At 60.6% G+C, this 57,342-nt stretch carries 55 protein-coding genes (1 of these 55 only partly in view); 6 read left to right on the top strand and 49 right to left on the bottom strand.

Features of this window, described 5'->3' with window-relative positions; all coding sequences use genetic code 11:
* From AC3WWR_RS14975 to AC3WWR_RS14745, 47 genes are all read right to left on the bottom strand, one after another.
* A protein-coding gene (locus AC3WWR_RS14975; protein WP_492598833.1) for a CheW domain-containing protein crosses the window boundary here: on the bottom strand, window positions 1–583 show its 5' portion. Its footprint begins 341 nt before the window's first position; 583 of the gene's 924 nt are visible here — the first part of the coding sequence; it begins with the start codon at window positions 581–583; the stop codon falls past the left edge of the window.
* A gap of 117 nt (window positions 584–700) precedes the next feature.
* On the bottom strand, window positions 701–1,489 hold the full coding sequence (locus AC3WWR_RS14970) for a ParA family protein (RefSeq protein WP_046819343.1): 789 nt from the start codon (window positions 1,487–1,489) through the stop codon (window positions 701–703).
* 42 nt (window positions 1,490–1,531) lie between these two features.
* Window positions 1,532–2,422: a flagellar motor protein MotD gene (gene motD / locus AC3WWR_RS14965; protein WP_020796977.1), complete on the bottom strand. Its 891-nt coding sequence runs from the start codon at window positions 2,420–2,422 to the stop codon at window positions 1,532–1,534.
* A 15-nt stretch (window positions 2,423–2,437) separates the two neighbouring features.
* Window positions 2,438–3,178 carry a flagellar motor protein gene (locus tag AC3WWR_RS14960; RefSeq protein WP_020796976.1) on the bottom strand — a complete coding sequence of 247 codons (741 nt, stop codon included), beginning with the start codon at window positions 3,176–3,178 and terminating at the stop codon, window positions 2,438–2,440.
* Entirely contained in the window at window positions 3,178–4,320 is a 1,143-nt protein-coding gene (locus tag AC3WWR_RS14955; RefSeq protein ID WP_020797022.1) for a protein-glutamate methylesterase/protein-glutamine glutaminase, read from the bottom strand. Before AC3WWR_RS14955 ends, AC3WWR_RS14960 begins: the two co-directional genes overlap by 1 nt.
* A 51-nt stretch (window positions 4,321–4,371) precedes the next feature.
* The gene (locus AC3WWR_RS14950; RefSeq protein WP_492598832.1) at window positions 4,372–6,636 is read right to left on the bottom strand and encodes a chemotaxis protein CheA; all 2,265 of its coding nucleotides are present in this window, start codon (window positions 6,634–6,636) and stop codon (window positions 4,372–4,374) included.
* Window positions 6,637–6,681: 45 nt separating this feature from the next.
* A complete protein-coding gene (locus AC3WWR_RS14945; protein WP_020796974.1) occupies window positions 6,682–7,470 on the bottom strand; it encodes a protein phosphatase CheZ in 789 nt (262 codons plus the stop codon).
* Window positions 7,471–7,489: 19 nt separating this feature from the next.
* Complete coding sequence (locus tag AC3WWR_RS14940; RefSeq protein WP_003183998.1) at window positions 7,490–7,861, bottom strand: chemotaxis response regulator CheY; 372 nt, start codon at window positions 7,859–7,861, stop codon at window positions 7,490–7,492.
* A gap of 166 nt (window positions 7,862–8,027) precedes the next feature.
* Window positions 8,028–8,768, bottom strand: coding sequence for an RNA polymerase sigma factor FliA (gene fliA, locus AC3WWR_RS14935; protein WP_008001745.1), 741 nt, complete (start codon window positions 8,766–8,768; stop codon window positions 8,028–8,030).
* Window positions 8,765–9,595, bottom strand: a complete 831-nt coding sequence (gene fleN, locus AC3WWR_RS14930) for a flagellar synthesis regulator FleN (protein WP_007975361.1) — start codon at window positions 9,593–9,595, stop codon at window positions 8,765–8,767. Before fleN ends, fliA begins: the two co-directional genes overlap by 4 nt.
* Window positions 9,596–9,711: 116 nt before the next feature.
* Window positions 9,712–11,043, bottom strand: a complete 1,332-nt coding sequence (gene flhF, locus AC3WWR_RS14925; RefSeq protein WP_083348439.1) for a flagellar biosynthesis GTPase FlhF — start codon at window positions 11,041–11,043, stop codon at window positions 9,712–9,714.
* A gap of 11 nt (window positions 11,044–11,054) precedes the next feature.
* On the bottom strand, window positions 11,055–13,184 hold the full coding sequence (gene flhA / locus AC3WWR_RS14920; protein ID WP_020796972.1) for a flagellar biosynthesis protein FlhA: 2,130 nt from the start codon (window positions 13,182–13,184) through the stop codon (window positions 11,055–11,057).
* Between the two features lie 215 nt (window positions 13,185–13,399).
* Window positions 13,400–14,539 (bottom strand): flagellar biosynthesis protein FlhB, encoded by a 1,140-nt coding sequence (gene flhB, locus AC3WWR_RS14915; RefSeq protein WP_492598831.1) that lies wholly within the window; start codon window positions 14,537–14,539, stop codon window positions 13,400–13,402.
* A 3-nt stretch (window positions 14,540–14,542) separates the two neighbouring features.
* Window positions 14,543–15,328, bottom strand: a complete 786-nt coding sequence (fliR, locus tag AC3WWR_RS14910) for a flagellar biosynthetic protein FliR (RefSeq protein WP_008058628.1) — start codon at window positions 15,326–15,328, stop codon at window positions 14,543–14,545.
* Between the two features lie 3 nt (window positions 15,329–15,331).
* Window positions 15,332–15,601 carry a flagellar biosynthesis protein FliQ gene (fliQ, locus tag AC3WWR_RS14905; RefSeq protein WP_020796969.1) on the bottom strand — a complete coding sequence of 90 codons (270 nt, stop codon included), beginning with the start codon at window positions 15,599–15,601 and terminating at the stop codon, window positions 15,332–15,334.
* Entirely contained in the window at window positions 15,598–16,356 is a 759-nt protein-coding gene (gene fliP, locus AC3WWR_RS14900) for a flagellar type III secretion system pore protein FliP (RefSeq protein ID WP_020796968.1), read from the bottom strand. Before fliP ends, fliQ begins: the two co-directional genes overlap by 4 nt.
* Window positions 16,356–16,808 carry a flagellar biosynthetic protein FliO gene (fliO, locus tag AC3WWR_RS14895; protein WP_492598830.1) on the bottom strand — a complete coding sequence of 151 codons (453 nt, stop codon included), beginning with the start codon at window positions 16,806–16,808 and terminating at the stop codon, window positions 16,356–16,358. Before fliO ends, fliP begins: the two co-directional genes overlap by 1 nt.
* Complete coding sequence (fliN, locus tag AC3WWR_RS14890; protein ID WP_020796966.1) at window positions 16,809–17,267, bottom strand: flagellar motor switch protein FliN; 459 nt, start codon at window positions 17,265–17,267, stop codon at window positions 16,809–16,811.
* A gap of 64 nt (window positions 17,268–17,331) precedes the next feature.
* The gene (gene fliM, locus AC3WWR_RS14885; protein ID WP_020796965.1) at window positions 17,332–18,300 is read right to left on the bottom strand and encodes a flagellar motor switch protein FliM; all 969 of its coding nucleotides are present in this window, start codon (window positions 18,298–18,300) and stop codon (window positions 17,332–17,334) included.
* Window positions 18,301–18,309: 9 nt separating this feature from the next.
* Entirely contained in the window at window positions 18,310–18,810 is a 501-nt protein-coding gene (gene fliL, locus AC3WWR_RS14880; protein ID WP_432669178.1) for a flagellar basal body-associated protein FliL, read from the bottom strand.
* Window positions 18,811–18,975: 165 nt separating this feature from the next.
* A complete protein-coding gene (locus tag AC3WWR_RS14875) occupies window positions 18,976–20,265 on the bottom strand; it encodes a flagellar hook-length control protein FliK (RefSeq protein ID WP_492598829.1) in 1,290 nt (429 codons plus the stop codon).
* Between the two features lie 101 nt (window positions 20,266–20,366).
* Window positions 20,367–20,717 carry an Hpt domain-containing protein gene (locus AC3WWR_RS14870; RefSeq protein ID WP_492598828.1) on the bottom strand — a complete coding sequence of 117 codons (351 nt, stop codon included), beginning with the start codon at window positions 20,715–20,717 and terminating at the stop codon, window positions 20,367–20,369.
* A 30-nt stretch (window positions 20,718–20,747) separates the two neighbouring features.
* The gene (locus tag AC3WWR_RS14865) at window positions 20,748–22,454 is read right to left on the bottom strand and encodes an ATP-binding SpoIIE family protein phosphatase (protein ID WP_188265336.1); all 1,707 of its coding nucleotides are present in this window, start codon (window positions 22,452–22,454) and stop codon (window positions 20,748–20,750) included.
* A 5-nt stretch (window positions 22,455–22,459) separates the two neighbouring features.
* Window positions 22,460–22,759 (bottom strand): STAS domain-containing protein, encoded by a 300-nt coding sequence (locus AC3WWR_RS14860; RefSeq protein WP_110746148.1) that lies wholly within the window; start codon window positions 22,757–22,759, stop codon window positions 22,460–22,462.
* 168 nt (window positions 22,760–22,927) lie between these two features.
* Complete coding sequence (gene fliJ / locus AC3WWR_RS14855; protein WP_042955322.1) at window positions 22,928–23,377, bottom strand: flagellar export protein FliJ; 450 nt, start codon at window positions 23,375–23,377, stop codon at window positions 22,928–22,930.
* Between the two features lie 6 nt (window positions 23,378–23,383).
* Window positions 23,384–24,742 carry a flagellar protein export ATPase FliI gene (fliI, locus tag AC3WWR_RS14850; protein WP_020796957.1) on the bottom strand — a complete coding sequence of 453 codons (1,359 nt, stop codon included), beginning with the start codon at window positions 24,740–24,742 and terminating at the stop codon, window positions 23,384–23,386.
* Complete coding sequence (fliH, locus tag AC3WWR_RS14845) at window positions 24,732–25,514, bottom strand: flagellar assembly protein FliH (protein WP_033044921.1); 783 nt, start codon at window positions 25,512–25,514, stop codon at window positions 24,732–24,734. The genes fliI and fliH overlap by 11 nt, the downstream gene beginning before the upstream one ends.
* 4 nt (window positions 25,515–25,518) lie before the next feature.
* Window positions 25,519–26,538 (bottom strand): flagellar motor switch protein FliG, encoded by a 1,020-nt coding sequence (gene fliG, locus AC3WWR_RS14840; RefSeq protein WP_020796955.1) that lies wholly within the window; start codon window positions 26,536–26,538, stop codon window positions 25,519–25,521.
* On the bottom strand, window positions 26,531–28,318 hold the full coding sequence (gene fliF, locus AC3WWR_RS14835; protein ID WP_033044920.1) for a flagellar basal-body MS-ring/collar protein FliF: 1,788 nt from the start codon (window positions 28,316–28,318) through the stop codon (window positions 26,531–26,533). The genes fliG and fliF overlap by 8 nt, the downstream gene beginning before the upstream one ends.
* Window positions 28,319–28,333: 15 nt before the next feature.
* Window positions 28,334–28,663 (bottom strand): flagellar hook-basal body complex protein FliE, encoded by a 330-nt coding sequence (fliE, locus tag AC3WWR_RS14830; RefSeq protein WP_033044919.1) that lies wholly within the window; start codon window positions 28,661–28,663, stop codon window positions 28,334–28,336.
* Window positions 28,664–28,965: 302 nt separating this feature from the next.
* Window positions 28,966–30,351: a sigma-54-dependent transcriptional regulator gene (locus AC3WWR_RS14825; RefSeq protein ID WP_033044918.1), complete on the bottom strand. Its 1,386-nt coding sequence runs from the start codon at window positions 30,349–30,351 to the stop codon at window positions 28,966–28,968.
* Window positions 30,352–30,356: 5 nt separating this feature from the next.
* Window positions 30,357–31,562 carry a sensor histidine kinase gene (locus AC3WWR_RS14820; RefSeq protein ID WP_492598840.1) on the bottom strand — a complete coding sequence of 402 codons (1,206 nt, stop codon included), beginning with the start codon at window positions 31,560–31,562 and terminating at the stop codon, window positions 30,357–30,359.
* A gap of 130 nt (window positions 31,563–31,692) precedes the next feature.
* Window positions 31,693–33,168, bottom strand: coding sequence for a sigma-54 dependent transcriptional regulator (locus AC3WWR_RS14815; RefSeq protein ID WP_020796949.1), 1,476 nt, complete (start codon window positions 33,166–33,168; stop codon window positions 31,693–31,695).
* A 173-nt stretch (window positions 33,169–33,341) separates the two neighbouring features.
* The gene (gene fliT / locus AC3WWR_RS14810) at window positions 33,342–33,638 is read right to left on the bottom strand and encodes a flagellar protein FliT (protein ID WP_020796948.1); all 297 of its coding nucleotides are present in this window, start codon (window positions 33,636–33,638) and stop codon (window positions 33,342–33,344) included.
* Window positions 33,639–33,653: 15 nt separating this feature from the next.
* The gene (gene fliS, locus AC3WWR_RS14805; RefSeq protein ID WP_188265317.1) at window positions 33,654–34,052 is read right to left on the bottom strand and encodes a flagellar export chaperone FliS; all 399 of its coding nucleotides are present in this window, start codon (window positions 34,050–34,052) and stop codon (window positions 33,654–33,656) included.
* A gap of 114 nt (window positions 34,053–34,166) precedes the next feature.
* On the bottom strand, window positions 34,167–35,516 hold the full coding sequence (gene fliD / locus AC3WWR_RS14800; RefSeq protein ID WP_492598827.1) for a flagellar filament capping protein FliD: 1,350 nt from the start codon (window positions 35,514–35,516) through the stop codon (window positions 34,167–34,169).
* 82 nt (window positions 35,517–35,598) lie between these two features.
* Complete coding sequence (locus AC3WWR_RS14795) at window positions 35,599–35,940, bottom strand: flagellar protein FlaG (protein WP_492598839.1); 342 nt, start codon at window positions 35,938–35,940, stop codon at window positions 35,599–35,601.
* A gap of 73 nt (window positions 35,941–36,013) precedes the next feature.
* Window positions 36,014–38,065, bottom strand: coding sequence for a flagellin N-terminal helical domain-containing protein (locus tag AC3WWR_RS14790; RefSeq protein WP_492598826.1), 2,052 nt, complete (start codon window positions 38,063–38,065; stop codon window positions 36,014–36,016).
* A 241-nt stretch (window positions 38,066–38,306) separates the two neighbouring features.
* Complete coding sequence (locus tag AC3WWR_RS14785; RefSeq protein ID WP_083348429.1) at window positions 38,307–39,233, bottom strand: ketoacyl-ACP synthase III; 927 nt, start codon at window positions 39,231–39,233, stop codon at window positions 38,307–38,309.
* A 353-nt stretch (window positions 39,234–39,586) separates the two neighbouring features.
* On the bottom strand, window positions 39,587–41,176 hold the full coding sequence (locus tag AC3WWR_RS14780; RefSeq protein WP_248677047.1) for a flagellar hook-associated protein 3: 1,590 nt from the start codon (window positions 41,174–41,176) through the stop codon (window positions 39,587–39,589).
* A 14-nt stretch (window positions 41,177–41,190) separates the two neighbouring features.
* Window positions 41,191–43,215 (bottom strand): flagellar hook-associated protein FlgK, encoded by a 2,025-nt coding sequence (gene flgK / locus AC3WWR_RS14775; protein WP_492598825.1) that lies wholly within the window; start codon window positions 43,213–43,215, stop codon window positions 41,191–41,193.
* Between the two features lie 17 nt (window positions 43,216–43,232).
* Entirely contained in the window at window positions 43,233–44,516 is a 1,284-nt protein-coding gene (gene flgJ / locus AC3WWR_RS14770) for a flagellar assembly peptidoglycan hydrolase FlgJ (RefSeq protein ID WP_492598824.1), read from the bottom strand.
* A gap of 11 nt (window positions 44,517–44,527) precedes the next feature.
* A complete protein-coding gene (locus AC3WWR_RS14765; protein WP_033043362.1) occupies window positions 44,528–45,616 on the bottom strand; it encodes a flagellar basal body P-ring protein FlgI in 1,089 nt (362 codons plus the stop codon).
* Between the two features lie 27 nt (window positions 45,617–45,643).
* Window positions 45,644–46,339: a flagellar basal body L-ring protein FlgH gene (gene flgH / locus AC3WWR_RS14760; protein ID WP_020796937.1), complete on the bottom strand. Its 696-nt coding sequence runs from the start codon at window positions 46,337–46,339 to the stop codon at window positions 45,644–45,646.
* A 52-nt stretch (window positions 46,340–46,391) separates the two neighbouring features.
* Window positions 46,392–47,177 (bottom strand): flagellar basal-body rod protein FlgG, encoded by a 786-nt coding sequence (gene flgG / locus AC3WWR_RS14755; protein ID WP_008055493.1) that lies wholly within the window; start codon window positions 47,175–47,177, stop codon window positions 46,392–46,394.
* Between the two features lie 45 nt (window positions 47,178–47,222).
* Window positions 47,223–47,963 (bottom strand): flagellar basal body rod protein FlgF, encoded by a 741-nt coding sequence (locus tag AC3WWR_RS14750; protein WP_020796936.1) that lies wholly within the window; start codon window positions 47,961–47,963, stop codon window positions 47,223–47,225.
* 322 nt (window positions 47,964–48,285) lie between these two features.
* Window positions 48,286–49,845, bottom strand: coding sequence for a sigma-54-dependent phenylalanine hydroxylase transcriptional regulator PhhR (locus tag AC3WWR_RS14745; RefSeq protein ID WP_020796934.1), 1,560 nt, complete (start codon window positions 49,843–49,845; stop codon window positions 48,286–48,288).
* A gap of 277 nt (window positions 49,846–50,122) precedes the next feature.
* Here AC3WWR_RS14745 and phhA point away from each other — a divergent pair, with 277 nt between their 5' ends.
* The 6 genes from phhA (at window position 50,123) to AC3WWR_RS14715 (ending at window position 54,541) form a co-directional block, all read left to right on the top strand.
* Window positions 50,123–50,914 (top strand): phenylalanine 4-monooxygenase, encoded by a 792-nt coding sequence (gene phhA, locus AC3WWR_RS14740; protein ID WP_020796932.1) that lies wholly within the window; start codon window positions 50,123–50,125, stop codon window positions 50,912–50,914.
* Window positions 50,915–51,018: 104 nt separating this feature from the next.
* Window positions 51,019–51,375 carry a 4a-hydroxytetrahydrobiopterin dehydratase gene (locus tag AC3WWR_RS14735; RefSeq protein WP_008055502.1) on the top strand — a complete coding sequence of 119 codons (357 nt, stop codon included), beginning with the start codon at window positions 51,019–51,021 and terminating at the stop codon, window positions 51,373–51,375.
* Complete coding sequence (locus AC3WWR_RS14730; protein WP_020796931.1) at window positions 51,375–52,568, top strand: amino acid aminotransferase; 1,194 nt, start codon at window positions 51,375–51,377, stop codon at window positions 52,566–52,568. The genes AC3WWR_RS14735 and AC3WWR_RS14730 overlap by 1 nt, the downstream gene beginning before the upstream one ends.
* Window positions 52,569–52,849: 281 nt before the next feature.
* Window positions 52,850–52,981 carry a hypothetical protein gene (locus AC3WWR_RS14725; protein ID WP_020796930.1) on the top strand — a complete coding sequence of 44 codons (132 nt, stop codon included), beginning with the start codon at window positions 52,850–52,852 and terminating at the stop codon, window positions 52,979–52,981.
* Window positions 52,982–53,053: 72 nt separating this feature from the next.
* Window positions 53,054–53,236, top strand: a complete 183-nt coding sequence (locus AC3WWR_RS14720; RefSeq protein ID WP_020796929.1) for a hypothetical protein — start codon at window positions 53,054–53,056, stop codon at window positions 53,234–53,236.
* A gap of 105 nt (window positions 53,237–53,341) precedes the next feature.
* On the top strand, window positions 53,342–54,541 hold the full coding sequence (locus AC3WWR_RS14715; RefSeq protein WP_033040543.1) for an MFS transporter: 1,200 nt from the start codon (window positions 53,342–53,344) through the stop codon (window positions 54,539–54,541).
* Here AC3WWR_RS14715 and arfB read toward each other — a convergent pair.
* Both arfB and AC3WWR_RS14705 read right to left on the bottom strand, forming a co-directional pair.
* Window positions 54,538–54,951, bottom strand: coding sequence for an alternative ribosome rescue aminoacyl-tRNA hydrolase ArfB (gene arfB, locus AC3WWR_RS14710; protein WP_008055510.1), 414 nt, complete (start codon window positions 54,949–54,951; stop codon window positions 54,538–54,540). The genes AC3WWR_RS14715 and arfB overlap by 4 nt on opposite strands.
* A gap of 219 nt (window positions 54,952–55,170) precedes the next feature.
* Entirely contained in the window at window positions 55,171–56,583 is a 1,413-nt protein-coding gene (locus tag AC3WWR_RS14705; RefSeq protein WP_033041237.1) for an amino acid permease, read from the bottom strand.
* Window positions 56,584–57,342: the final 759 nt, after the last annotated feature.

Genomic DNA, 57,342 nt, shown 5'->3' with positions numbered 1-57,342 from the left:
GGAACCACTCCGGCTGGCCGAACAGCGACGTCAGTTCATGACCGGCCAGTGGATAGATCGAACCCAGGCACACCAGCGGCACTGCCAGGGTCAACCCGGCGACATCGAACAACAGGCATTCGAAGGGCTCGGCCGCCCAGGCCGGACGACCGTCGGTTTCTGCCGGTGGCGGCGTGTTGGCGGGTGGCAGGTGGACTTCGACCACGGGTGGTACCCGCACCTGTTGCACTTCGACAGGGGCAGGAACCAAAATTTCTGGTTCGTCCATGGCCGGCGGCGCCAAGGCTTGCAGCAAGGGTGCGATAGTCGAGACCGGTGCCAGAACGGGTGCCGGGCTGTCGACCACGGCGACGGGTGCCTGCGGAATAGGCGCTGCCACTTGTGAGGTCGCCACTACGGCATCGCGAGCTTGCTCTTCAAGCACCGCAGCCTGGAATTCATCCAGCGCGGCTTCAACCTCGACCACCTCGGGAGGGGCTTCGAAGGGCGGCGCAAGTTCCTCAGTAATGTCTTGCAGCAGGCTGTCCAGATAAGACTGCAGCGCCAGTTGCGGGCGCGATGTGATCTTCAATGGCCGGTTCATGGGCGCGCACCTGTAGGAGCTGCCGCAGGCTGCGATCTTTTAGCGATTTCAGACGCGCCGCAAAGCCAGATCAAAAGATCGCAGCCTGCGGCAGCTCCTACAGGGATCGGTGTCATTTTATGCCACCTGCGCGACGAGTTGGGCCGCCAGCAGATGCTTGAGCAGCGCGCGGTAGGCAACGACGCCACGGCTCTTGCCGTCGAATTGCGAAGGCGTCAGCCCCGCCCGACTGGCATCGCGCAGGCGTGTGTCGACCGGGATGTAGCCCTGCCAGATCTCTTCTGGAAACTTATCGCGCAACACCCGCAGCGTACCGAGGGACGCCTGGGTGCGGCGATCGAACAGGGTCGGCACGATGGTGAACGGCAAGGCTTGCTTGCGCGAACGATTGATCATCGCCAGGGTGTTGACCATGCGCTCCAGGCCTTTGACCGCCAGGTGTTCGGTCTGCACCGGAATCACCAGTTGCTGGCTCGCCGCCAAGGCATTGACCATCAGCACCCCGAGCAGTGGCGGGCTGTCGATCACGGCGTAATCGAAGTCCTGCCATAACTGCGCCAGGCTCTTGGCGATCACCAGGCCCAGGCCACTCTGGCCCGGCGACTGGCGTTCAAGGGTGGCCAGCGCGGTACTCGATGGCAACAGCGAAATGGACTCGTGACTGGTGGGCAGCAACAACTGACCGGGCAGGCCCTGGGGCACGCTGCCTTTATGCAGGAACAAGTCGTAGTTGCTGTGTTCCAGGCTGTCGGGGTCATAACCGAAATAGCTGGTCATGGAGCCGTGGGGGTCGAGGTCGACCACGACCACGCGCTTGCCCGCCTCGGCCAGTAACCCGGCTAGAGCGATGGAGGAAGTGGTTTTACCGACACCACCCTTTTGATTGGCGACTGCCCAGACTCTCATTCGATTGTTCCTCCCGCCCGAACGGATCGACCGGGAATTAGCTCAACGTGTTAATGCGGGTGACGGAGAATTGACGGCGTTCTCTCGTACCGGCGACATGACCTTGGTCGGTGCAGTTTGTGTGCCAGCACGCTTCAACGCGGCATCCGGTTGTGCATTGGCCGCTCCGGTTGCCGTGAGGCTGCGACGTATGTCCAGGTTGCGTGACACCACCAGCACCACGCGACGGTTGCGCGCGCGGCCCTCGGCCGTGGCGTTATTGGCCACTGGCTGGAACTCGCCATACCCCACCGATGCCAAGCGACCAGGGTTTACCCCTTGCATCGCCAGCATGCGCACGATGCTGGCCGAGCGCGCCGAAGACAGTTCCCAGTTGGTGGGATACTGCGCGGTGCGAATCGGTTGGTCGTCGGTGAAGCCCTCGACGTGGATCGGGTTGTCGAACGGCTTCAGGATCGCCGCTACCTTGTCGATGATGTTGAAGGCAATGTCACTGGGCATGGCATCGCCGCTGCCGAACAACAGGCTGGAATTGAGTTCGATCTCGACCCACAACTCGTTGCCGCGCACGGTCATTTGATTGGAGCTGATCAGGTCGCCAAAGGCCGCGCTGATGTCATCGGCAATGCTTTTAAGCGGATCGCTGGCACCCGAGACACCGGCATCGACCTGGTCGCTGTCCTTGACCAATGGCTTGGCCGGAGTCACGGTCTTCGGCCGCTCGTCACCGATGGGGATCGGCTTGAGCGCACGATCGCTATCGGTAAAGACGCCGACCAGCGCCTCGGAAATGACCTTGTACTTGCCTTCGTTGATCGACGAAATCGAGTACATCACCACGAAAAACGCGAAGAGCAAGGTGATGAAGTCGGCGTAGGAAACCAGCCAACGTTCATGATTTACATGTTCATCATGTTGACGACGACGAGCCATAGTCCATTACCCCCATCAATCCATGAAGCCCTGGAGCTTCAACTCGATAGAGCGCGGGTTTTCACCTTCGGCGATCGACAGGATTCCTTCCAGCAACATTTCGCGATAACGCGACTGGCGCAACGCGATGGACTTGAGCTTGGCGGCAATCGGCAGCAACACCAGGTTGGCACTGGCCACGCCATAGATGGTGGCGACGAAGGCCACGGCGATGCCATTGCCCAGCTGCGACGGATCGCCCAGGTTGCCCATGACGTGAATCAGGCCCATCACCGCACCGATGATGCCGATGGTCGGCGCATAACCGCCCATGCTTTCGAAGACCTTGGCGGCTTCGATGTCGCGGCTTTCCTGGGTGTAGAAGTCCACCTCCAGAATGCTGCGGATCGCTTCCGGCTCGGCGCCATCGACCAACAACTGCAGGCCTTTGCGCGAGTAGTTGTCGGGTTCGGCATCGGCCACCCCTTCGAGCCCGAGCAGGCCTTCCTTGCGGGCGGTCAGGCTCCAGTTGACGACGCGATCGATGCCACCGGCCAGGTCGACCCGCGGAGGAAACAGGATCCACGCCAGAATTTGCATGGCCCGCTTGAAGGCGCTCATGGGCGATTGCAACAACGCCGCGCCAATGGTCCCGCCCAGCACGATCAACGCGGCCGGTCCGTTGGCCAGCGCACCGATATGCCCGCCTTCGAGGTAGTTGCCGCCAATGATGGCGACGAACGCCATGATGATGCCGATGAGACTTAAAACGTCCATCAGACGCAGGCCTCGACGATGTGCCGGCCGATGTCGTCCAGCGCATACACTGCGTCGGCCAGTTCGGCCTTGACGATGGCCATGGGCATGCCATAGATCACGCAGCTGGCTTCATCCTGGGCCCAGATCGAACTGCCGCTCTGCTTGAGCAGGCGCGCGCCTTCGCGACCGTCCGCGCCCATGCCGGTCAGTACCACCGCCAGAACTTTGTCGCCATAGGACTTGGCCGCCGAACCGAAGGTGATGTCCACGCACGGCTTGTAGTTCAAGCGCTCGTCGCCCGGGAGGATTTTCACCGCTCCCCGGCCGTCGATCATCATTTGCTTGCCACCAGGCGCCAACAACGCCAGGCCCGGACGCAGGATGTCGCCGTCCTCGGCTTCCTTGACGCTGATCCGGCAAAGCTTGTCCAGGCGTTCGGCGAACGCCTTGGTAAAGGCCGCCGGCATGTGCTGGACCAGCACGATCGGTGCGGGGAAGTTGGCTGGCAGCTGGGTCAATACCCGCTGCAAGGCCACCGGGCCGCCGGTGGACGTGCCGATAGCCAGCAACTTGTAGGCTTTGCGTTTCGGCGCTGGCGACGACGGAGCCTGCGCAGGTGCACGGGCCGGGATCGGTGCGGGAGACGGGCGCACAAGCGCGCTGCTGCCATAACCAATGCTGCTCGATGGCGTTGGCGTTGGCGTTGGCACTGGAGTCGGTGCTACCACCGGCGCCGGCGCACTGTAGCTGCTGACACGACGATTACTGCGCGAGATGCTGAGAATCTTCTCGCACAGCAGTTGCTTGACCTTCTCGGGGTTGCGCGAGATGTCTTCGAAGTTCTTCGGCAGGAAGTCCACCGCGCCGGCATCCAGCGCGTCCAGGGTGACCCGGGCGCCTTCGTGGGTCAGCGACGAAAACATCAGGACCGGGGTCGGGCAGCGCTGCATGATATGCCGTACCGCGGTGATGCCGTCCATCATCGGCATCTCGTAGTCCATGGTGATCACGTCCGGCTTGAGGGCCAACGCCTGATCAATCGCCTCTTTGCCGTTGGTCGCCGTGCCGACGACCTGGATATTCGGATCCGCGGAAAGAATTTCCGAGACGCGGCGGCGGAAAAAACCCGAATCGTCCACCACCAGGACCTTGACTGCCATAAACACTCCATTAGACGCAGCGAGGCGTCAGTCGCCACCGCTGCGCCAGAATCAAATACGCCGTGCGGCGTAACGCTTGAGCATGCTCGGAACATCGAGAATCAGCGCGATGCGGCCGTCACCGGTAATGGTGGCGCCCGACATGCCCGGGGTTCCCTGGAGCATTTTGCCCAATGGCTTGATGACCACTTCTTCCTGGCCCACCAACTGGTCGACGACAAAGCCGATCCGCTGGGTGCCCACCGAAAGGATCACCACATGGCCTTCGCGCTGCTCTTCGTGAGCGGCGGAGCTGACCAGCCAGCGCTTGAGATAGAACAACGGCAGTGCCTTGTCCCGCACGATCACCACTTCCTGGCCGTCCACCACGTTGGTGCGCGACAGGTCGAGGTGGAAAATCTCGTTGACGTTCACCAGCGGGAAGGCGAACGCCTGGTTGCCGAGCATGACCATGAGGGTTGGCATGATCGCCAGGGTCAGCGGCACCTTGATGACGATCTTCGATCCCTGGCCCTTGGCCGAGTAGATGTTGATCGAACCGTTGAGCTGGGAGATCTTGGTTTTCACCACATCCATGCCCACGCCACGACCCGACACGTCGGAGATCTCGGTCTTGGTCGAGAAGCCCGGGGCGAAGATCAGGTTGTAGCACTCGGTATCGCTCAGGCGGTCGGCCGCGTCCTTGTCCATCACACCGCGTTTTACCGCGATGGCACGCAGGACGTTGGGGTCCATGCCTTTGCCATCATCGGAAATCGACAACAGGATGTGATCGCCTTCCTGCTCGGCCGCCAGGATCACCTTGCCGCCACGGGCCTTGCCCGACGCTTCGCGCTCTTCCGGCGATTCGATGCCGTGGTCGACCGCGTTGCGCACCAGGTGGACCAGCGGGTCGGCCAGGGCTTCGACCAGGTTCTTGTCGAGGTCGGTGTCTTCGCCGACCAGTTCCAGGTTGATCTCTTTCTTGAGCTGGCGCGCCAGGTCGCGAACCAGGCGCGGGAAGCGTCCGAACACTTTCTTGATCGGCTGCATCCGGGTCTTCATGACCGCCGTCTGCAGGTCGGCCGTGACCACGTCGAGGTTCGACACGGCCTTGGACATGGCTTCGTCGGCACTGTTGGCGCCCAGGCGCACCAGGCGGTTACGCACCAGCACCAACTCGCCGACCATGTTCATGATCTCGTCGAGCCGTGCGGTATCGACCCGCACGGTGGTCTCGGCTTCACTGGCCGGTTTTTCCGCAGGCGGCGCGGCCGGAGTTCGGGCCGCGACTGGTGCTGCGGCTGCCGGCGCTTTGGCTTGCGGTTCGGGCGCCTTGGCAACGGGCTTGGGTGCGACAACCTTGGCGGTCGATGCCGCCACGGAGGCGTTCGAGCTGCTGGCCGTTGTCGCGGTGCCGACTTCGCTGAACTTGCCTTTGCCGTGCAATTCGTCGAGCAGTGCCTCGAATTCATGATCGCTGATCAGATCACTGCCGGCCGCCGCTGCGGTTGGCGCTGCCGGTGCTGGAACAGAGGCAATGGCCGACTCCAGCGCCTCAACGGCAAAGTTACCCTTGCCATGCAGCTGGTCGAGCAAGGCCTCGAATTCTTCGTCGGTGATGTCGGCGCTATCGCCCGCCTCTTTCGCCGCTGACGCCTCTGGCGGCGCGGCGGGTGCCGGGGCCACTGCATCGACGGCGAACTTGCCCTTGCCGTGCAGTTGATCGAGCAACGACTCGAACTCGGCGTCGGTAATTTCGTCGCTGGCAGGCACTTCGCTGGCGGGTGCTGGAACAACTGCCGGCGCCTCGGCCTGAGCCTTCACGGCGTTCAGCGAGTCCAGCAATTGTTCGAATTCGTTATCGGTGATATCGCCTGAATCGGCAGCAACCACAGGCGCTTCGACCTCTGGAGCAACAGGCGCAGCAGCCACTTCGTCAGCCGATTGCGGCTCGGCCAGACGCGCCAGTGCCGCCAGCAGCTCAGGTGTTGCAGCCGTGACCGGACTACGCTCGCGCACTTCGCTGAACATGCCGTTCACCGCATCCAGCGCTTCGAGGACCACGTCCATCAATTCCGAGTCGACGCGACGTTCGCCCTTGCGCAGGATGTCGAACACGTTCTCGGCGATGTGGCAGCACTCCACCAGCTCGTTGAGCTGGAGGAAGCCGGCGCCCCCTTTTACAGTGTGAAAACCGCGAAAAATTGCATTGAGCAAGTCCGCATCATCCGGACGGCTTTCCAGCTCGACCAGTTGCTCGGACAGTTGCTCTAGAATCTCGCCGGCCTCAACCAGGAAATCCTGAAGGATCTCTTCATCGGCGCCGAAGCTCATTAAGGGGGTGCTCCTACAGGTCTAAAAACCCAAAAAACCTGAACTTTAAAAACCCAGGCTGGATAGCAAATCGTCCACATCGTCCTGACCGGACATAACGTCTTCTCTTTTATCGGCATGAATCTGCGGACCTTCACCCTTGGAGAGATGTTTTTGTGGATCTTTTTCTGCAAGCATTGCCGCACGGTCATGTTCGATGCCCGCAAAGCGGTCCACCTGACTGGCCATCAGCACGAGCTTGAGCAGGTTGCTTTCCACTTCGGTGACCAGTTGGGTCACACGCTTGATCACCTGGCCGGTAAGGTCCTGGTAATCCTGGGCGAGCAGAATGTCGTTGAGGTTGCTGGACACGGCGCGATTGTCTGCGCTGCTGCGCGCCAGGAAACCATCGACGCGCCGGGCCAGTTCACGAAACTCTTCGGCCCCGACTTCGCGCCGCATGAACCGTCCCCAGTCGGCGCTCAAGCCCTGCGCCTCTTCAGCCAGGCCGTTGACCAATGGCGTGGCGTTTTCCACCAGGTCCATGGTGCGGTTGGCGGCGGCTTCCGTCAGTTTGACCACATACCCCAGGCGCTCGGTGGCGTCGGTGATCTGTGACACTTCCTCGGCTTGCGGCATGTGCGGGTCAATCTGGAAATTGACGATCGCGCTATGCAGCTCGCGGGTGAGCTTGCCCACTTCCTGATACAAGCCACGGTCACGGGTCTGGTTGAGCTCATGGATCAATTGCACAGCATCGCCGAACCTGCCCTTTTCAAGGCTCGCGACCAATTCAACGGCGTGTTTTTTCAGGGTCGATTCAAAATCGCCCTGGGATGACTCGTTATGCTCCATAGCTCCCCCGTGGCGCAGTTCAACCGATGCGTTCGAAAATCTTCTCGATTTTTTCTTTCAACGCCTGGGCCGTGAAGGGTTTGACCACATAGCCATTTACGCCGGCCTGGGCCGCTTCGATGATCTGCTCGCGCTTGGCTTCGGCAGTCACCATCAGCACTGGCAGGTGCTTGAGTTTTTCATCGGCGCGCACATGACGCAGCAGATCGATACCGGTCATGCCAGGCATGTTCCAGTCCGTCACCAGAAAGTCGATGCTCCCGCTGTTGAGTACCGGAATGGCGGTAGTGCCATCGTCGGCCTCGACCGTGTTGGTGAACCCAAGGTCACGCAACAGGTTCTTGATGATCCGCCGCATCGTTGAGAAGTCATCAACGATGAGGATTTTCATGTTCTTGTCCAATTCGACCTCCAAGCAGACTAAAACGCGCCCAGCACCTGGACACGCCATTTCTATCAATCTGGCAAAACACTCGATGACTGTTTGGGATACAACGGATCGAGACCGGCGCGGTTCATTACCCCACCAGCCGCGTCGCAGTGCCCCCACACTGCCTTCAGCGCGCTCGCCACTCTCCCAGACGCCCCCGCAAACGGGCCGCGCACTGGCTGTGTAACTGGCTGACCCGGGATTCGCTGACCCCCAGGACTTCGCCGATTTCCTTGAGATTCAATTCTTCGTCGTAATACAACGCCAACACCAATCGCTCGCGCTCCGGCAAGTTGGCGATCGCGTCCGCCAGCGCCGCCTGGAAGCGTTCATCTTCCAGATCGCGAGACGGTTCCAGATGCGCACTGGCGCCATCCTCGTGCAGCCCTTCGTGTTCGCCGTCCTGCAACAGGTCGTCGAAACTGAACAGCCGACTGCCCAGGGTGTCGTTCAAAATCCCGTAGTAATCGTCAAGACTCAATTGGAGTTCGGCCGCAACTTCGTGATCTTTAGCGTCACGCCCGGTTTTAGCTTCAATCGAGCGAATCGCGTCGCTGACCATCCGCGTATTGCGGTGGACCGAACGAGGCGCCCAGTCGCCCTTGCGCACTTCATCGAGCATGGCGCCGCGGATGCGGATGCCCGCGTAGGTTTCGAAACTCGCGCCTTTGCTGGCGTCGTATTTGGTCGAGACTTCCAGCAGGCCGATCATCCCGGCCTGGATCAGGTCTTCGACCTGGACACTGGCCGGCAGTCGTGCCAGCAAGTGATAGGCAATGCGTTTAACCAGCGGCGCGTAACGCTCGATCAGCTCGTACTGCGCGTCACGCGCCGATGCCTTGTAGAGGTTGTAACCGCTTGCGGTCATAGCACGGGTCCTGCCGTCTGTTGCACGAGGCGCTCGACGAAGAATTCCAGGTGCCCGCGCGGGTTGGCGGGCAGTGGCCAGGTATCGACCTTCTGCGCGATCGCCTTGAATGCCAGCGAGCACTTGGAGCGCGGGAAGGCCTCGTAGACGGCGCGCTGCTTCTGCACGGCCTTGCGCACGCTTTCGTCGTACGGCACCGCACCGACATATTGCAAGGCGACGTCGAGGAAGCGGTCGGTGACCTTGGTCAACTTGGCGAACAGGTTGCGCCCTTCCTGGGGGCTCTGCGCCATGTTGGCCAGCACCCGGAAACGGTTCATGCCGTAATCGCGGTTGAGCAATTTGATCAACGCGTAGGCGTCAGTGATCGAGGTCGGCTCGTCGCAGACCACCAGCAACACTTCCTGGGCCGCGCGCACGAAGCTGACCACCGACTCGCCAATGCCCGCAGCGGTGTCGATCACCAGCACGTCGAGATTGTCGCCAATGTCGCTGAAGGCCTGGATCAGGCCGGCATGCTGCGCCGGGCTCAAGTGAACCATGCTCTGGGTGCCGGACGCCGCCGGAACGATGCGGATGCCGCCGGGCCCCTGCAACAGCACGTCGCGCAATTCACAGCGGCCTTCAATCACGTCGGCCAGGGTACGTTTGGGTGTCAGCCCCAACAGAACGTCGACATTCGCCAGCCCAAGGTCAGCGTCCAGCAACATGACGCGCCGGCCAAGCTCAGCCAAAGCCAGGGACAAGTTCACTGACACGTTAGTTTTGCCGACGCCACCTTTGCCGCCGGTCACCGCGATCACCTGTACAGGATGCATGCTGCCCATGTTATTTCTTTACCTTGTTCTGCATAGACGGGGCCACATAACTGGCTGCGCGTTCACAATCGGAACAATGCATGGCAGGCCATCGATGTAGGGTATAAAAACTATTCATTGTTACCTCAGCCAACCTGCTTGGTCGGACTGTGGTAGATATCAGCGAACATGTCAGCCATGGCCTCTTCGCTGGGTTCTTCCTGCATTTGCACGCTGACGGCCCGACTGACCAGTTGATGACGACGCGGCAGATGCAGATCATCTGGAATCCGCGGGCCATCGGTCAGGTAGGCCACCGGCAATTCATGGCTGATGGCCAGACTCAACACTTCGCCCAGACTTGCCGTTTCATCCAGTTTAGTCAGGATGCAGCCAGCGAGCCCGCAACGCTTGTAACTGTGATAAGCAGCGGTTAGAACCTGTTTCTGGCTGGTGGTTGCCAGGACCAGGTAATTTTTTGACTTGATGCCTCGACCGGCCAGGCTTTCGAGCTGCATGCGCAGGGCCGGATCGCTGGCTTGCAGGCCGGCGGTATCGATCAGCACCACGCGCTTGCGCAACAAAGGGTCCAGCGCCTGGACCAATGACTGGTTCGGATCGACGTGGGTCACCGGCACATTGAGGATCCGCCCGAGGGTCTTGAGCTGCTCCTGGGCACCGATGCGAAAGCTGTCCATGCTCACCAGGGCAATGTTCTGCGCGCCGTACTTGAGCACGTAACGGGCCGCCAGCTTGGCCAGGGTGGTGGTCTTGCCCATGCCGGCCGGGCCGACCATGGCAATCACGCCGCCCTCTTCCAGCGGTTCCATTTCCGGCGTGACAATCATCCGCGCCAGGTGCGCCAGCAACATGCGCCAGGCCTGACGGGGTTCTTCAATTTCGCTGACCAGCGCCAGCAGGTCCCGCGACAACGGGCCGGACAGGCCAATGCGCTGCAGGCGACGCCACAGGTTCGCCTGGTCCGGGCGGCTGCCCTGCAGCTGGTTCCAGGCGAGGGAACCGAGTTGTACTTCCATCAGTTCGCGCAGGCTGTTGAGTTCCGAACGCATCGAGTCGAAGACCCGCGTATCGATAGTCGCCGCCGGGGCCGGTGTCGGCGCGGGACGGCGCGGCTCGGCCAGGGTCGGTTCGATCAGCGGCTCGGCAGCCGTCAGCGGCAGGCCGGCAAACAACTGGCGATTAGTGCTCTTGTCGCTATCGCCTTCGCCCTCGCCTCGCAGGCTCAATTCGGCCTGGGCGTTGACGATGCGCGACTGGGTCTTGCGCAGCTCGTCCTCGAGTTCCATGTTCGGAACGCGAGGGGCCAGCGCCGACAGTTGGTAATCCAGGGCAGCCGTAATCTCGACGCCACCGGCGATGCGGCGGTTGCCAATGATCGCGGCATCGGCGCCCAGCTCATCGCGAACCAGCTTCATGGCCTGACGCATATCGGCGGCGAAGAAACGCTTAACTTGCATGAATCACTACCTCAGCCGTTGGGCCCTACTGTCGCAACGATGGTCACTTGCTTGTTGTCAGGAATTTCCTGATAAGCCAACACATGCAAACCCGGGACTGCGAGCCGGCCAAATCGCGAGAGCATCGCGCGAACCGGACCGGCCACCAGCAGAATCACCGGTTGACCTTGCATCTCCTGCCGCTGCGCCGCATCGATCAACGAGCGCTGCAGCTTCTCAGCCATGCTTGGCTCCAGCAGAACCCCCTCTTCAGAGCCTTGTCCTGCCTTCTGCAGACTATTGAGCAATATTTGTTCCAACCTGGGTTCCAGCGTGATCACTGGCAGCTCGGAGTCAGTGCCTACAATGCTTTGCACGATTGCGCGGGATACGCCGACACGCACCGCGGCGACCAGCGCGGCGGTATCTTGACTCTTGCTGGCATTGTTCGCGATGGCTTCGGCAATGCTACGAATGTCGCGTACCGGTACCTGCTCGGCCAATAGCGCTTGCAAGACCTTGAGCAATTGCGACAGTGACAGCACGCCCGGCACCAGCTCTTCGGCCAGCTTCGGCGAGTTTTTCGCCAGCAATTGCATGAGTTGCTGGACTTCTTCGTGGCCGATCAGCTCGCTGGAGTGCTTGTACAGGATCTGGTTCAAGTGGGTGGCCACCACTGTACTGGCATCGACTACGGTGTAGCCAAGCGATTGCGCCTGGGCGCGCTGGCTGATTTCGATCCACACCGCCTCCAGGCCAAAAGCCGGATCTTTGGCGGTAATGCCATTGAGCGTGCCGTAGACCTGCCCCGGGTTGATCGCCAGTTCGCGGTCCGGGTAAATCTCCGCCTCGGCCAGGATCACCCCCATCAGGGTAAGGCGATAGGCACTCGGAGCCAGGTCGAGGTTATCGCGGATGTGAACCGTGGGCATCAGGAAGCCCAGGTCCTGGGACAGCTTTTTGCGCACGCCCTTGATCCGCGCCAGCAATTGCCCGCCCTGGTTGCGGTCCACCAACGGAATCAGGCGATAGCCCACTTCCAGGCCAATCATGTCGATCGGCGTCACGTCATCCCAACCCAGCTCCTTGGTTTCCTGGGCGCGGGCCGGCGATGGCAACAGTTCCTGCTGGCGCTTGACCTCCTGCAGGGCCTGCACCTTGGCGCTGTTCTGCTTTTTCCAGAACAGGTACGCACCGCCCGCTGCCAGGGCCGCCATGGACAGGAAGGAAAAGTGCGGCATGCCGGGCACCAGCCCCATCACCGCCATCAAGCCCGCCGACACCGCCAACGCCTTGGGCGAGGCGAACATCTGCCGATTGATCTGCTTGCCCATATCTTCGGAGCCCGAAGCACGGGTCACCATGATCGCCGCCGCTGTAGATAACAACAGTGATGGCAATTGCGCCACCAAACCGTCACCGATGGTCAACAGGGCGTAAACCTTGCCGGCATCGGCGAAGGTCATGTTGTGCTGGAAGATACCGACCGCCATGCCGCCGATCAGGTTGATGAACAGAATCAACAGGCCGGCGATGGCGTCACCGCGCACGAACTTGCTGGCACCGTCCATCGAGCCATAGAACTCGGCTTCCTGCGCCACTTCCGAACGCCGTGCCTTGGCCTGGTTCTGATCGATCAGGCCGGCGTTGAGGTCGGCGTCGATAGCCATTTGCTTGCCGGGCATCGCATCGAGGGTGAACCGCGCACTCACCTCGGAAATACGCCCGGCGCCTTTGGTCACCACGACGAAGTTGATGATCATCAGGATCGCGAACACCACGATACCGACCACGTAGTTACCGCCGATCACCACCTCGCCGAAGGCCTGGATCACCTTGCCCGCGGCGGCATGACCGTCCTGGCCGTGAAGCATCACTACTCGGGTGGAAGCCACGTTGAGCGCCAGGCGCAAGAGCGTCGCCACCAACAAAATGGTCGGGAACACCGCAAAATCCAGCGGCCGCAAGGCGTAGACGCAGACCAGCAAGACGACAATCGACAACGCGATATTGAACGTGAAAAACACGTCGAGCAGGAACGGCGGCATCGGCAACATCATCATCGCCAACATGACCAGCAGCAACAGCGGCACGCCCAGATTGCCTCGGCTGAGGTCGGCCATGTTCGTGCGGGCACTGTTGATTAACTGAGAGCGATCCACCGGTATTCCCCGTTCCTTTGAAGCAAAACTTTTGACGCCATAAGCTGGCGCAAAGCGGCTATTGCAAGAAGCCTTCCAACTTTCGTGAGGGGTTGAAACAGAGGGATTGGTCGGGAAAAATCAAGTCGCATGGACGGCCGTCTTCGCGAGCAGGCTCGCTCCCACAAGGGGATCGGCCCGGGCAACACTGCTTGTGTACAACACCGATCACGCTGCTAGGAATCCCGGCGCAAATCCGGTGGAATCGGCAAGTCATCCTTGAGTGGGTCCGGGCGCTTGCCCTTGCCCGCGCGGTATTGGCGAATCTGGTAGACGTAGGCCAGTACCTGGGCGACGGCGAGGTACAGGCCGCCAGGGATTTCTTGCTCAAGTTCGGTGGAGTAATAAATCGACCGCGCCAACGCCGGGGACTCCAGCAGCAGAATTTCATTGGCCGTCGCAATCTCGCGAATCTTCAACGCCAGGAAGTCGCTGCCCTTGGCAATCAGCATCGGCGCCCCGCTCTTGTCCGGGTCGTACTTGAGGGCCACGGCATAGTGGGTCGGGTTGGTGATGACCACGTCGGCATCCGGTACCTCCGCCATCATCCGGCGCTGGGACATCTCGCGTTGCAGCTGGCGAATCCGCTGCTTGACCTCCGGCCGCCCCTCCTGGTCCTTGTGCTCATCGCGGATTTCCTGCTTGGTCATCTTGAGCTTCTTGATGCTTTCCCAGATTTGGATCGGCACGTCGACGGCGGCGATGATGATCAGCCCGCAGGCCATCCACAAGGTGCTCCAGCCGACCACTTGCAGGCTGTGGGTGATGGCGCGGTCCAGTGGTTCGTGGGCGATTCGCAGCAGGTCGTCAATGTCCGCCGACAACACCGCCAGGGCCACGAACAGGACGATGAAGAACTTGGCCAGGGCCTTGAGCAGTTCGGTCAGGGCCTTGGCCGAGAACATGCGCTTGAGACCCGCGCCGGGGTTCATGCGGCTGAACTTGGGCGCCATGGTGCCGGTGGAAAACAGCCAGCCACCCAGGGAGATCGGGCCGATCAAGGCGGCCAGCAGCAGGGTGATCATCACCGGCTGGATCGCCAGCAAGGCAATCTGTCCCGAATGCAGGAGGTAGGTGCCCATCGAACGCTGGTCCAGCACCACGTCACGCGACAGGGAAAAATTCAGGCGCATAAGGTCCATCATGTCCTGCGCCAGGGCCCCACCGAAGACCAGCAGCGCACCGGCCCCGGCAAGCATGATCGCCAGGGTATTGAGCTCCTTGGAACGGGCAATCTCACCCTTCTCACGGGCGTCCTTTTTCTTTTTCTCCGTGGGGTCTTCTGTCTTGTCCTGACCGCTTTCGCTCTCAGCCATGCCTCAGCGCGCCTGTGCCAGTTCGCGTAAAAACTGCAAGGCCTCGGAGGCCAGCGGTTGATACTGGTTGAGAATGTCCGCCAGCCCGACCCAGAGGATGAACATCCCGAGCACCAGGGTTAGCGGGAAGCCGATGGAGAAGATGTTCAGTTGCGGCGCGGCGCGGGTCATCACGCCAAACGCGATGTTGACCACCAGCAACGCGGTGATCGCCGGCAGCACCAGCAGCAGCGCCGCGCCGAGCACCCAGCCGAGTTTGCCGGCCAGTTCCCAGTAATGGTTGACCATCAGGCCGCTGCCGACCGGCAAGGTGGTGAAGCTCTCGGTCAGTACCTCGAACACCACCAGATGGCCGTTCATGGAGAGGAACATCAGTGTCACCAGCATGGTGAAGAACTGCCCGATCACCGCCACCGACACGCCGTTGGTGGGATCGACCATCGATGCGAAGCCCATGCCCATCTGGATCGCGACGATCTGTCCCGCCACCACGAAGGCCTGGAAGAACAGTTGCAGGGAGAACCCCAGGATCGCGCCGACGAGGATCTGCTCGGCAATCAGCAGAAGACCGCTCAGGTCCAGCGCATTCACCGGCGGCATCGGCGGCAGGCCCGGCGCGATGACCACAGTGATGGCGAGGGCGAAGTACAGGCGAATGCGCTTGGGTACCAGGGCAGTGCCGAACACTGGCATCACCATCAGCAAGGCGCCGACGCGAAACAGCGGCAACATGAACGTCGCCACCCAGGTACTGATCTGGGTATCGGTCAGCTGCAGCAGCGACGACATGGCTTAGCCGATGACCTGCGGAATACTGCCGTACAGCTGCAGGATGTATTCCATGAACGTCTGCACCAGCCAAGGGCCGGCGACGATCAGCGTTACCAGCATCACCAGCAGGCGCGGCAGGAAGCTCAAGGTCTGTTCGTTGATCTGCGTCGCGGCCTGGAACATCGCCACGACCAGGCCGACCAGCAGACTCGGGATCACCAACACCGCGACCATCAGCGTGGTCAGCCACAAGGCTTCGCGGAAGATATCGACGGCGACTTCCGGCGTCATGGCGACACACCGCCGAAGCTGCTGGCCAAGGTGCCGATGATCAGCGCCCAGCCATCGACCAGCACGAACAGCATGATCTTGAACGGCAGGGAAATGATCAGCGGCGACAGCATCATCATACCCATGGCCATCAGCACACTGGCCACGACCAGGTCGATGATCAGGAACGGGATGAAGATCATGAAGCCGATCTGGAACGCGGTCTTGAGCTCCGAAGTCACGAACGCCGGCACCAGGATGGTCAGCGGCGCCTGGTCCGGCGTGGCAATGTCGGTGCGCTTGGACAGGCGCATGAACAACTCCAGGTCACTGGTGCGCGTCTGGGCCAGCATGAAGTCCTTGATCGGTACCTGGGCCTTGGCCACGGCATCCTGGGCGGTCATCTTTTCCGCCAGGTAGGGTTGCAAGGCATCCTGGTTCACCCGGTCGAACACCGGCGCCATGATGAACATCGTCAGGAACAGCGCCATGCCGGTGAGGATCTGGTTCGACGGCGTCTGCTGCAGGCCCAGGGCCTGACGCAGGATCGAGAAGACGATGATGATCCGGGTGAAGCTGGTCATCAGCATGACGAACGCCGGGATGAAACTCAGCGCGGTCATGATCAGCAGGATCTGCAGGCTGACCGAATATTCCTGGGCACCTTCGGCGTTGGTGCCCAAGGTGATGGCCGGGATCGACAATGGATCGGCGGCTAACGCCAGCGGCGCGGCCAGCATCATGGCCAGGGTCAAGATGATGCGCAGCGCGCCCATTACTTCTTATCCTTCTGATCCTTGCCCATCAACTCCATCAGGCGCTGGGCAAACTCGGGGGTAGCTTTTTCAGTGCCGCTCGGCACCTGCACCGGCTCCTTGAGCACATGCAACGCCGTGATGGTCCCCGAGCTCAGGCCGAGCAGGATCTGTTCGTTGCCGACTTGCACGAGCATCAAGCGATCACGGGGCCCCAGTGCGCGAGAACCGATCAGCTCGATCACCTGCCCCTTGCCGGCCGGCCCGGCCTGTTGCACCCGGCGCAAGAGCCAGGCGAGGAAGAAAATCAGCCCCAGCACCAGCAACAAGCCGAATACCAGTTGCGTCAACTGCCCGGCCACGCCGCTGTTGACCGCGGGCGCGGCGGCGGCATTGGCGACAGGCTCGGCGGCCAGCACAAGGCCTGGCAACGCCAGGGCCAGCCCCGAAAACAACCCCAGGAGCCTTTTCACTCAGCGCAGCTTCTTGATGCGTTCGCTTGGGCTGATCACGTCGGTCAGGCGGATGCCGAACTTCTCGTTGACCACAACCACTTCGCCATGGGCGATCAGGGTGCCGTTGACCAGCACGTCCAGCGGCTCACCAGCCAGGCGATCCAGTTCAATGACCGAGCCCTGGTTGAGCTGCAACAGGTTGCGGATGTTGATGTCGGTGCTGCCGACCTCCATGGAGATCGACACCGGGATATCGAGAATCACGTCCAGGTTCGGGCCTTCGAGGCTCACCGGGTCGTTGTTTTTCGGCACGCTGCCGAACTCTTCCATGGGCAGGCGGTTGGACGAAGAACGGCCAGCATCGGCGGCCAGCAATGCGTCGATATCGGCCTGCCCGGCGTCGCCGGTTTCTTCCAGGGCAGCAGCCCACTCATCAGCTAGCGCCTGATCGTCCAGGGTATTCATATTGTCAGCCATCATTTGTCCTCGGCGAACGACTCTTCAATTAGAAGAGTTGATTAATAGGGGTAATTGCGCCGCCTCAACGGCGCTCGATCGGCTCGATCACTTGCAGTGCAAGGTTGCCCTTGTGCGAACCCATCTTGACCTTGAAGGCCGGCACGCCGTTGGCGCGCATGACCAGCTCTTCCTGCATGTCCACGGGAATCACGTCCCCTGGCTGCATGTGCAGGATGTCGCGCAGCTTCAACTGGCGACGGGCAACGGTGGCGTTGATCGGTACATCGACGTCCATCACGTCCTGGCGCAAGGCATTGACCCAGCGCTCGTCCTGGTCGTCCAGGTCGGACTGGAAGCCGGCATCGAGCATTTCGCGCACCGGTTCGATCATCGAGTAAGGCATGGTCACGTGCAGGTCGCCGCCACCGCCATCGAGTTCGATGTGGAAGGTCGACACTACAATGGCTTCGCTCGGGCCGACGATGTTGGCCATGGCCGGGTTCACTTCCGAGTTGATGTACTCGAAGTTCACCTCCATGATCGCCTGCCAGGCTTCCTTCAAATCGACGAAGGCCTGCTCCAGGACCATGCGCACCACGCGCAACTCGGTCGGGGTGAACTCACGGCCTTCGATCTTGGCGTGGCGACCGTCGCCGCCGAAGAAGTTGTCCACCAGCTTGAACACCAGCTTGGCGTCGAGGATGAACAGCGCCGTGCCGCGCAGCGGCTTGATCTTGACCAGGTTGAGGCTGGTCGGCACGTACAGCGAGTGTACGTATTCGCCGAACTTCATCACCTGCACACCACCGACCGCCACGTCTGCCGAGCGGCGCAGCATGTTGAACATGCTGATGCGCGTGTAGCGGGCAAAACGCTCGTTGATCATTTCCAGCGTCGGCATGCGTCCACGGACGATGCGATCCTGGCTGGTCAGGTCGTAGCTCTTGACGGTGCCGGGTTCGGCAGCGATATCGGTCTGTACCAGACCATCGTCGACGCCATGCAACAGCGCGTCGATCTCATCCTGGGACAGCAGGTCCTGCACGGCCATGTCGTGTTCCTACTGCAGTACGAAATTAGTGAAAAGCAACTGTTCGATCACCACTTTGCCGAGCTCTTTCTGCGCCACTTCCTGGACGCTGGCGGTGGCCTTCTGGCGCAACATTTCCTGGCCGACCGGCGAGGCGAGGGTCGCGAAATCCTGACCGGAGAACAGCATCACCAGATTGTTGCGGATCACCGGCATGTGCACCTTGAGCGCGTCCAGATCCGCCTGGTTGCGCGCAAGCATGGTAATGCTCACTTGCATGTAGCGCTGGCGCCCGTTCTGGTTGTAGTTGGCCACGAACGCCGGGGCCATCGGCTCGAAAACGGCAGGCTGCTTGCCCACGGGGGTGGTTTCGGCCACGACGGCAGGCTTGCTCTGGGCACTGTGCATGAAGTACCAGGTCGCCCCCACGGACAAGCCGATCGCCAGCAACAGCGCCACCACGATCAAGATGATCAGCTTGAGTTTGCCTTTGGTTGCGGGGTCTTTTATTGCTGCGTCGCTCTTCGCCATGCCAATAATCCGTCACTATTCGGTTTTTACAGTCGCGCGACTAGGCAAGAGCAAGTGTTATGCCAGAAGCAAAAGATCGCAGCCTGCGGCAGCTCCTACATTGGACTGCGTACATCCTGTAGGAGCTGCCGAAGGCTGCGATCTTTTAGGGGGCGCCGCGAATTATCAGGCGTAATAATCGACTGCGCTGGAGCCAATCACGCTAGTCGGGCTGGCCGCAACTTGGGTAACGCTGGCCGAAAGCTCGTCATCCATCGAATCAAGGCGACCGCCGCCGGCACTGGCGCGTCCACTCTGCGCCTGCTGTTGCTGCGCCTGGTCCTGGGATCCCCGGGACTGGTCCGAGACGTTGACGTCAACCTGGCCCATGCCCTGCTGGGTGAACATATCGCGCAAACGCTGCATCTGCCCGTCCAGCGCTTCACGCACGCCCGGATGCGCGCTCATGAACGTCACCTGGGTCTGCTGATCGGGCACCATGTTCACCCGAATGTCGAGACGGCCGAGTTCGGCCGGCTGCAACTGGATGTCGGCAGCCTTGAGATTCGCGCTGGACAGGTACATGACCCGATTCACCACTTCTTCGGTCCAGCCGCTCTGATGCATCGCGATGGGCTGGTTGACCGGCAGGGCGTTGGCGGTTTTTGGCGTCGCTGCCTGGGTCAGTGCCGCCAGGCGGTTGGCGAAATCGTCGACCCGGGTATCGCTGCTGGCAGACTTGAGGTCCTTGAGCCCATCATCGATCAGGCCACTGAAGGCCTGGTCGCCGCCCTGGTCGGTACTGTCCTTGTCGGTTTGCACGTCGAGCATGTTTGCCATGCCGGCGGCGAAGGTCTGCGCTGCGGTCCGTGCACCGTCGACCTCTGTCGGAGGTGCCTTGGGTTGTGCCTGGCTTGAGGCCGAGACATGGCCACTCTGCTCCATGGCCATGCGCAGGGCTGGCAGGGCGTCCAGTGGGTCGGCTTCGGGATCGAATCCTGTGTCAGTGGCGGGGACGGCTGGCGGGACGGCTGGCGGGATGACCGCCGCAACGGGCGCTTCGACGGCTGGCTGATCAGCTACAACAGGCGCCGCGACGACAAGCACCGCGGCAGGATCAACCGGCGCCGCTTCGACGCCCCCTGCCTGTTCGTCCGTCGCATCGGCGCTGTCCTGCGTGTCGTCGGCTTGCGCCGGTTTGTCGGCGGGCAAGCTTTTGCCGCTATCGGCAACGACAGGCGTCTCGGCGGCAGCGTTATCCTTGACGCCGTCCTTTTTACCGAAGCTGTCGGCCTTGTGAGGCTGTGGTTTCGAAGCTTCGTCAGCAGCCGGGTTGCGGCCTTGTGCGGCGTACACCTGAGAGAAGCTCGACGCCTTGTCCCCGGGCTCGGCGGCGACCTTCGTGGAAGGGGCGGCGGTGGCCTGACTCTTGGCCTGGGCGGCGGCCTGAAGAAGAGAATTTGGGGTAAAGGGCATGTAACGGTCTCCGCTGCACTGGGATCGTAGGTACAGTTGCAAGAGTTGATTGCAAGGGGCGGGCCAGTTTCGCCTGATGGCGACGAAAAGCGTCGTGCGCCTCAGCTCTCCGCCAGGGACCGTTGCCGCTCAGCTTCGTAAAGAGGCCGAACGATCGCGAACTCAAGTTCGATTGCAGTGATCAGCTCCTGGATTTCGGAGGGCGAAAGCTTTTCAGCATTTTTCTCAAGCTCGTCACATAGCGCGACAAGCTTGACGGCACCCATATTGCTGCTGCTGCCTTTGAAGCTGTGCGCCACGCCTACCAGCTGCGCAGCTTTACCTGCCTCGCGCAACGCTTGAAGGCGCTCTTCGGAATCGGCGAGAAAGGTATCCAGCAACTGCGGATACGCGTCCTCCATGACCTCGCGCAACTCGTTCAGCGCGTCGAGGTCCAGATGTTCATCAGCCACTTGTTCGCTCCTTGATCAAGAATTTATGGATTATGCCAGAGCCTTCCAGAGAAACTCCACGCGGGCACTTCGACCATCGTCAGACCAGCTTGCATTATGACCCAACTGACGGATCAGGCTGATGCCACGTCCAGACAGACGGACAGGATCGACGGGACGTTCCAGTACCCGCCCGACATCAAATCCCTTGCCGCTGTCCTCGACGCGAATTGCCAGGCATCCACCCTCGCCTTGCGGGGTAACCTGTAAATGCACCCGGACATAACCGTCCTCAAGCTCGTCCAGGCGTGCATTGCGCTGTTGATAATAGCGGGTGAAACCCGACACATCGCGCTTAAGGCTGGAATCCAGGCCTAGCACTCCATGCTCCAGGGCGTTGGAGTACAACTCGGCCAGAACGCTGTAGAGCGCCCCGCTTTGAGCCCGCAGACCGTGTACTTCCTGCAACAATTGCAAGAGGTAGGGCAACGGATTGAAGCGCTTGAGCGTTGCAGCGCGAAACTCGAAACTGGCCGACCAGTCCAGAGGGCAGGACTGGCCACTGTCGGAATAGATCGGCAGCGGCGGGCTCGCCTGCGTGGGCGCAGGCAGGCTGACCTCGACCATGCTGACGTCGTCGCGCGCCTCACCACGAAAGTCCCGAAGCGCCTGCTCGATATCCTCGAACAAGGTGTCGGGTTGACGATTGGCGGCAAATACCTGCTGCAATCGCTGCACACCAAACAGCTGCTCATCGGCGTCGCAGGTATCAATCACCCCGTCGGACAACAGGAATATCCGATCACCCAGGGCCATCGGAAATACTTCGGTGCGATCATCGAAGGTTGGCGGGCTCAGCACCCCCAGTGGCAAATGCCGCGCGGTCAGTGGCGTTCGCTCGCCGCTGGCAACGCTGTGCAGGTAGCCGTCCGGCATGCCGCCGTTCCAGACCTCCACCGAGCGATTCTGGACACTCAGGCACAGCATCGTGGCACAACAGAACATGTCCACCGGCAGGATGCGCTTGAGCTTGGCATTCATCTCGCGCAGGGTTTCCGCCAGGCCGTAGCCCTTGGCGGTCATGCCGTAGAAGACTTCGGCCAGGGGCATGGCGCCAACGGCGGCGGGCAGGCCATGGCCGGTGAAATCGCCGAGCAGCACGTGCATGTCCCCTGCCGGGGTGAAGGCGGCCAACAGCAAGTCGCCGTTGAACAATGCGTAAGGCGACTGCAGGTAGCGGATGTTGGGCGCATTCAGGCAGCCGGAATGAGCCACCTTGTCGAACACCGCCTTGGCCACGCGCTGTTCGTTGAGCAAGTATTCATGGTGCCTGGCGATCTGGTCGCGCTGCTGCACGACAGTGGCCTGCAAGCGCCGCAAGCGGTCCATCGCCTTGATTTTGGCGGCGAGGATCACCTGGTTGTAGGGTTTTGCCAGAAAATCGTCACCCCCGACCTCCAGGCAGCGGGCCAATGCCTGGTTTTCCGACAGCGAGGTGAGGAAGATGATCGGCACCAGGGTTTCGCCCGCCAATGCCTTGATTTGCGCGGCCGCCTCGAAGCCATCCATCACCGGCATCATCGCGTCCATCAACACCAGCTGCGGCCGTTGCTGGCGAAACATTTCCACCGCTTCGGCGCCGTTGGCGGCCGTCAGCACTTGATGCCCCTGACGGCGCACGATGCTCGACAACAGCATGCGATCGGCGGCGCTGTCTTCGGCGATCAGGATCGTCAGCGATTCGAGTGCCGGTTGCACAGTGATCAACTGATGTCGAACAGCTTGTCGAAGTTGGAAATGGCGAGGATTTTCCTCACGTCGCAACTGCTGTTGACCACGCGGATATCGGAATCGTCGCCGCCAGCGTGATCTCGCAACAGCAGCAGCATGCCCAGGGCGGAACTGTCGAGGTAGGTGGCTTCCTTCAGATCGACGACGACTTCGGCGAGCGCCTTGTCTTCGTAGGATTGCCGAAATTCCTGATGCTTGGCGAAATCGAATCGTCCCTTGACCGATATCGTCAGCTTTTGCCCATCCGGGGACACTTCTGAAACGACTGACATGTCATGGCTTCCTTGTCGTTGGTAAACCTTCTTGTACAAGGTTTAGCATTGGGTAGAGGTTGGGGCAAGGCAGGATATTTCTGGAGGTCTTGAGCTCCCACAGGTTGACCGCCTTTCTCCTGTGGCAGCGAGCCTGCTCGCGAAGAACGATAACGCGTTCCATATGACTCAATACGCATCATGGCGCGGCAACCGCTGGGACAGTTCATCCAGCAGCTTTTGCTCACGCTTGTCCTCCAGCGCCCGCGCTTCGTCCTGGTAGCGCTGGACCAGTTTGCGCAAGCCTTCTACCCGGGCGAACGCCTGCTGCCAGGTGTCGCGCGCCTTGTTCAGGTTGTTCTGGTGCCAGGCCAGGCTTTGCCGCTGTTGATCGATGGCCGTGCCCAACTGCGCGAGAAAGCCCTGGTAGCCCAGCAGCCATTGGCCGGACACGCCACTGCTGCCGCGTACGATCCACTGTTCCTGATAGTCGAGCCGAAAGGCTTCGAGGTCGGCCAGCTTGCTTTCGGCCAGGCGCACTTGCCCCTGGAAGTGTCCCAGGCGCTGGACCGCGGTTTTCTCGGCCTTCTCGGCCATTTCCACCACGGGAGCCAGGCGGCCCGCCCGAGTCTGGGCCATGGCCGGTTAACCGCCCGCCGCGGGCGCGAAGATCGACGCGAGATACGCCTCGCTTTCGCCCAGGCTGATGCTGTCGTTGAGGCCCTGGCGCAGGTATTTGACCAGTTGCGGCTGCAGGGAAATCGCCAGGTCGGTCTCGCGGTCACCGCCGGCGACGTAGGCGCCGACACTGATCAGGTCGCGGCTCTGCTGGTAGCGCGACCACAACTGCTTGAAGTACTGCGCGCGAGTCATGTGCTCCGGCGAGACTACCGCCGGCATGACCCGGCTGATGGACGCCTCGATATCGATGGCCGGGTAATGGCCTTCCTCGGCCAGGCGCCGCGACAGCACGATGTGCCCGTCGAGCACGCCCCGCGCCGAGTCGGCAATCGGGTCCTGCTGGTCGTCGCCTTCGGACAGCACGGTATAGAACGCGGTGATCGAGCCACCGCCCTTCTCGGCATTGCCCGCGCGCTCTACCAGTTTCGGCAACTTGGCGAACACCGAGGGCGGATACCCCTTGGTCGCCGGTGGCTCGCCAATGGCCAGGGCAATTTCCCGCTGGGCCTGGGCAAAACGCGTCAGCGAATCCATCAGCAGCAGCACGTTCTTGCCCTTGTCGCGGAAATACTCGGCGATTCGCGTGCAATACATGGCGGCGCGCAGACGCATCAGGGGTGCATCGTCGGCGGGTGACGCCACCACCACCGAGCGCTTGAGCCCTTCTTCACCGAGGATGTGTTCGATGAACTCCTTGACCTCTCGACCACGCTCACCAATCAGGCCAACGACGATGATGTCGGCCTCGGTGAAGCGCGTCATCATGCCCAGCAGTACGGATTTACCGACGCCGGTACCGGCGAACAGGCCAAGCCGCTGACCGCGCCCGACCGTCAACATGCCATTGATGCAGCGAATGCCCACATCCAGGGGCTCGCTGATCGGCTCGCGCTTGAGCGGGTTGATGGTAGGGCCGTCCATCGGCACCCAGTCTTCGGCCTTCATTCCGCCCTTGCCATCCAGGGCGCGGCCAGCACCGTCGAGTACGCGCCCGAGCATGCTCATGCCCATCGGCAAGCGACCGCTGTCGGAGAGGGGCACTACCCGGGCACCGGGGGCAATGCCGGCTACGCTGCCCACCGGCATCAAAAACACCTTGCTGCCGGAAAAGCCCATGACTTCGGCTTCGACCTGCACGGGATGATAGCTGTCATCGTTGATGACCATGCAGCGACTGCCCATGGCCGCGCGCAAGCCCTCGGCCTCCAGGGTGAGGCCGACCATGCGCAACAGGCGGCCTTCGAGGATCGGTGCGCCGGCCAGTTCGATCGCCCCGGCGTAACTGCCCAGGCGCTTGGCGAAACTGGTGCGTTTAAGGTGCATCGGGAACCGCCACTGGTTTGCTTGCGCTGGACAGATCGATGCTCAGATCCGGCGCCGCCGGGTGCAAGGCCTGCTCGTGAAGCTGGTCGAACAGCTTGTCCATCACCTGCGTCACACGGGTTTCGACCGTGGCATCGATGCGGCTGTGTTCGGTTTCGACTCGGCAACCACCGGGCAACAGCGCCTCGTCCTCGACGATGCGCCAGGTTTCCTCATGTCGCTCGCGCAGGGCTTTGACCTGTTCGAAATCCTGCGGATTGATGTACAGCCGCACGTTGTTGACACCCAACGGCAACAGCTTGAGGGCTTCGCGCATCACGTGTTCGATCTGCGTCGAGTCCATGGCCAGTTCGCGCTGGATCACCTGCTTGGTCATGTGCCGCACCAGTTCGACCAAGGACTTTTCAATCTGCGTGTCTTGTTCGGCGATGGGCTCGAACAGATGCGCCATCAACTTTTCAAGCGCGGCAACCTTGGCCGCCAACGCCGCATCAGCTTCCTGACGAACCTTGAGCGTGGTGCTATGGAACCCTTCTTTTTCGCCCACCGCGAAACCTTCGTTGTAGGCTTCCTGGCGAATGCTCTCGAGCTCTTCGAGGGTCAGTGGCTGGACCTCTTCGAGCGGCACCTCCTCCATTTCCGGCGGCTCGGGTTCGGGCTCGGGCTCCGGCTCAGGGGCCGGCGGATCGAAGCTGGGCAGCGCCCAGGTATCGAAACCTCCGACATCCCTGGCACGGATCAGGTCAGAGGGCAGCTCGTCATTCTTGGCCATGGCGTTAGATCATTTCCTCGCCGCCCTTGCCGCCGAGCACGATTTCGCCCGCTTCGGCCATGCGACGGGCAATGGTGAGAATTTCCTTCTGCGCGGTTTCCACATCGCTGACGCGCACCGGGCCCTTGGCCTCGAGATCGTCGCGCAACAGTTCGGCCGCGCGCTTGGACATGTTCTTGAAGATCTTCTCCTTGACGCTTTCGTCCGAGCCCTTGAGGGCCAGCACCAGCACGTCGGAGGACACTTCGCGCAGCAACGCCTGGATACCGCGATCGTCGACATCGGCCAGGTTGTTGAACACGAACATGAGGTCTTCGATCTGACCGGACAGGTCCTCATCGACTTCGCGGATCGAGTCCATGAGCTGGCCTTCGATCGAGCTGTCGAGGAAGTTCATGATGTCGGCTGCGCGCTTGATGCCGCCCAGGCTGGTGCGCGAAGCATTGGAGTTGCCGGAGAACTGCTTCTCGAGAATCTGGTTGAGTTCCTTGAGGGCCGCAGGCTGCACGGTGTTGAGCGAGGAAACCCGCAGGATGATGTCCAGGCGCACCTTGTGGTCGAAGTTGCCCAGCACTTCACCGGCCTGATCCGGATCGAGGTACGCCACCACGATCGCCTGGATCTGCGGGTGCTCGTAGCGGATCACGTCGGCGACCGCGCGCGGCTCCATCCATTTCAGGCTGTCCAGGCCGCTGGTATTGCCACCCAGCAGGATGCGATCGATCAGGCCGTTGGCCTTGTCCTCGCCCAGGGCCTGGGTGAGCATTTTGCGCACGTAGTCATCGGAACCGACGCCCAGGCTGGTCTGGTCGCCGACGATGTCGACAAACTCGCTCATCACCTGCTCGACCTGCTCACGGTGCACGTTACCCATCTGCGCCATGGCCACGCCGACACGCTGGACCTCTTTGGGCCCCATGTGGCGCAACACCTGGGCAGCGTCGGTTGAGCCCAGCGACAGCAGCAGGATCGCGGCTTTGTCGACCTTGCTCAGTTTGGCGGCAATGGCTCGGTTATCACTCATCTGCGTTAATCCACTCTTTCACGACCTGGGCGACACGGCCCGGGTCTTCTGCCACCAGACTCTTGATTGCGTTCAACTGCGCGTCATAGCCTTCGCTCGGGCTCGGCAACAGGATACTGGTCGGGCCACCGAGGCTGATACGGTCGTTGGCCAGTTCGCCGTCCAGGCCGCCCATGCCGCCGAGCTCGACGTCGCTGCCGATGCCCGCCAACTGCTTGCCTTTGCCGCCACCGGTGATGTTGTTGAGCACCGGACGCAACACACCGAACACCAGCACCAGAATGAACAGGACGCCCAACAGCTGCTTGACGATGTCCCAGAACCACGGCTGGGAGTAGAACGGCACGTCCGCAATCACTTCACCGCGCTCGGTGGAGAACGGCATGTTGATCACGCTGACGCTGTCGCCACGACTGGCATCGAAGCCGACCGCGTCCTGCACCAGGCGGGTGAAACGGGCCAGCTCATCGGCGCTCCAAGGCGCACGGGCGATCTCACCGTTGGCCGGGTTGATCTTGACCTGGTCATCGACCACCACCGAGACCGACAGGCGATTCAATCGCCCCTGCTGTTGCTTGGTGTGGCTGATGGAGCGGTCGAGCTCGAAGTTCTTGGTCGATTGCTGGCGCTTGTCCGCCGGATACGGCGCGAGCATTGGCTGGCCGGTGGCCGGGTCCATGACTTGCTGGCCGTTGGCATCGAGCAATGGCTGGCCTGGCTGCACCATGCCGGCCGACGCCGTGGCGCCACCGGTGGTTTGCGGCGCCGAGGCTGGCGACGGCGGCTGGTTGCTCAGGGCACCCGGCACACCTTGCGGACCGTTACTGGCGGTGCGCTGTTCGTTCACCGACTGCTCGCTGCGCAATGCCGGCTGGTCGGGGTTGAATTGTTCGGAGGTGGACTCCACAGCGCTGAAGTCGACATCCGCCGAGACTTCGGCCTTGTAGCGGTCGTTGCCCAGCACCGGTTGCAGAATGTTGTGCACGCGCTGGGTGAGCATGCTCTCCATGCGGCGGCTGTAATCGAATTGCTTGCCGGCCATGGTCAGTTCGGAGTTTTCCGCCTGATCGGACAGCAGGTTACCTTTCTGGTCGACAACGGTGATCTGCGACTTGCTGAGTTCGGGCACGCTGGTCGCCACCAGATTGATGATGGCCACGACCTGCCCCGGCTCCAGCGAACGCCCGGAATACAGCTCGACCAACACCGACGCGCTGGGCTTGCGCTCGTCGCGCACGAACACCGAACTTTTCGGGATTGCCAGGTGCACGCGGGCACCCTTGACGTTGTTCAGGCTGGAAATGGTGCGCGCCAGTTCGCCTTCCAGGCCGCGACGATAACGGGTCGCCTCCATGAACTGACTGGTGCCCAGGCCCTGTTCCTTGTCGAGGATTTCAAAACCGATGTTGCCATCGCTGGGAGTGACACCAGCGCCCGCGAGCTTGAGACGCGCACGGGACAGGTCTTCGGCCTTGACCAGCAAGGCGCCGGAATTGGGTTCCACGGTATAGGCAATATCGGCGGCAGCCAGGGTGTCCATCACCTGCTTGGCGTCCATGCCGGCAAGGCTGCCGTACAACGGACGGTAATCCGGCTGCTGGGACCACAACACCACGGCAAAGCCAATCGCCACGCTCGCGGCCAGGCCGACCAACAGCCCCACCTGGCGCAGCATGGTCATCTCGGAGAGGTTTTCCAGGAAGGACAACCCGAACAGCGGCGGTTTGCCGTCTACGGAGTTGGCCTTGGCCGGAACATTGTCAGCGATAGCATCTGCCATGACTCAATCTCGTCCTTAAACCGGCATCTGCATGATGTCCTGATACGCCTGAACCAGCTTGTTGCGCACCTGGGTCAATGCCTGGAAAGACACGCTGGCCTTCTGCGAGGAAATCATCACGTCCGTCAGGTCGACACCGCTCTTGCCGATCTCGAAGGCGTTGGCCAACGACGTGGAAGCCTGCTGGGTGTCGTTGACCTTGTTGACGGCCTGACCGAGCATGTCGGCAAAGCTGCTGCCATTCAATTCAGGGACGGCGGCAGTCGATTTCGGCGCAGACATGGCGTCCATTTGCATGGCCCGCATATCCAGCATCAATCGATTGAATTCAATACCTTGGCTCATGCTCTACTCTCTCTGGCGGCCCGCAATTTTTTGACGCTCACTCAGCGGGTAACGAGGTGTTAGCAACAAGGGTGCCAGCTCAGCGTCTACCTCAAACAAAACCGGCAGCGCGCCCCCTCCCGTAGGAGCGAGGCTTGCCCGCGAACCAGACACCACGGTATTTCTGGTAGACCGCGTCATCGTTCTTCGCGGGCAAGCCTCGCTCCTACAGGCGAAGAACGAACGCGGTATTACAGATACACCGCAGCGCCTGGTTCGCCGGCAAGCCTGGCTCCTACGGGAGAACCGGGCGTCACGGTGGGTCAGGTGGCAAACAAATACGCTTCCACGTCCATTCCGGCATCGCGCATCTGCGCCAGCTTGTAGCGCAAGGTGCGCGGGCTGATGCCCAGGCGCTCGGCGGCCTCTTTGCGGCGGCCGCGCTCGGTGCGCAAGGTGTCGATGATCATCTGGAACTCACGGCGCCGCAGGTCGTCGCCCAACCCGCCGCCAGATTCGGCCTCGACCGCCCGCACTGTCGTCGGCGCGGGCGCCAATGCCGGCAACGGTGCGCAGGCGATCGGTCCGTTCAGGCAGAAATCCTGCGGCTCGATCACCCCGCCCTGCTGCAGGATCAACGCACGCTGCAGCGCATTGTCCAGTTCACGCACGTTGCCCGGCCACGGATAAGCGATCAGGCACGCCTGGGCCGCGGGCGACAGCCTGGCCGCGGCATGCTTCATTTTATTGACGTGCCTGGCCAACAGTCGCTCGGCCAGCGGCAGGATATCGGCGGTGCGCTCGCGCAACGGCCGCCAGGCCAGCGGGAACACCGACAGGCGATAGTACAGGTCTTCACGAAAACGCCCCGCCGCCACCTCACCCGCCAAGTCCCGGTTGGTGGTCGCGACCACGCGGATATCCAGGGCTATCGGCTTGCGCGCACCTACTCGCTCAACCTCGCGCTCCTGCAGCACCCGCAGCAACTTGGCCTGCAACCCCAAGGGCATTTCGGAAATTTCATCGAGCAGGATCGTCCCGCCATCGGCCTGTTCGAACTTGCCGGCCTGCGCCGCGATGGCGCCGGTGAACGAGCCCTTTTCGTGCCCGAAGAGCGTGGCCTCCAGCATGTTGTCCGGAATCGCCGCGCAGTTGATCGCAATGAACGGCTGACTGGCCCGATGAGAGTGCTGGTGAATGTAGCGCGCCAGCACTTCCTTGCCGGTGCCGGACTCACCGGAGATCAGCACCGTGGAATCACTGCGCGCCACCCGCGCGGCCAACTCCAGCAACTGTGCACTGGCCGGCTCGAACGCCACGGGCCCTTCGCCATCGGTGGCGCCGACCCTACCCTGGGCGTGCCGTGCGACCAGGTCGAGCAGCGCCTTGGGCTCGAACGGCTTGACCAGGTAATCCGCCGCCCCTTGGCGCATCGCATCCACCGCGCGCTCGACGGCACCGTGCGCCGTCATCAGCAGCACCGGCAGTTGCGGCTGTCGCGCCCGCAGCAAAGCGAGCAACTGATGACCATCCATGCCCGGCATGTTGACGTCGCTGACCACCAGATTAAACGCTTCGGCCGCCGCAGCTTCCAGGGCTTCCTGCGCCGACGCCACGGCCTTGTAATCGTGGCCGGCGAGCAACAGCGTGTCTGCCAGCGCCTCGCGCAACGCGCGGTCGTCCTCGACCAGTAGAACCTTGATAGCCATGAGCTTCACTCCACTCCCTGGGCGCTGTCAAAAAGCGGTAGCAGTACCTGCGCACAGGTGCCGCGACCGATCCGCGAGCGCAAGCGCAACTCGCCCTGGTGCGCCCTCGCGACCGCCTTGACCACGGTCAGGCCGAGACCGGTGCCGGTGGCCTTGGTGGTAAAAAACGGCTCCCCCAGACGCGCCAGCACCGCTTCGTCGATACCGCTGCCGCTATCGCTGACGCACAAGCGCAGGTAATTGCCACGGGTGTAGAGGTGCACCTTCAAGCGCACATCAGAGGCACTGGCCTGAATGGCGTTTTCGATCAGATTGAGGACCGCGCCCACCAGGGTGTCGCGATTGCACAGCAGTTCGCCGGCATGGGCGTCGCATTGCCAGCGAATCGGCAAGTCCTGCACATGCGCCAGTGCCGCCGCCTGCAGCGCCTGCATCAGCTGCGCCGGCGTCACGCGGTCGGTCAATGGCAGCTCGCCGCGTGCGAACACCAGCATGTCGCGCACCTGATGTTCCAGCTCATGCAAGCGCTCCTTGAGCCGCCCGGCAAAGCGTTGCTGGGTGGCCACCGGCAGCGTCTGCTCGGTCAAGTGACTGGCGTAGAGCAAGGCCGCGGACAACGGCGTGCGAATCTGATGCGCCAGTGACGCCACCATGCGCCCCAGGGAAGACAGGCGTTCGTGGCGCGCCAGTTGATCTTGCAGATGACGGGTCTCGGTCAGGTCGTTGAGCAGCACCAGTTGCCCAGGTTCGGCATCCAGTGAACGCGTGGCAATCGACAGGCGCCGACCATCCTTGAGGGAGACTTCATGACCGTCGTCTTCACGGGGCGCAAAGCAACGGGCAATGACCTGTCGCCACAGTTCACCTTCGAGGGGCAGGCCGAGCAGTTCATACGCCGCCGGATTGGCTTCGCGCACGATGCCCTGGGCGTCGATGACGATGATGCCACCAGGCAAAAGGTCGAGCAGATGTTGCAGGCGATTGGCCAGGCGCTCTTTCTCCGCCAGCTCCTGCATGCGCTGGGCGCTGACCACCGCCAACTCCCCCTTGAGCTCGGTCACCCGGGCTTCGAGCATGCTGTAGGAGTTGGTCAATTGGCTCGACATCTGGTTGAACAGGGCAAACGCCTGCTCAAGGCCAAGCCGGCTCGCCTGCTCTACCGACGACGATTGCCCCAGGGCATCCCCCAAGGTATCGGGAGCAGGAGACATCTGGGCGGATGGGGGCATGGGGTGCTCTCTCGCTTGGCTGACCGTCAGTGAAACGGAACGTTGCGAGGGCTATAGCAATACCCGTGCCTAAAAAAAACTGCTTGAAAATGAACGACTTGAAAAACAGGCGTCAATCATCCGCCTGTTCATCACCGTCACGACGACTCATGCCGTACTTGCGCATTTTTTCCACCAGCGTGGTCCGACGGATACGCAGGCGTTCAGCGGCGCGCGCAACAATGCCATTGGCATCATCAAGCGCTTGCTGGATCAGGCCTTGCTCCAGGCCACCGAGATAATCCTTCAGGTCCAGGCCTTCAGGTGGCAGCATCGCATGGGTGGTGAAGTCCGGCGTATGGCCGTTGATTGCCACCCGCTCTTCGAGATCGTTGCGCAGAGTGTCGACCAGTTGCTCGTCTTCATCGTCGACGTAACGGAATTTCTTCGGCAACTCGACCACGCCGATCACCCCGTACGGATGCATGATCGCCATGCGCTCCACCAGGTTAGCCAGTTCGCGGACGTTGCCCGGCCAGCCGTGACGGCACAGCGACATGATGGCCGCGGAGTTGAAGCGGATCGAACCGCGCTTCTCGTGCTCCATGCGCGAGATCAATTCGTTCATCAGCAACGGAATGTCTTCTACGCGCTCGCGCAGCGGCGCCATCTCGATCGGGAACACGTTCAGGCGGTAGTACAGGTCTTCGCGGAAGGTGCCGATCTCGATCATGCTTTCGAGATTCTTGTGGGTCGCCGCAATGATGCGCACATCGACGCTCTGGGTCTTGTTGCTGCCCACGCGCTCGAACGTACGCTCCTGCAACACGCGCAGCAGCTTGACCTGCATCGGCAGTGGCATGTCGCCAATTTCGTCAAGGAACAGCGTGCCGCCATTGGCCAGCTCGAAACGCCCGGCACGGCTGGTGATCGCCCCGGTGAACGCGCCCTTCTCATGACCGAACAATTCACTTTCCAGCAGCTCGGCCGGAATCGCCCCGCAATTGACCGGCACGAACGGTGCCTCGCGGCGCTTGGAGTGGTAATGCAGGTTGCGCGCGACCACTTCCTTGCCGGTCCCGGACTCACCGAGGATCAGCACACTGGCATCGGTGTCGGCCACTTGCTGCATCATCTGGCGCACGTGCTGGATCGCCCGGCTGGTGCCGACGAGGCTGCGGAACAGATTGGGTTCGCGATGCCGACCGCGCTCGCGGGCCTGGTCGTACATCTCGCGATAGACCTGGGCACGGTGCAGCGAATCGAGCAACTTGCTGTAGCTAGGTGGCATTTCGAGGGTCGACAGCACGCGGCGACGCTGGTCATCCGGCAGGTCGATGGAAGAATTATCGCCCATCAGCAAAATCGGAAGGAACTCATCCCATGTCGACAGTGTCTTTAACAAGCCCTGAAGCGAACCCGGAGCATTGACCGTCCCGATAAGGACACAGATCACTTCACGACTAGAAGATAAAGAGACGACAGCCTGCTGCCAGTCGTGGCTACCGCAGGGTAAATTTTCTTCGCCGAGAAAATTTAAAATCACCGCCAAGTCGCGGCGGCGAACGCTATCGTCATCGATTAGCAGAATTTTGGTTTCACGCCACATGCAATCGTAACTTCCCTAGTCGACCCGGTGCCCGAAATGAGTGGGCAAGCTAGACGCTTGCAGACCGTTAATGCCTGTAGACGCCCGAAATCTGGAAACAGCCACTAGTAAAGTCAAAAAACCGTTCACAGTCAAATTTATGGCGCAATAAGCACGGATTAAGCAGAAAATAATTAACCAAACAGATGGTAAACCTTTGCGGCACTCTTCGCTTGGTTGATCTGCGACATCTCATCGACTATCGCCTGACGCTCGCCCATCGTCACCGTCAATAAATCTTTGTACACCGCGAGCAAGCTCTCAAGGTGGGTGCGCAGCGCTTCTTCGTCGACGGGCGCTTCACTGAGCACCTCGTCCACGCATTCGCGGCAAGCCGAATCCAGCTCGCCGATCGCATCCCAGTTACGCGCGGCCAGCGCATCGATCAGCGCTTCGCGGGTTTGTTCGATCCGTTGCAGTGCTTGGCTCATGGGGCCTTCCTCAAACTAGCCAGCTTGTTGATCGGCAATCGCATCCCAACCACTTTTGACGGTTACCAACAACCCCATCACTTCGTCGATTATCTGGGGGTCATTCTTCAGATTGGCGTTGGTCAACCGCTGAATCATGTAGCCGTAGAGGCTATCGAGTTGTTGCAGGGATTCATCTTCCTTGGCCCTTTCGGCATCGATACCTTCGCGCAACCCACCGATGATATCGACGGCCTTGCCGATCATCAGGCCCTTATGCGCAATATCGCCACGTTCCAGAGCACCCTTGGCCTGGGCCATACGATCGAGACCGCCTTCCATCAGCATTTGCACCAGGCGATGGGGGCTCGCCTCGGAAATCTGCGCATGGGAGTTGACCTTCTGATACTGGCGAAGGGCTTTCATCGGGTTCATGGTTCTACCTCGTTCAACGCTTAAACAGTAATTGGAATCGACGCTTAGCTGTTATGTCGACGCCGTCACAGAAAACTTTAGACTTCCAGCGCCTAATCACGACCACCCCGAACGTTAATCATCCTTGCGGTTGTTCATGGCGTTGAGGGTAGTCATGACGCTGGAACCGGTGGCGTTGAGCTTGGCAACCAGGGTGTCCATGGCATTGTATTTGGCAGAAAGCGAGGTGGTGAGCGATTCGATACGCCGATCGAGCGCTTCCTGCTGCTCGGTCAAGTCGGTCAATTTGTCGTTCAGACTGGTGGTTCGCGAAGCCAGGATACCTGCCGTCCCCGCATAGGCATCAGTGGCCTTGGTCATACGCTTGATCAAGCCATCATCGCCCGTGAAGACCTTGGCGATATCTCCCGCGTTTTTCGCAACCGCCTTGTCCCACTTGGCGCTGTCCAGTTCGAGCAGGCCGGTGGTTTGTACAGTATTGATGCCCATTTGCGAGAGCATGGTCATACTGCCGGAGCCGGTACTTTTCACCAGCTCGTTACGTACCGACGTGATCAGTGAACGCATGGAGGCATCCCCTGTCAGCGCAGCCCCTTTGGTAGTATCACCTACCGCGCTCACCTTGGTTTGGCTGGTGATGGCCGTCATCAGGGCGTTATACGCAGTGACAAACGACTGCACCGAGGTCTTCAGGGTATCGGTATTGGCGCCCACCGTGATCGTCGACTTACCCGCGGTAAGCAATTCGAAATTGACGCCACTGATCGCCGATGTAACGGTATTACTGGTCGACTCCAGTGCAATGTCATCGATGGTGTATTTAGCGTTTTGCGCAGCAGGACCCGCCTTGGCATTCACCGCCAGTGCGGAATCTCCACCCAAGGTAATGTCGGTACCGGCACCAGTGGTCGAAGAACTGATCACCATCCGCGCGCCATTGGCATCGGTGATGATGTTGGCGCTCAAGCCCTTGGAGTTGAGCTGGGTATTGATGGCGTCTCGCGCCTGCTGCATGGTCGCCCCGGCAACAATGGTGACGTTGTAATCAGTGCCCGACTGAGAAATCTTCAGCGTTTGTGATGTAGAACTGCTGTTGACGGTCGCTGACGCACCACCCACGAAGACATCTGATGACACCTTGGAGGACGTTGCCAGTTGCGTTACTTCCAGCGCATATTTACCGGCAGAGGCCGTGGAGTTGACAGTAGTCTTGACGACCTTGTCATCGGAGGATGTACCCGACAACCCGGTGAAGGCTGATGCCGTGTTCAACTTGGCAATGGCGGAACGGTAGGTATCCAGCGCGTTCTTGATGCTGCCGACGGCGGAAATCTGGGTGGTCGTGGTCGCCTGCTGCGCAGTGATCTGCGTTTGCTTCGGGGCCTTTTCCGCAGCAACCAAAGCTTTGACAATCGACTGCGTATCGACCCCCGAGCCAATACCACTTATCGTTGAACTCGCCATCGCTTTTCTCCTTTTCTAGGCGTTGCCGCTTTTTTGACGAACCAGACGTCAAGCGCCAACTGCAACAAAACCCGTGCCAGTTTCAAGCCTTGCCATCAAACAGCAGGCTGCTCGCATCACTCAAACTCTGCGCCAGCTTCAATGCGGCTTCCGATGGAAGCTGCCGTATCAGTTCGCCACTGTCGGTGGCAATGACCTTGACCACGACCAGACCAGTCGAATCATCGATCGAAAAATTCAGTTGACGCCGCGTGGACTGTACAAAGTCCTGGATGTTTTTTACCGCATTTTCCAGCTCGGGCCGCTGAGGTTCCTTGTCCTTCTCGACGCTCAGGGCAGGCGCAGCCTCCTGGGTCTTGCCAGCAGGGTTTCCTTGTGCAGCCACCGCAGGGTAAGACAGGCTCAGCTTTACACTCATGTCCATGGTGATGACCTCACAATCAAAAAAACGGAAGAGCACGTTGCCGTGCCCTTCCGTCATTCACCTGGCGCCGGAATTAACCCAACAGCTTCAGTACCGAGGACGACAGTTGGTTGGCCTGGGACAGGATCGCGGTGGATGCCTGCTGCAGGGTTTGTTGCTTGCTCAGCTCAGCGGTTTCAGCCGCGAAGTCAGCGTCCTGCACACGGCTACGGGCCGCGGTGGAGTTTTCCGAGATCGATTGCAGGTTGGCTACGGTGCTGTCGAAACGGTTTTGCACGGCACCCAGTTGCGAACGCTGGGAGTCCAGTTCCTGCATGGCACCGTCCAGTACCTGGATGGCTTGTTGAGCGCTGGCGCCATCCAGAATATTCAGGTTGGCAACGGTGCTTTCCATCTCCACAGCGGAAGTGGTGCCAGCGCTCAGACCCAATGCAGTCAGGCCGCTACCGCTGCTGCCATCGGCAATGGTGATGTCCTGGTCAGCGAACAAGGACAGGCTGCTGGTGCCGTTAGTGGTCACTTTGCTGGCAGTCACGCCGGTGCTGGCGGCGTTGATGCTGGCAGCGATGCTGTCCATGTCGTCGCCTTTCTTGAACTTGACCTCAACACCGTTCAGGGTCACCGAAGTGTCAGCCTGCAGGCCAGCCTTGGTGGTACCGGCATTCAGACCCAGTGCAGACAGTGCGCCAGGGCCGGTCAAGCCAGCCCCATTGTCCAACTTGATGTCTTTGCTGTTGGCCGAAGTCAGTACCAGACGACCGTTGTCGTTCTTGGCTGTAACGCCGGTCAGAGCAGTACCCGAGCCAACAGCGCCCGCACCATTGTTGTTGATGTTGTCGACAACAGCGTCCAGGTCATCGCCTGCAGCGAAGTTGAAAGTAGTGCCGTTGATATCGATCTCGGCAGCTGCAGCTAGGCCAGTGGTCTGAGGTGCGATTGCTACAGGACCTGCCGCCAGACCCAGACCGGTGAGCGTACCGGGAGTACCGCTAATCTGGAAACCAGCAGCAGAGTTCAGTTTCAGCTGACCGGTAGCGCTGTCAACCGATGCGCTAACGCCAGTGGTACCGGATTGGGCGTTAACCTTGGTGATGACGGAAGACAGGGTGTCAGTAGTTGTAAGGGCAATGCTTGTCGAACCCAGGATCAGGTTACCAGCGGTAGCCAGTGTGCCATCGCGCAGGTTCGCGGTACCGGTTTTGGACAGCTGAGCACCGCCAGCCTCTGCAAGACCCAGTTTGGCGCTCAAGACGTCGTCGGTAGTGGCGTCAATCGTGAAGGCCTGAGTACCATCCAGCTTCAGCGCACCAGTGGTGCTGTCGATGCTGGCGGTAACACCAGTGTTGGCAGTTTGCAGGTTGATGTTGGTGACAACATCGGACAGCTTGTCACCGGCAGCTGCGGCGATTGTGGTGGTGGTGGTACCTACGTTGAGTACCAGGTTACCTGCGCCGGCACCGATGGTTGGCGCATCGAATACGCCTGCCGCTGCTGTACCCACTGTAGTTGCTGAAGTGCTGCCTGCGTTGTTGGTACCGAACTTGCCAGCAGCACCAGTTACGCCAGCCTGCAGAGTGGCAACCCCACCAGCCACGCTGGCTTCGTTATAGCTGCCCTTCATGGCAGTCGAGCTAACATCTTTCATGCCAAACGAAATGCTTTCGTTGGAGTTCGCGCCCACCTGGAAGGTGCTGCCGGAGAACGAGCCGTCCAGCAGGTTACGACCACCGAAGGTGGTGGTGTTGGCAATACGGGTCAGTTCGCCCGACAGCGCGGTGAATTCCTGCTGCATGGAAGTACGGTCGTCATCGCTGTTCGAGCCGTTGGCCGATTGCAGGGCCAGTTCACGCATACGCTGCATGATGTTACCTGAGGTCGCCATGGCGCCTTCAGCGGTTTGCGCGATGGAGATACCGTCGTTGGCGTTCTTGACCGCAACACCCAGGCCTTTGATCTGAGTGGTCAGACGGTTGGAGATCTGCAGGCCGGCGGCGTCGTCTTTAGCGCTGTTGATTTTCAGGCCGGAAGACAGGCGTCCCATCGTGGTGCCCAGAGCGTCGGAAGCCTTGTTCAGGTTTTTCTGAACCGATAGAGAGGTGATGTTGGTATTAACGGTTAACGACATGACGAATTCCTCGTGGGTTGGGTGCTGCGGCTTCCGGCCCTGGCAACCGCCGGGTGTGGCCTAGAGAACCTTCGTAATAGTTATCGTCGTGAAAGCAGGTTGCTTGAGGGCTTTTTTGATTTTTTTTACTAGCACCGTGCCACCCCTTGCATTTCAAGGCGTTAAATGCCGACCCAGAATGCAAAAACGCCCATGACCTCGCGGTCATGGGCGTTTTTTTTGGCGTTATTTAACTGACGCCTCAGGTGCGATGGATCAGCGCCGAGCCCCAGGACAGCCCCACACCAAAACCACTGATCGCCACGCGCTTCCAGCTGGAATCGAACATGTGCTTTTCCAGCAACAGCGGGATGCTCGAAGACACGGTGTTGCCAGTCTCGACCATGTCCTTGATGAACTTCTCCGGCTCGCTTTCAAAGCGGCGCGCCACGGCATCGACGATGGCCGCACTGCCCTGGTGGATGCAGAAGGCATCGATGTCCTGGGACGTGAGGCCGGACTGATTGAGCAGTTCGTGCAAGTGCGCCGGCACCTTGAGCAGGGCGAAGTTGAACACCTGCCGTCCGTTCATGAAGAACACGCCATCAGTCACCTTCAGGTGCGGAGCACCGGAGCCGTCGGTACCGAACTTGGCCTTGCCCAACTGCCAGATGGCGTCTTCGCCCATCCAGGTGGCGGTGGCGGCATCGCCGAACAGCATGGTGGTGTTGCGGTCTTCCGGGTCGACGATCTTCGAATACGGGTCTGCAGTGATCAACAGGCCGTTCTTCAGCCCGGCAGCTTCCATGAAGCCCTTGATTGCGTAGATACCGTAGACGTAACCGGAGCAACCCAGGGAGATGTCGAAAGCAGCAACGTTGGTCGACAGGCCGAGCTTGTCCTGGACGATCGCCGAAGTGTGCGGCAGGCCCTCCTCATCACCATTCTGGGTGACGACAATCAGCACGTCGATGGCTTGACGGTCGAGCTGGGGGTTGTTGGCGAACAACGCATTGGCCGCTTCGACACACAGGTCGGAGGTTTCCTGGGTAGCGTCCTTGCGCGGCAGGAACGCCGAACCGATTTTCCCGAGGATGAACTCTTCATCCTTCTCGAACTTCGCGCCCTGAGCATAGTTATCCAGCCCACTCGCTGGCACGTAGCTGGCAATGCTTTTTATGCCAATCATTGTGGCTTCCCAATACTAAATAGCTGGAGATCACCGCTCGCATGACCGAGAGGTACGACAATACTGGATTTCACCGAGCGAAAAAAATACGGCACAGACGCTCCAGAAACCCTGAAAACACGCCCGACAAGGGTCAAACCCCTGCCCATCCTTTTTGACACAATACAGTGAAGATGCCCTATCTGACTCACAGGTCACGCATTATGCGTGCCTTGCGCAAAACATCCAGCCACAAACAAGCGCTTAACCGCCCAACGGGAGAAGAAAAAACCAGCGATAGTTGAGCAAAACAGGCGCGAGGACGCACCCACGAGACATTGCCGGCATCATTGATGCCGGCAATCGAGAAGGAATCAAAGCTTGTTGAACAAGCTCAGCTGGGCAATTTTCACAAAGGCCAGTTGCGAGGCCTGCAACAGCGATTGCTGAAACGCCAGGTCGATAGACGCCGTTGAGACATCAGTATCACCAATAGCCGACTGGGTACTGGTGTTGGCCAGGCCCATGCTGACGTTTTCGGCGCTCTGGATATCAATGGCGTTCAAACGCGCACCTATCGTGCCGCGAACGATATCGACCTGCTCACTGGCATTGGAAAGGTTACTGATCGCCGCATTCACCGAGTCCTTCAGTTTGATCTGTGCCAGAACATTGCCATCGGCGGGCGTTTCCAACGCCTGGCGTAACTGGCTCAACGTGTCCAGGGCACTTTGCGTTTGGTGGCTGCTGGCCCCCACCACGAACTGATCGTCCGCTTGCGGGGCGCCGGTAAAATCAAGCTTCACGCCCGCGAACGTGATCGAGCCACCGGCCATTGCGCCCCCACCGATCGCCTTGCTGTCTGCGCCCATTGGCTGGGCATAGACCTGATAATTGCTGGCATCGGTGAATTTGATAACCACGCCGCTATTTGGAAAGCCGTTGACGTAGTCTGCCTGGTTAGTAACTCCGGACCCGGTGATCTGGGCCGTCGAGCCGTTGCTCGGGGTCCGTGATGCATTGAAGCTGTCAGGCTTGGTGCCCAGCGAAAAGATGTGATCCTTGACCTCTTGATCAGGGGTCATTGGCAGCGTGGTCGCGGGATCCACTGGCGCCTTGAGGCGCAACGAGATGTCGAACTCTACTCCTCGCAGGCTGATGGTCGCGCCACCCTCTTTGCTCGAGTCGAACGTGCCATTTCCAGACACCTCGCTCGTAATATCGTTACCGTCCTTGTCCGCGATGGTGTAATGAGTGCTGTCTACAAATTTCAGCTCGTAGGGCTCTCCCGCGGAAAACTTCTGGGTGTAGGCTGCATTCGACTGCACCAGGCCAGCAGACACGGAAACGGTACCGTCATTGGGCTTCGATGGATCGAGGACCGCCTGGGTGCGCCCCGAGTTCATCGCGGTTTCAAGAACGCTTTTGCCGGTATCGTTGGTGGCAACGGACAAGGTGTCCGACACCTGCAGGCTCAACTGCGTGTCGTCACCCTGATAGGAGTAGGTGCCGTCGTTGTTGCGCACATAGGGCGGTATCGAAGTTTTCGAGCCAGCAAACATGTAGTTGCCCGACGAGTCCTTGCTGTTGAGCAAACCCAGTACTTGCTGTTCAATCTCGCCTATCTCGCTGGCGATGGATTTTCGATCAGCATCATTGATACCACCATTACCCGCCTGAAGCGCCAACTCACGAGCACGCTGCAATGCAGTGTTGACGCTGTCCAACACGCTTTCCTGGTTGGTCAGTGAACTCTTGATACTGCCCATGTTGGTGCTGTACTGCCCCAGCAAGTCTTTCTGCTGTTGCAACATCAGCAACTGCGCAGCACCCACGGGATCATCACCGGCACTCTGAATACGCACGCCCGAAGTGATCTGCTCCTGAGTCTTCACAATCGAGGAGAAGTTGTTCTGGTACTTGGCCGCACTCGTCTCAAAGTACTGGGCTGTAGAAATTCGCATCGTCGAAGACTCCCTTAAATACTGTTGATCAGCGTGCTGAACGTTTCTTGTGCGACCTTGATGATCTGCGACGACGCGGTGTAATACTGCTGGAACTTGACCAGGTCAGCGGCTTCGTCGTCCAGGTTGACCTGGGACACCGACGCGACTTCGGATTTGGCCCGCGACAGAATCGCGCCACTGGCGGTGCTGTCACCCAGGGCCTGGCTGGCCTTGGCGCCCACCTGTTCGACCAGACGGCTGTAGGCGGTGGTCATGCTCATCCCGGCGTTGCCGCCCGTCACGCCTACCGTTGCCTTGGTTTGCAGAGCCAACAACTCGTTGGCATTGCGGTTGTCTTTCTTGCCGTCCGCGTTGAACGCGATTTCGTACTTGTCATTCTTCGAAGGCGAGCCACTGACCGTGGTGTTGAACGAAAACGACTGGCCGGGGATCGGAGCGCCTGAGGCATCGAGCATCGGCACATTGATGGTCAGGTCATTGCTTTGGCCGGGGACGATGGTGCCCGTGCCGATGCTCTGCCCTTTCGAGTTGAACACTTCATAGGCCTGGCTGCCGCCGGCCGCATCCTTGAACGCCAGGGTCACCGGCATCGAGTCCTTGATCCCTGCCTGCAGCACGGCCAGATCGGCACCGCCATAGATATCCAACGGCGTGGACAACACCGGCGGGGTCAATGCGCCGGTGCCGCCATTGCTCGTGCTGCCGTTGGCAACCAGCGGGCCGGCAAACGCGAGTTTGTTCGAGTCGGTCATCTGAGTCTTGATGGAACTCGCAGCGTTGCGAGTTGGTGTTACCTTGAACGAATCACCGGCGCTGAGCGCGCCGCCGTTCAGATCCAGCTTGAAGCCATCGATTTCCGCCGCCGGAGACAAGTCGAAAGAACCCATGTCCTTGCCGTCGGAACGCTTGACCGTGTACTTGTCGGCCGCGGTAAAGGTGACCGAATAATCGAAAGTGGTCAGCGCACTGGAGTGGGTGATCGTGACATCCAGATTGCCCGAGCCGGCACTGTTGTTCGACGATCCCAGGCTGCGCTGGCTGATGGCGGTAGCGCTGTTGATGTTGGAAAACATCAAAGCGCCAAACTCGCCATTGGCGTCGAGCCCTTGGCCCAATTGGCTATTGATCTTGTCCGCCATCACCAGGGCGGTGCGGCCCAGGTCGTTCTGCGCCGGCACCAGTACGTCTTCGCGATAACGCAGCAGGCCGCCAATTTTGCCGCCGCTGATAACAGAGGTGACGTCACTGGTTTTAGATGGCGAGTTGAGCTGAATATTCAGCTGGCTTTTGTCGATGCCGGAGCGGGCGGTCGATAGGGTGTTGGATGTGTTGCCCAACACCAGGGGCTGGCCGTTCCCCAGGGAAACGTTGTAACTGCCGTTCTGCTCCTGGACCGTGACACCCACCAATTCGTTGAGCGAGCGCACCGCTTCGTTCCGGGCATCGAGCAAGTTGCTCGGGCCACTGCCGGAAGAACTGTTGGCCTGGGAAATCTGTTGGTTCAACGAAGCGATCGACGCCGTCAACTGGTTGACCTGACCGGTCAAGGTCGTCAACTGACTGTTGATCCCTTCGTTCTGTTGCGTCATCTGCGACGCCAGGGCGTTGAAGCGATTACTCAGGGTTTGCGCATTGGTCAGCAGCAGTTGCCGGGCGGCCGTGTCACTCGGCGTACCGGCGGAGGTCTGGACCGACGAGAAGAAGCTGCTCAACACCGCACTGATCCCCGTGGTCTTGTCGGAGAAGAGCTTGTCGAGCGGGTTCACCTGCTCGAGGTAGGCGTTGGCGTCACTGCTCAGCGATGTAGAGGTTTGCAACTGGTTATCGAGGTAGGCGTTATAGACCCGACGCACATCGGCCAGGGTTGTCCCGTTGCCGATGAACACGCCGCCATACAGGTTCGACGCGTTACTCACCTGAGAGGTCTGCTGACGTGAATAGCCGGCCGTGTTGGCATTGGCAATGTTGTTGCCGACGGTCGCCAATGAAACCTGGCTGGCATTGAGCCCCGACATCCCGATGTTGAGCAAACTCATGGTTCAGACCCTTATGTCTATAAAGGCGTTGTGGAAACGCCCGCCGCAGCGTAGTTCTGATAACTCGTCATCTGCCTGGCTATCTGCGAAATCTTGCTGGCGTAAGCCGGGTCGGTTGCGTAACCGGCCTTTTGCAGCTCGCGCACAAACTGTTCCGGGTTATCGGCCGACTTCACGACATCTTGATAGCGATTATTGGTTTGCAGCAGCGTGACAAGGTCATGGAAGCTGTCCTTGTAGGAGTCGTAGGAACGGAACTCGGCCGTCTCCTTGACCATCTCGCCGTTCCTGAATTCGCTGGTGATCGCCCGTGCCGAATCACCCTTCCAACTGCTGCCGGCCTTGATGCCGAACAGGTTGTGGCTGCTGCTGCCATCCTGGGCCCGCATGACCGATTTGCCCCAACCGGTTTCCAGGGCGGCCTGGGCTACCAGGTAACGCGGATCGACACCAATGCGATCGGCCGCTTCCTTGGCCATCGGCAGCATGGTGTTGACGAATTCGTCGGCGCTGCTGAAGGCTTTTTTCGCTGGCGCCAAGGGGATTTGCGCGATGGCGCGCCCGTGAATCTGCAGGGACCCGCTCTGTGCTGCCTGGGCATTGGCCAGCCAGTCGCCGTTGTACAAGGGGCCGGAACCGCTGCTTGCGACGCGCTCGGGCAATGGCGCCTTGTTGACCACACCAGCGTTGGTTGGCGTGGCGGAAGGCACCAGGCCCGCGAGCAAGCGATCGGCCAGTTTCGGCGGCAGCGCCAGCCGGCGCTGATTGATCAGTGCCATGTCATTGCGGTGCTCGCCCTCACCGCTCGGTGCGCTGACCGAACGAGAAGCCCACAAAGGACGTTCGCCATTGACCCGCGACAGCGGCCCATGGAGCGCCGTCGTGCCGGCGGCCACCGGGGTTTGCGCAGCGGCTTTTGCAGCCTCCTGCTTGGCGGCGGACAGCGTTGCCGCTTCACCCGGCGCCAGCGGCTTGTTCTTCGACATCTGGCGCATCAGCACATCCGCCAGGCCGATACCGCCGCCCTCGCGGGACATCGAAACCGCCAGTTGCTGGTCGTACATTTCCTGGTACTGCTTGGCTTCGGCGGTGTTCATCGGGTTGTCCTTGCCCAACGATTCGGTGGCCGAGCGCATCGACTTGAGCATCTCGCCAAGGAACAGCGACTCGAACTCCTGCGCCACCTTGCGCATGTTGGCGTCGCTGTTCTTGTCGCCGACCTTGAGCTGGTTCAGCCGGTTCAGGTCGGAAAAAGCACCGGAATCGCTTCTGCTGACCCGACCGCTCTTGTTCATGTCCATGGTCGCCGTCCTCAGATCACGATCAGGTCGGCTTGCAAGGCGCCAGCCTGTTTCAGTGCTTCAAGAATCGCCATCAGGTCGCCCGGTGCCGCGCCGACCTGGTTCACCGCACGCACGATTTCGTCGAGGGTGGTGCCCGGGCCGAACTTGAACATCGGCTTGGCTTCCTGCTCGGCGTTGACCCGCGAGCGCGGCACGACGGCCGTCTGGCCATTGGACAGCGGACCTGGCTGGCTGACGATAGGGTCTTCGGTAATGGTCACGGTCAAGCTGCCGTGGGTGACGGCGGCCGGCGAAACCTTGACGTTCTGGCCAATCACGATGGTGCCGGTGCGCGAGTTGATGATGACCTTGGCCACCGCCTGCCCCGGATCGATCTCGAGGTTTTCCAGGATCGACAGGTAATCGACACGCTGGCTTGGGTCCAGCGGCGCGGTGACGCGCACCGATCCGCCGTCGATGGCCTGGGCCACGCCAGGGCCGAGCATGTCGTTGATCTTGTCGACGATGCGCTTAGCCGTGGTGAAGTCGGAACGGTTGAGGTTCAGGGTCAGGCTGTTGCCCTGGTTGAAACCGCTCGGCACGGCGCGCTCGACCGAGGCACCGCCGGGGATGCGACCGGCCGACGGCACGTTGACCGTGATCTTCGAGCCGTCGCGACCTTCGGCATCGAAACCGCCGACCACCAGGTTGCCCTGGGCCACCGCATAGACGTTGCCGTCGATCCCCTTGAGCGGCGTCAGCAGCAAGGTGCCGCCGCGCAGGCTCTTGGAGTTACCGATGGAGGCCACGGTGATGTCGATCTGCTGACCTGGCTTGGCGAAGGCCGGTAAGTCGGCACTGATCGAGACTGCCGCGACGTTCTTCAACTGCACGTTGCCCGAACCCGGCGGCACTTTGATGCCGAACTGCGAGAGCATGTTGTTGAAGGTCTGCAAGGTGAACGGGGTTTGCGTCGTCTGGTCGCCGGTGCCGTTAAGCCCGACCACCAGGCCGTAACCGATCAACTGGTTGGAGCGCACGCCGGAAATGCTGGCGATGTCCTTCAGGCGCTCGGCTTGAGCGTTGAAGGCCGCAGACATCAACAATGCGGCCACCATGAGACTTTTGAAATGCAAGGTGACCACCTAGAAAGGGAACAGCGGGCTGAGGAAGAAACGGTCGAACCAGCCTGGCTGACTCGCATCGGCAAACGAACCGGTGCCCGAGTAGGTGATGCGCGCATCGGCGACGCGGGTCGACGACACGGTGTTGTCGGTGGCGATGTCATCGGCGCGCACCAGGCCGGCAATCCGTACCAGTTCGTCACCGGTGTTGAGGGTCAGCCACTTCTCGCCACGCACGGCGATGATGCCGTTGGGCAAGACATCCGCCACCGTCACGGTGATCGAACCGGTCAGGCTGTTGCCCTGCCCGGCCTTGCTGTCGCCCTTGGTCGCGCGGTCACCTTCATAGCTGGCGCTCAGGCTCAGGTCGCCATCGCCGAACGGGTTGTTGGTGGTTGCGCTGCTACCGAACAGCGAGGTCAGGCCGATGCCGGTCTTGCTGTTCTTGCCAATTTGCGAGTTGGCGTTTTTACTCGCCTGGGTCTTCTCGTTCAGGGTGATGGTGATGATGTCACCGACCCGGAACGCCTTGCGGTCGCTGTACAGGTTCTGCTCGAAACCGGCCTGGTAGATCGAACCGTTGTTGGCGGCAGCCGGCAACGGCGTGCGCGGCAACACCGGGGCGTAGTAAGGGTCATTGGGCTTGGGCGACACGGGCACGCAGCCTGCGAGCGCGGTAATCCCACTCAATGCCAGAACAGAGACGAAGCGTTTCATGACCCTACCTCACGGTGCTGCAGGCGGCCGCACGGCCGCCTCATAGACTTGATTACAGATTCTGCGTTACGAACGAGAGCATCTGGTCGGCGGTGGAGATCACCTTGGAGTTCATCTCGTAGGCGCGTTGGGTGGTGATCATGTTGACCATCTCTTCAACGGTGCTGACGTTGGAAGTTTCCAGGGTGTTCTGCAGCGTGGTGCCGAAACCGGCGAGGCCCGGGGTGCCAACTTGCGGCGCGCCACTGGCGGCGGTTTCCAGGAACAGGTTGTTGCCCACCGCTTGCAAGCCGGCCGGGTTGATGAAGTCGGCGGTCTGCAGGTTGCCGATCACCTGGGAAGCCGGGTTGCCGGCGACGGTGATGGACACGGTGCCGTCCTTGCCCACGGTGAAGGTCTGGGCGTCGTTCGGAATGACGATTGCCGGCTCCAGGGCAAAGCCGCTGGCGTTGACGATCTGGCCGTTGGAGTCCAGGTGAAAAGTACCATCACGGGTGTAGGACGTGGTGCCGTCCGGCTGCAGGATCTGGAAGAAGCCGCGACCGTCGATGGCCATGTCCAGGGGTTGCTCGGTGGTTTGCAGGCTGCCGGCGTTGAAGTTTTTCTGGGTGCCGACAATGCGCACACCGGTACCCAGTTGCAGGCCCGATGGCAGTTCGCTGTCCTGGGTCGACTGGGCGCCTGGCTGACGCTTGATCTGGTACAGCAAGTCCTGGAACTCGGCGCGGTCACGCTTGAAACCCGTGGTCGACACGTTGGCCAGGTTGTTGGAAATAGTGGTCAGGTTGGTGTCCTGGGCGGACAGACCGGTTTTGGCAACCCATAGAGCCGGAAGCATTCGATTCTCCTCGTGCGCCTGTTTTACGGCGCGACGTTCTGGTAATTAGCTGATCTGCAAGACCCGAGCCATGGCCTGGTCGTCTTCTTTGGCGGTGTTCATCATCTTGATGTGCAGCTCGAACTGCTTCGACAGGGCCAGCACCTGGGTCATCTCGTCCACGGCATTGACGTTGCTCGACTCAAGGAAACCGGACACCAGCTTGACGCCAGCATCGGCTTGCGCAGGTGCACCGTCCTTGGTGTGGATCGAACCGTCCAGGCCCTTGGTCATGTTCTTGATGTCCGGGTTGACCAGCTTGATGCGATCGACTTCGGCCATGACGCGCGGGCCTTCGCCCATCGCCCGGATGCTGATGGTGCCGTCCTCGCCGACTTCGATCTGCTGCTCAGGCGGTACGGCAATCGGTCCGCCATTGCCGATCACCGGCATGCCGTTGCCAGCGCGCAGTACGCCCAAGGCGTCCACCACCAGGCTGCCGGTACGCACGTAGCTTTCGCCGCCATCGGGGTTCTGCACCGCCAGCCAGCCACTGCCTTGCACGGCGACATCGAGGTCGCGCCCGGTCTGTACCAGCGAGCCAGGGGTAAAGTCGGTAGCCGGGCGCTCGGACAAGGCAAACGCGCGCGCCGGAAAGCTGTCGCCGAACACCGGCATCGAGCGGGCCTGCTCCAGGTCTTTCTGGAAGCCGCTGGTAGAGATGTTCGCCAGGTTGTTGGCATGAGCCTTTTGCGCCAGTGCATTCTGGCTGGCACCGGTCATTGCCACATAAAGGTACTTGTCCACACGCTTTCCTCTGCCTGCCGGACGTTTGCCGCCCGATGCTGTACTGAGGTGGCATAAGCAATTTGCAGACCAAGTTGTTTTTGGTGGCGCGAAGCCCGGCAAATAAAGGACTTGAGGGTATTTAGAGGGAAATGGGGGATTGTGTCAGAGACGAAAAACCGGCGGTGTCGTGCCGGTGGGTGGCAAGGCTTGGCCTTGGGCGATGGCCACCGCCGCCTTCGCGAGCAGGCTCGCTCCCACATTGGATCTGCGGCGCACTGAAGATCCCCTGTGGGAGCGAGCCTGCTCGCGAAGAGGCGTGCGCTATCACCGCAAAAATCAGCTAGGACTCTGTCTTGCCCACCTCATAATCACGCAACTTGTTGGCAATGGTGGTATGCGAAACCCCCAGCCTTTTACCCAGTTGCCGACTGCTCGGATGCTCGGAATACAAACGCTCCAGCACCGCTTTCTCAAAGCGCCCGACAATCTCGTCCAGCCCACCCTCCAGCGAAAAGTCGCCAAGTGGCTGACGCACGCCATAATCCGGCAGACGAATATGCTCGGCCTTGACCGTCCCGCCATCGCACAGGGAGACCGCCTGGAACAGCACGTTTTCCAGTTGCCGTACGTTACCCGGCCAATGGTAATGGCTCAGCCGGTCCATGGCCGCGGGTGCGAGTTTCGGCAGCGGGCAACCGATCTGCCGGCTGGCCTGATCGAGAAAGTGCTCCACCAGCGGCGTCAGGCCGTCGAGGCATTCTCGCAGCGGGGGGATGTGCAACGACAGCACGTTCAAACGGTGATACAGGTCCTGGCGAAACTCGCCGCGGGCACAGAGTTCGGACAGGTCGACCTGGGTCGCGCAAATCACCCGCACATCGAGGTAAACCTCCTCATCGCTGCCGACGCGACGGAAGCAGCCATCCTGCAGGAAACGCAGCAGTTTCACCTGCAACCGCGGGCTCATTTCCCCGACACCATCGAGAAACAACGTACCGCCGGCCGTCAATTCCAACAGGCCGAGCTTACCCTCGGCCCGGGCGCCCTCGAAGGCACCAGGGCCATAGCCGAACAACTCGGTCTCGGCCATGGACTCCGGCAGGCCGGCGCAATTGAGCGCCATCAGCGGCGATTGCCCACGCGGGCTGGCCAGGTGGCAGGCGCGTGCCAACAGCTCTTTACCGGTACCGGTTTCGCCTTCTATCAATAGCGGTGCATCGAGTGGTGCCATGCGCCGGGCTTCGCGCACCACTGCCGCCATCACCTTCGAGCTTTGAAAGATGCTGTCGAAGCCGCGCAACTCCTGCTTGCGCACGTTATAGATGCGCTCGCCCACCCGGTCGGCACGGTGCAGGGTCAACACCGCCCCGGCCATGGCTTCGCTGTCGTCATGTTCCGATTGCAGGGGCGCGATGTCGGCCAGGAACACATCGCCCTTGACCTTGACCCGCAGCCCGTTGATCCGCGATTTGTTGGCGCGCACCAGCTCCGGCAAGTCGAAATCCTCGGCGTAACGCGACAAGGGAATCCCCGGCACTTCATCCACCCGCACGCCCAGCAACTGCGCCGCCGCGCGGTTGGCCGCGACGATCGAACCGCCCATGTCGATCGACAGCACCGGAAACTCCAGCGCGCCGAGCAACGCATTGAGCTCCATGTGCCGACGCTCACTGGGCATCAGCCCTACGCGCTTGACACCGAACACCCCGGCAATCGCTTCGAATTTCGGACGCAGCGCCTGGAACTGGATATTGATCAGGTTCGGACAGTGCAGGTAAATGGCATTGCCATGCTCGCCCCCCACTTCGCCCCGAGCGACGTTGATGCCGTACTCGACCAACAGGTTGAGAATGTCGCGCAGGATGCCGATGCGGTTCTGGCAGTGGACTTTGATACGCATATAGAGGCCTGGACAGTGGTGAAGAGGCCCCTCGCAGGATTTTTTCTGCAGGAACGCTCACTTTGTCGTCAAGATTATGTGACAGGTGAAGGGCTTTTCCTACCCGCCAATCTCAACATCTACGCGATGACGCCCAATACGTAACGAAAACTTTACGAATTGACCGTGAATTTCCCGCACAGGACGCGTTCCACCGGCTGCATCGATGCAATTGTTGGGGTATTCCTAGGTCCAAAGCAGTACATAACAAGAACGAATCCCCTAGCAGGAGAGCAGCATGAAGCAGACGCAATACGTGGCTCGTGAGCCCGATGCGCAAGGTTTTATCGACTACACCGCTGAAGAACACGCGGTGTGGAACACGCTGATCACTCGCCAACTGAAAGTGATCGAAGGGCGTGCGTGCCAGGAATACCTGGACGGTATCGAAAAACTCGGTCTGCCCCACGACCGCATTCCGCAACTGGGCGAGATCAACAAGGTCCTCGGTGAAACCACCGGCTGGCAAGTCGCCCGCGTTCCGGCGCTGATTCCCTTCCAGACCTTTTTTGAATTGCTTGCCAGCAAGCAGTTTCCAGTGGCTACCTTCATTCGAACCCGCGAAGAGCTGGATTACCTGCAAGAGCCGGACATTTTCCACGAGATTTTCGGCCACTGCCCTTTGCTGACCAACCCCTGGTTCGCTGAATTCACCCACACCTACGGCAAACTTGGGCTGCAGGCTTCCAAGGAAGAGCGCGTGTACCTGGCGCGCCTGTACTGGATGACGATCGAATTCGGTCTGCTCGACACCCCGCAAGGCCAGCGCATCTACGGTGGCGGCATCCTTTCTTCGCCCAAGGAAACCGTGTATTGCCTGTCGGATGAGCCTGAGCGCCAGGCATTCGATCCGCTGGAGTGCATGCGCACGCCTTACCGGATCGACATTCTGCAACCGCTGTATTTTGTGCTGCCGAACCTCAAGCGCCTGTTCGACCTGGCCCACGAAGACATCATGGGCATGGTCAAGCAAGCGATGCAGATGGGTCTGCACGCGCCAAAATTTCCGCCAAAACCAAAAGCCGCGTGATCCGCAGCTTTTAGCATCAAGTGAGCCTGTCCGGAACCGACGCTTTGCTTTAGCGTGGTGACATTGACGGCCGAATTCCAATAATACGATTTCAGGAACCCATCATGACCGCATTAACCCAAGCCCACTGCGAAGCCTGCCGCGCCGACGCCCCACAAGTCAGCGACGAAGAACTGCCGATCCTGATCAAGCAGATCCCCGACTGGAACATCGAAGTTCGCGACGGCATCATGCAGCTGGAAAAGGTTTTCCTGTTCAAGAACTTCAAGCACGCCCTGGCGTTCACCAACGCCGTCGGTGAAATCTCCGAGGCCGAAGGCCATCACCCTGGCCTGCTGACCGAGTGGGGCAAAGTCACCGTGACCTGGTGGAGCCATTCGATCAAGGGCCTGCACCGCAACGACTTCATCATGGCGGCGCGCACAGACGAAGTGGCCAAGGACGCCGAGGGCCGCAAGTAATGCATTTCGACGCCATCGGCCGGGTGCCCGGCGACCCGATCCTCGGCCTGATGGAGGCCTATGCGCAGGACCCAAACCCGCGCAAATTCGACCTTGGCGTGGGTGTCTATAAAGACGCCCAGGGCCTGACCTCGATTCCCCAGGCCGTGAAACTCGCTGAGGCGCGACTGGTGGATCGCCAGACCACCAAGACCTACATCGGCGGTCATGGCGACCCGGCTTTTGGCAAAGTCATCAACGAGTTGGTGCTCGGCGCCGACTCGAAGTTGATCGCCGAACAGCGCGCCGGCGCCACCCAGACTCCGGGCGGCACCGGGGCGTTGCGCTTGAGCGCGGACTTCATCGCCCAGTGCCTGCCAGGCCGTGGGGTCTGGCTGAGCAATCCGACCTGGCCGATCCACGAAACCATTTTCGCCGCGGCCAAGGTCAAGGTCAGCCATTACCCGTACGTGGGCAGCGACAACCGTCTCGACGTCGATGCGATGCTTGCCGTGCTCAATGAAGCCCCCAAGGGCGACGTGGTGCTGTTGCACGCCTGCTGCCACAACCCGACCGGCTTCGATCTGTCCCATGATGACTGGCGCCGGGTGCTGGAGGTGGTGCGTCGGCGCGAGTTGCTGCCGCTGATCGACTTCGCCTACCAAGGCTTCGGCGACGGCCTGGAGCAGGACGCGTGGTCGACTCGACTGTTTGCCGCCGAATTGCCGGAAGTCCTGATCACCAGCTCCTGCTCAAAGAACTTCGGGCTGTACCGCGACCGCACCGGGGCGCTGATTGTCTGCGCGAAATCTGCGGACAAGCTGACCGACATCCGCAGCCAACTGGCCAACATCGCCCGCAACCTGTGGTCGACGCCGCCCGATCACGGCGCTGCCGTGGTGGCGACCATCCTCGGCGACCCGGAGCTGAAAAACCTCTGGGCCGACGAAGTGGAAACCATGCGCTTGCGCATTGCACAACTGCGCAGCGGTTTGCTCGAAGCGCTGGAGGCCTACGGTTTGCGTGAGCGCTTCGCGCACATTGGCATGCAGCGCGGAATGTTTTCCTACACCGGGCTGTCACCTGAACAAGTGAAAGACCTGCGGGATAACCACAGCGTGTACATGGTCAGCTCGGGCAGGGCGAACGTGGCGGGGATCGATGCGTCGCGTCTTGACCTGTTGGCCGAAGCCATCGCGAAAGTCTGCAAATAACTCTCCTTCACTGATCATTCCCACACTCCGCGTGGGAATGCAGCCCGGGACGCTCCGCGTCCCATCCAAAGCCGAACGCAGAGCGTCCGTGGAGGCATTCCCACGCAGAGCGTGGGAACGATCGACTGCCACGTTCTTCACTACCTGTCTAGACAATCCCATTCGTCGAAACAAATAGATATAAAAGTCTATTTGTCATTTTTACTCCTGTATCCTGCCAAGGCTTTTTTGAAAGCGCGGATCGACCAGATCTATCAACAGACTTAGCGAGGAGCGCGACCATGCACGAGATTCCTAATCTCCCCTTCCCAAGCCTGCACGTACCTGAGCAGACGACCACGCAACAAGCCGGTGCCCAACAGCCCGAGCCGAAAGAAGCCACTGACTGCCGCCAGGCTGACAGCGAAGACTGACACACCCGCCGTACAGACTGTGTGGAAAGCGCTAACATGCGCTTTCCACACCGCCTGAACAGTGAGCCCTCCATGACCGACGAATTTTCCGAAGCCCAAGCCAGCGTCCTGATCGGCACCGCCGAGAAAATGATCGAGATCTGGAATCGCCTCTCTCCCGAAAAACAAGCCGCGCTGCTCGCCCGCTTTGGCAGCGAAGAAAATGCCCTGGCCGCCCTGGTTACCACGCAATTGGTAGCGCCTGCCAAGCCCTGATCGCTCCCGCACGACAAAATAGTTTTACTTTTTCCACGACCCACGGCCGCTCGCGCCGCTATCATAAGCAGCCTATCTATCCTGCTTTCCCGTGGACCTTTACCCATGCCTGAACAACAGCGCCCCCTGGCGGTCACGCTGCAAGTCGTTTCCATCGTCCTGTTTACCTTCATCGGCTACCTCAACATCGGCATTCCCTTGGCGGTACTGCCAGGCTATGTCCATAGCGACCTGGGCTTTGGCGCCGTAATCGCCGGGCTGGTGATCAGCGTGCAGTACCTGGCCACCCTGCTCAGCCGCCCCTACGCCGGGAAAATCATCGACAACAAGGGCAGCAAACTGGCGGTCATGTATGGCCTGGCGGGCTGTGGCTTGAGCGGCGTGTTCATGCTGCTATCGGCCTGGACCCAAAGCCTGCCGATGCTCAGCCTGATCAGTTTGCTGATCGGCCGCCTGGTGCTCGGCAGCGCCGAAAGCCTGGTGGGTTCCGGCTCGATTGGCTGGGGCATCGGCCGGGTCGGCGCGGCGAACACCGCCAAGGTCATCTCATGGAACGGCATCGCCAGTTACGGCGCATTGGCGGTGGGCGCGCCCTTGGGTGTGTTGCTGGTCAAGCAGATGGGCTTGTGGAGCATGGGCGTGAGCATTGTGCTGCTGGCGGTACTTGGCCTGCTGCTGGCGTGGCCGAAAATCGCTGCGCCCATCGTTGTCGGTGAACGCTTGCCGTTCATGCACGTGCTCGGTCGGGTCTTGCCCCACGGTTGCGGCCTCGCCCTGGGCTCGATTGGCTTTGGCACCATCGCCACCTTCATCACCCTGTATTACGCCACCCAGCACTGGGACAACGCCGTGTTGTGCTTGAGCCTGTTCGGAGCGAGTTTCATCGGTGCGCGCCTGCTGTTTGGCAACCTGATCAATCGCCTTGGCGGTTTTCGCGTGGCGATTGCCTGCCTGTCGGTGGAAACCCTCGGCCTGTTACTGCTGTGGCTGGCACCCGATGCGCATTGGGCGTTGGCGGGCGCGGCATTGAGCGGTTTTGGTTTCTCGCTGGTGTTCCCGGCACTGGGTGTCGAAGCGGTCAACCTGGTGCCGGCCTCCAGTCGTGGTGCGGCGGTCGGCGCCTATTCGCTGTTCATCGACTTGTCACTGGGGATCACCGGGCCGTTGGCCGGTGCGATTGCGGCGGGATTCGGCTTTGCCTCGATCTTCCTGTTCGCCGCCATTGCCGCGCTAAGCAGTCTGATGCTCTGCATCTACCTGTATCGGCAAGCCCCAAGGCATCGACAAGCGCGAGACGCTGGCTAGAAATCCACCTTGCCGCGCCCGGCCTTGATGTTGCCGCGCTTGCTCTTGGATTCAAGCCGACGAGTTTTCGAGCCGAGGGTCGGCTTGGTCGGCCGGCGTTTCTTCTCGACCTTGGTAGCGCTCTGGATCAACTCGACCAAACGCTCCAGCGCGTCGGCGCGGTTCTGCTCCTGGGTCCGGTATTGCTGGGCCTTGATGATCAGCACGCCTTCGCTGGTGATGCGGCTGTCGCGCAGCGCCAGCAGCCGCTCCTTGTAGAACTCGGGCAAGGACGAGGCCGGAATGTCGAAGCGCAGGTGCACGGCGCTGGAAACCTTGTTGACGTTCTGCCCACCGGCCCCCTGGGCGCGAATGGCCGTCAATTCGATCTCGGCATCCGGCAGATGCACGTTGTTGGAAATCACCAGCATGGAAAAGCGTCCGTAATCAGAGGGTGCAGGATACCGCGAATAGGTGGGAGGAATACGGACCTTGTGGGAGCGAGCCTGCTCGCGAAGGGGGCGTGCCAGGCAACAGTGATGTCGACTGACAGGGCCCCTTCGCGAGCAGGCTCGCTCCCACAGGTTTTTGTGTGAATCCTGAAAAAAACAAACCCGGCACATGGCCGGGTTTGTTGTTTCTGTGCAGCGTTACTCCACGGCTGCTTGCAAGGCGCGCTGTGCATGGCGCTTGTTCTTGATGCCGTAGCAGACCCACATGAACACCAGCCACACCGGAATCGCGTACACCGACGTCTGGATCCCCGGAATCAACAACATCACGCCAAGAATGAACAACACGAACGCCAGGCAGATGTAGTTGCCGTACGGATACCAAAAGGCCTTGAACAGCGGCGTCTGTTTGGTCTTGTTCATGTGCTGGCGGAACTTGAAGTGCGAGTAGCTGATCATCGCCCAGTTGATCACCAACGTGGCCACTACCAGCGACATCAGCAACTCAAGCGCGCTGTGCGGGATCAGGTAGTTCAGCAGTACCGCGATCAGGGTCACGGCGGCCGAGGCCAGGATCGAACGCACCGGCACGCCGCGCTTGTCGATCTTCGCCAGTGCTTTCGGCGCATCGCCCTGCTCGGCCATGCCCAGCAGCATGCGGCTGTTGCAGTAGGTGCCGCTGTTGTACACCGACAAGGCCGCGGTCAGGACCACGAAGTTGAGGATGTGCGCAGCGGTGTTGCTGCCCAGCATCGAGAACACTTGCACGAACGGGCTGCCGCTGTAGGAATCACCGGAGGCGTTCAGGGTGGTCAGCAGGCTGTCCCACGGGGTCAACGACAGCAGGATCACCAACGCACCGATGTAGAAAATCAGGATGCGGTAGATCACCTGGTTGATCGCTTTGGGGATCACGGTTTTCGGCTTGTCGGCTTCGGCTGCGGTGAAACCGAGCATTTCCAGGCCGCCGAAGGAAAACATGATGAACGCCATGGCCATTACCAGGCCGGTGATCCCATTAGGGAAGAAGCCGCCGTGGGACCACAGGTTGCTGACCGCCGCTTGCGGGCCGCCGTTGCCGCTGACTAACAGGTAGCTGCCCAAGGCAATCATGCCGACGATCGCCACGACCTTGATGATCGCGAACCAGAACTCGGCCTCGCCAAAGACTTTGACGTTGGCCAGGTTGATGGCGTTGATCAGCACAAAGAAAGCGGCTGCGGAGGCCCAGGTCGGGATGTCCGGCGCCCAGTAGTGGATGTATTTGCCGACCGCCGTCAGCTCCGACATGCCGACCAGGATGTACAGGATCCAGCAGTTCCAGCCCGACAGGAAGCCGGCAAAGCCGCCCCAGTACTTGTGCGCGAAATGGCTGAAGGAGCCGGCCACCGGATCTTCGACGATCATTTCGCCCAGCTGGCGCATGATCATGAAGGCGATGAAGCCGCAGATGGCGTAGCCGAGGATCATCGACGGCCCGGCGGATTTCAGTACCCCGGCCGAGCCGAGGAACAGACCGGTACCGATGGCGCCACCGAGGGCAATCAGTTGAATGTGGCGATTTTTCAGGCCGCGTTTCAGCTCGCCTGAATGCGAGTTTTGTCCACTCATGAAAAGGGTCTCACGCAAGGTTTGATGATATTCAGTTGACGTTGCTACTCAGAAGGACGTTAAGCAGCGTCGATCAAACCCCAGCGCAGGCACCAGGAGTTCAGCGTATTTACAACGGTCATGCGTCACCTGTTTGTTTTTATCTGTGACGAAATCGAACCCGACACGCTTGTGGCGCGGCGGAGTGAACAAGGCGGATAGCCTTGAGGTTTGCGCAGATGCGCAGGAGGTCACAGGTAAAACGCGGCGCATTGTACACCTGTAACCCCCTGCTGCCAGACCCCGCTGGATCAGCGTGTCGGTAGCCGGGATTGCATGTGTCCACCCCGAAGCGATCGGGTGGCAGCAAAAAGGACGTCAGACCTTTGCAGGTCACGGGCGGGGACGGCGTAAAAACCGGCCCCCGATGAGAGCTGGAAACGGATTGCGGCGGTCATTGCGCCTCCTTTTTGTTATGCACCTGCACGACAGGCATGGCGCGCATGACACCTTGCATAGGATCGGGAAACAAGCGGGATAGAGCGGTGGAAGAAGGATCTGAGAGAATGAAGCGTAAGCATTTTCTTACGGGATCAAGAGAAAGGCGATTTCATGGGTTTTACCTGTGGATTTCGTCATGAAATCTTTACAGCATGTAATTTTGGCTTTCCACTTCGGACACCTCGGTGCTGCAACTGGCGCTTTCGCGAGCAGGCTCGCTTGTATGGTAGGACTTGAAGGGAGGAGGAGGGACAAGGCTCGATTCTGACTGTTGACGCA

The sequence above is a fragment of the Pseudomonas sp. EB271-G4-1 genome, assembly GCF_058791355.1.
Note: the sequence above shows the minus strand (reverse complement) of the source record. Positions and strands in the feature narration are given on the sequence as shown.

Bases quoted from the DNA above. Each gene is read 5' to 3' on its own strand.
- flhF (WP_083348439.1), bottom strand. From the start codon at position 11,043: ATGCAAGTTAAGCGTTTCTTCGCCGCCGATATGCGTCAGGCCATGAAG.
- fliF (WP_033044920.1), bottom strand. From the start codon at position 28,318: ATGGCAGATGCTATCGCTGACAATGTTCCGGCCAAGGCCAACTCCGTA.
- fliQ (WP_020796969.1), bottom strand. From the start codon at position 15,601: ATGACGCCGGAAGTCGCCGTCGATATCTTCCGCGAAGCCTTGTGGCTG.
- AC3WWR_RS14745 (WP_020796934.1), bottom strand. From the start codon at position 49,845: ATGCGTATCAAAGTCCACTGCCAGAACCGCATCGGCATCCTGCGCGAC.
- AC3WWR_RS14955 (WP_020797022.1), bottom strand. From the start codon at position 4,320: ATGGCAGTCAAGGTCCTGGTGGTGGACGATTCGGGTTTTTTCCGCCGC.
- fliG (WP_020796955.1), bottom strand. From the start codon at position 26,538: ATGAGTGATAACCGAGCCATTGCCGCCAAACTGAGCAAGGTCGACAAA.
- fliJ (WP_042955322.1), bottom strand. From the start codon at position 23,377: ATGGCCCAGACTCGGGCGGGCCGCCTGGCTCCCGTGGTGGAAATGGCC.
- AC3WWR_RS14735 (WP_008055502.1), top strand. From the start codon at position 51,019: ATGACCGCATTAACCCAAGCCCACTGCGAAGCCTGCCGCGCCGACGCC.
- fliL (WP_432669178.1), bottom strand. From the start codon at position 18,810: ATGGCGAAGAGCGACGCAGCAATAAAAGACCCCGCAACCAAAGGCAAA.
- flhB (WP_492598831.1), bottom strand. From the start codon at position 14,539: ATGGCTGAGAGCGAAAGCGGTCAGGACAAGACAGAAGACCCCACGGAG.
- AC3WWR_RS14765 (WP_033043362.1), bottom strand. From the start codon at position 45,616: ATGGTGGCCGCATTGTTGATGTCTGCGGCCTTCAACGCTCAAGCCGAG.
- fliA (WP_008001745.1), bottom strand. From the start codon at position 8,768: ATGACCGCAAGCGGTTACAACCTCTACAAGGCATCGGCGCGTGACGCG.
- AC3WWR_RS14705 (WP_033041237.1), bottom strand. From the start codon at position 56,583: ATGAGTGGACAAAACTCGCATTCAGGCGAGCTGAAACGCGGCCTGAAA.
- fliM (WP_020796965.1), bottom strand. From the start codon at position 18,300: ATGGCCGTGCAGGACCTGCTGTCCCAGGATGAGATCGACGCGCTGTTG.
- AC3WWR_RS14795 (WP_492598839.1), bottom strand. From the start codon at position 35,940: ATGGACATGAGTGTAAAGCTGAGCCTGTCTTACCCTGCGGTGGCTGCA.
- fliH (WP_033044921.1), bottom strand. From the start codon at position 25,514: ATGGCCAAGAATGACGAGCTGCCCTCTGACCTGATCCGTGCCAGGGAT.
- motD (WP_020796977.1), bottom strand. From the start codon at position 2,422: ATGGCTCGTCGTCGTCAACATGATGAACATGTAAATCATGAACGTTGG.
- AC3WWR_RS14715 (WP_033040543.1), top strand. From the start codon at position 53,342: ATGCCTGAACAACAGCGCCCCCTGGCGGTCACGCTGCAAGTCGTTTCC.
- fliN (WP_020796966.1), bottom strand. From the start codon at position 17,267: ATGGCTGACAATATGAATACCCTGGACGATCAGGCGCTAGCTGATGAG.
- AC3WWR_RS14970 (WP_046819343.1), bottom strand. From the start codon at position 1,489: ATGAGAGTCTGGGCAGTCGCCAATCAAAAGGGTGGTGTCGGTAAAACC.
- fliT (WP_020796948.1), bottom strand. From the start codon at position 33,638: ATGAGCCAAGCACTGCAACGGATCGAACAAACCCGCGAAGCGCTGATC.
- AC3WWR_RS14950 (WP_492598832.1), bottom strand. From the start codon at position 6,636: ATGAGCTTCGGCGCCGATGAAGAGATCCTTCAGGATTTCCTGGTTGAG.
- AC3WWR_RS14940 (WP_003183998.1), bottom strand. From the start codon at position 7,861: ATGAAAATCCTCATCGTTGATGACTTCTCAACGATGCGGCGGATCATC.
- fliE (WP_033044919.1), bottom strand. From the start codon at position 28,663: ATGAGCCAAGGTATTGAATTCAATCGATTGATGCTGGATATGCGGGCC.
- AC3WWR_RS14860 (WP_110746148.1), bottom strand. From the start codon at position 22,759: ATGTCAGTCGTTTCAGAAGTGTCCCCGGATGGGCAAAAGCTGACGATA.
- flgH (WP_020796937.1), bottom strand. From the start codon at position 46,339: ATGAAACGCTTCGTCTCTGTTCTGGCATTGAGTGGGATTACCGCGCTC.
- flgJ (WP_492598824.1), bottom strand. From the start codon at position 44,516: ATGGACATGAACAAGAGCGGTCGGGTCAGCAGAAGCGATTCCGGTGCT.
- AC3WWR_RS14820 (WP_492598840.1), bottom strand. From the start codon at position 31,562: ATGTCTCCTGCTCCCGATACCTTGGGGGATGCCCTGGGGCAATCGTCG.
- AC3WWR_RS14825 (WP_033044918.1), bottom strand. From the start codon at position 30,351: ATGGCTATCAAGGTTCTACTGGTCGAGGACGACCGCGCGTTGCGCGAG.
- fleN (WP_007975361.1), bottom strand. From the start codon at position 9,595: ATGGGCAGCATGCATCCTGTACAGGTGATCGCGGTGACCGGCGGCAAA.
- AC3WWR_RS14875 (WP_492598829.1), bottom strand. From the start codon at position 20,265: ATGCCCTTTACCCCAAATTCTCTTCTTCAGGCCGCCGCCCAGGCCAAG.
- AC3WWR_RS14785 (WP_083348429.1), bottom strand. From the start codon at position 39,233: ATGATTGGCATAAAAAGCATTGCCAGCTACGTGCCAGCGAGTGGGCTG.
- flgG (WP_008055493.1), bottom strand. From the start codon at position 47,177: ATGCTTCCGGCTCTATGGGTTGCCAAAACCGGTCTGTCCGCCCAGGAC.
- AC3WWR_RS14725 (WP_020796930.1), top strand. From the start codon at position 52,850: ATGCACGAGATTCCTAATCTCCCCTTCCCAAGCCTGCACGTACCTGAG.
- AC3WWR_RS14815 (WP_020796949.1), bottom strand. From the start codon at position 33,168: ATGTGGCGTGAAACCAAAATTCTGCTAATCGATGACGATAGCGTTCGC.
- fliD (WP_492598827.1), bottom strand. From the start codon at position 35,516: ATGGCGAGTTCAACGATAAGTGGTATTGGCTCGGGGGTCGATACGCAG.
- fliS (WP_188265317.1), bottom strand. From the start codon at position 34,052: ATGAACCCGATGAAAGCCCTTCGCCAGTATCAGAAGGTCAACTCCCAT.
- fliI (WP_020796957.1), bottom strand. From the start codon at position 24,742: ATGCACCTTAAACGCACCAGTTTCGCCAAGCGCCTGGGCAGTTACGCC.
- AC3WWR_RS14730 (WP_020796931.1), top strand. From the start codon at position 51,375: ATGCATTTCGACGCCATCGGCCGGGTGCCCGGCGACCCGATCCTCGGC.
- phhA (WP_020796932.1), top strand. From the start codon at position 50,123: ATGAAGCAGACGCAATACGTGGCTCGTGAGCCCGATGCGCAAGGTTTT.
- flgK (WP_492598825.1), bottom strand. From the start codon at position 43,215: ATGAGTTTGCTCAACATCGGGATGTCGGGGCTCAATGCCAGCCAGGTT.
- AC3WWR_RS14780 (WP_248677047.1), bottom strand. From the start codon at position 41,176: ATGCGAATTTCTACAGCCCAGTACTTTGAGACGAGTGCGGCCAAGTAC.
- arfB (WP_008055510.1), bottom strand. From the start codon at position 54,951: ATGCTGGTGATTTCCAACAACGTGCATCTGCCGGATGCCGAGATCGAA.
- fliR (WP_008058628.1), bottom strand. From the start codon at position 15,328: ATGTCGTCGCTGCTGCAGCTGACCGATACCCAGATCAGTACCTGGGTG.
- AC3WWR_RS14960 (WP_020796976.1), bottom strand. From the start codon at position 3,178: ATGGACGTTTTAAGTCTCATCGGCATCATCATGGCGTTCGTCGCCATC.
- AC3WWR_RS14720 (WP_020796929.1), top strand. From the start codon at position 53,054: ATGACCGACGAATTTTCCGAAGCCCAAGCCAGCGTCCTGATCGGCACC.
- fliP (WP_020796968.1), bottom strand. From the start codon at position 16,356: ATGGGCGCGCTGCGCATCATCTTGACCCTGGCCATGATGCTGGCCGCG.
- AC3WWR_RS14790 (WP_492598826.1), bottom strand. From the start codon at position 38,065: ATGTCGTTAACCGTTAATACCAACATCACCTCTCTATCGGTTCAGAAA.
- AC3WWR_RS14945 (WP_020796974.1), bottom strand. From the start codon at position 7,470: ATGGAGCATAACGAGTCATCCCAGGGCGATTTTGAATCGACCCTGAAA.